Origin of the sequence: Siphonobacter aquaeclarae (assembly GCF_900103285.1) — a bacterium.
GTDB classification, from domain to species: Bacteria; Bacteroidota; Bacteroidia; order Cytophagales; family Spirosomataceae; genus Siphonobacter; species Siphonobacter aquaeclarae.
Map to the genome: position 1 here is coordinate 1 of NZ_FNGS01000011.1, position 57,671 is coordinate 57,671.

The following is a 57,671-nucleotide window of genomic DNA, read 5'->3' on the forward strand; positions in this document are numbered from 1 at the left end:
GTTTTCTGTGAAGTCTGTGAGAAAAACAAAAAGCGGCTACCCTCCGGCAGCCGCTTCTCTATCTATACCTTTCTCCAATCAGATCACCTTCACCAAGTGATTCTTCTTTCCTTTCGCGACGAGCAGGTACTTGCCCTGCAATAACTGGAAAGAAGCTTCCTGCGCCGCATCTGCTACCTTCGTTTTATTGATCGATACTGCATTTCCCTGAATAGCCCGGCGGATTTCCCCTTTGGACGGGTATACCTGCGCAACAGCCAGCAGATCAGTCACATTCCCAGCCGCTTCATACTCAGCGAGTGAAATTTCTGTCTGGGGTACTCCTTCGAAGATATGTTCGAATGTCGCTTCGTCAAGTGACTGAAGCGTTTCCAGCGTTCCTTTTCCGTAGAGTACTTCGCTCGCCTGAACGGCCATGGCGTAGCCGGCTTCGGAGTGTACGCGGATCGTGACGTCTTTCGCGATCGCTTTTTGCAGAATCCGCAGGTGCGGCGCTTCGGCGTGCTGACGCTCCAGTTCTTCAATTTCCTCCTTTGAAAGCAGGGTAAATACGCGGATCAGGCGGGGGCAGTCGGCGTCGGTTGCATTGAGCCAGAACTGGTAGAACTGGTACGGGCTGGTCCGCTCGGGATCGAGCCAGACGTTTCCACTCTCCGACTTGCCGAATTTGGTACCGTCGGCTTTGGTCACCAGCGGCGTCGTCAGGGCGAAGGCGCGGCGTTCGGCATCCTCTTCGTTTCCGCCTTCTTTCCGGCGGATGATTTCGGTACCGGTGGTGATGTTTCCCCACTGATCGGAGCCCCCCATCTGAAGCTTGACGCCGCGGGTTTTATAGAGATGATAAAAATCGTATCCCTGCAGCAACTGATACGAAAACTCGGTAAAGGAAATACCCGTTTCAAGGCGCTTCTTTACAGAATCTTTCGACATCATGTAATTGACACTCAGGAATTTACCTGCTTCCCGAAGGAATCCCAGGAAGGTAAAATCCTTAAACCAATCGTAATTATTGACAATCTCGGCTGAGTTTTCACCACAATCGAAGTCGAGGAATTTCTCCAGTTGCTTCCGGATGCCATCCTGGTTGAATCGGAGGGCTTCTTCCGAAAGAAACGCGCGCTCAGCCGCCTTGAACGACGGATCACCGATCATTCCGGTCGCCCCGCCTACGAGGGCAAAGGGTTTGTGACCCGCAAGCTGAAGCTGCTTGAGGAGCATGATCGTGGCGAGGTTTCCGATATGCAGGGAGGGGGCGGTCGGGTCAAACCCGATATACGCCGAGGTCATTTCTTTTTCCAGTTGTTCCTCGGTACCTGGCATCATGTCCTGCAACATCCCCCGCCAGCGGAGTTCTTCGATAAAATTCGTCTTCATTTCGTTTATCAGATCAGTGGACCAGTTTCCAAAGTCTCGCGTAGACTTTTCCGGCCCATTTTCTCAGGGTATACCGGGCGGTGTTGCCCGTCATTTTCAGTTGTGTGGCTAATCCGGGCTGCGGCACGGAATAGTGTTCGGCAAGATAGTCCTTTGCCCGCAGTTCGCAGATCCGGTAGCTTTCTGCCTTGCTGTAGTCCTGACTACCCTGTCCGAGCGGGTTGAACGTGGAGTGAAGGGCATAGTCTTCCAGTACAAAATGCTGGAAACGGTGTCCTTTGTTGACCATATCGTAAAACCAGCTCGTCCCGAGATCCGCGCCGTTCCATACGCCGCCAAAGCAACGGGCCGGGCCGGCGGGAAGGGTATTCTCGCGGTAGGTCGGCACATGAACCAGGCAGGCATACTCATTCAGGCGGCATTCCGGAAGCGGGTATACCCGTCCGGAGCGGATAATCTCCAGATCCAGGGCCTGCCGCGGGGTAGCGTGGGCCTCGTGCACACGGATGGCTTCCGCCATTTCGGGCACATATTGCTCCTGCTGCGCGCCGGAGCATTTTTTATCCCAGCTTGCGGGGCACGACCAGCATTGCCCGATAGAGCCGGCGCCGGCGAGCTTTCGTTTTCCGAAACCCTCTTCCAGCATCGCGCCGATCATATCGGCATGAAAGAGCATATCATTATGGAGAATGAAGAGGTACGGCGCCGTCGATTTCTCCAGTGCATACTGGTAGGGCAAACTCCAGCGGAGCGAAGTATCATTCTTGACCTGCTCGTAATCCAGTGGTCCCAACTGATAAAACTGATTGGGATAATTCAGTTGTACCCTCTCGTTTTTCAGTCCCTCCAATACGGTATAAATGCCGTTGATATCTCCGTGGGGCTGTTTGCACTCAACCGTCAGGTGAATCGTACCGATATGCTGACGGCTGTATTTCAAAAGGCTTAGCAGCGATACCAGCGTCTGGTACGGCTTTCCGAAGTAGGCGATGGAGACATCTACCTGAGACATACTTTCCTTCTTTATTGGTTGAAAATTGTGCCTGACGGCCATAACAGGGATGAGTCCCCGTAACTCAGAAACCGGTAATTCCCTTCCAGTGCTTCGCTGTAGATGCGCTTCCAGTCGTCTCCCACCAGGGCGGCAACCAGCAGCATCAGCGTGGATCCCGGCTGGTGAAAATTCGTCACAAGTCCTTTGATAACCCGGAACGTATATCCCGGATAAATCATGATACCGGTCTCTCCGGTCACCTCCTCCCGCCCGGCGGCTTCCAGGTGCGAGAGGATCGCGCGGAATGCGTCGGGGTAGGTCGGCAGGGCTACCCGCTCCTTCCGGTGAACAAATTGCTCAATATAAAATCCGTCGGACAGACCGGCCAATTCTCCCGAAAGCAATTGCACTCCGAGCCAGTACAGCGACTCCAGTGTCCGGAGCGAGGTCGTCCCGACCGCAATGATACACGTTTCTGTGATCAGCTTTCGGAGATTAGCTGCCCGGACCACGATCTGTTCGCCGTGCATACGGTGCTCGAGTGCATTTTCGGTTTTCACAGGCCGGAACGTGCCGGCGCCCACATGCAGCGTCAGAAATTCCGTCCCTACTCCTCTTTCCGCCAGGGCGGCAAATACCCGGTCGGTAAAATGCAAACCTGCCGTCGGCGCCGCTACAGCTCCTTTCTTTTCGGAATAGACGGTTTGGTAGGTCGTTAGATCCGACTCCTCTGCTTCCCGGTCCAGGTATGGCGGCAGGGGTATTTTTCCGGCGCGCTGAACCACTTCCGCGAAGGGAAGGGCCGCGTCCCAGGAAAGCCGTACGTGCGTATCATCCACCTGTTGCGCGGATAACGGGAAGGAACCTCCGCCGTCCGGAATTTCCGATACGAGGATTTCTCCTCCCTTCCAGCGCTTGCGGTTGCCGATGAGGCATTCCCATACCGCGCTGCCGGATACTTCCATTGCCAGTTGAATCACGGGCGTGGGCTCAACCGGATGCAGGAGAAACAGCTCGATAAGGGCTCCGGTCTGTTTCCGGAAAAACAGGCGGGCAGGAATGACTTTCGTGTTATTGAAAACCAGCAGTGACCCCTCCGGCAGCTCGGCGGGCAGGTCGGTAAAGTGCCCGTGTCGAATAGCTCCTCCGCGGTACACCAGCAAACGGGACTGATCCCGTTCGGCCAGTGGAAACCGCGCGATGCGGTCATCCGGTAAGTCGTAGGTAAAATCTGCGATGGGTACTGTTTCCATCCGTCAGTCCTCCTTCACCGGGTTGGTCAGCAGCAGGCGCATCGGCACATACACGACCCAGAGAACCAGCAGGAAACAGGCCACGCCCAGTACCCATTCGAAGCGGGAAAGCGGCTGTTTGACCTCCGGAGCATTCACGGCGGAAAGAATATAGACCGAAACGGCCAGGAGCATGTTTACAAAAACGGCGCCGAAGTTAAGCCATTCAGCGACGATGGCATTCAGTTGTTTCCGGTAGAACATCCATTTGACGGCGCCGGGCAATTTGATGAATCCGTCGGGAAGTTTCGGAAACAGCCGCATCATCCACAGAAAACCCATGTTGGCGAGCAGCATGAAACCCGCTACAGTATAAAAAATCACTTCCTTGGAATATACTTTCGCGTTACCGCCGGAAGGGCTGAATTCGATACTCACATCAGCCGGCATCTGTTGGTAAGCCATCATCAGCAAGGTAATAAAGGCCAGAATGGATACGTACCGGCCTATCTGGGAAGCAAAAAACGAAATGGTCATTTTGGTAGAATCGTCAGCGCTGCTCTTAAGCTCGTTTCAGGCAGGCATGGTTTCGGCCCGCAAAGTTACGACGAACTTGCCGTTGCGTCCGGTATCCGGCCGAAAACCTTTTCCGATTCGTCCCATTTCCGGGTACTTCCGGCCCACTTTTCAGATCACCTGACCGGCAATTCCCTATTGAAAGCCGGCCGCCGAAAGCCGACGGCTAAAAATTAGTTGTCAAGACAATTAATTTTTGATTTTTCTTGGAAAGGCTTGTGAGAAATACCTTAGTTTTGCGAAAAGACGATTCATTTCAGGCATGAAAATCTATACCCGGACGGGAGACGACGGTACTACTGCCCTCATCAGCGGCAAACGGATATCCAAAGCCGCCCTCCGGATTGATGCCTATGGTACTGTAGACGAATTGAACAGCTTCATCGGGCTGCTGCGCGACCAACCGGTCAACGAATCCCGGAAAGCCTTTCTCAAAGAAGTACAGGACCGCCTGTTCACCATCGGCGCGCACCTTGCCGACGACCCCGACCGTTCTGCGGCCCGGCGGATTCCCGATCTGTTCGAATCGGATGTGGACGGGCTCGAGCAGGCCATGGATGAAATGGACCGGGAACTACCTCCCTTGCGGCACTTTGTGCTGCCCGGCGGCCATCCTTCGGTTTCGTTTGCGCATGTGGCGCGGACGGTATGCCGGCGGGCCGAACGGCAGGTGGTAGCCCTGACGGAAGAAGCGGAAACAGACCCCCTGATTCTCCGCTACCTGAACCGGCTGTCTGATTATTTTTTCGTGCTATCGCGGAAGATGTCCCAGGAACTGGGCACGGAAGAAGTCCGGTGGATTCCGCGGACACACCCCTGAAATTTCATCTACTATCCTCGCTGCCATGATTGACGCCATTTCCATCGGGATTCACCCGACCACCCAGAGCCGGATCAATGAGTTGGATCTGGATAACCTCGTATTCGGCCATACTTTTGCCGATCACATGTTTGTGGCTGATTTCGACGGCAAAGAGTGGACGGACCTCCGGATCGTGCCCTACGGTGACATGCCGTTTAAGCCCGCCCTGATGCCCCTTCATTACGGCCAGGCCATTTTCGAAGGTATGAAGGCCTATAAGTCGGAAGACGGCGAAGTACTCGTCTTTCGTCCGTACGACAACGCCCGGCGCCTCAACCGGTCTGCCCACCGCCTTTGCATGGCTGAAATTCCGGAAGACATTTTCATGTGCGGACTCACGGAACTCCTGCGCCTTGACGCGCAGTGGGTACCGCAGCGCGACAACTACTCGCTGTACATCCGTCCGTTCATGTTCGCGACCGACGAGTACATCGGCGTATCTCCCTCGAAAACATACCGCTTCATCATCTTCAACTGCCCGGTAGGCGCTTACTATTCCAAACCGGTCAAGGTGAAAGTGGAAACCGAATATGTCCGCGCCGCCCCCGGGGGTACCGGTGCTGCCAAGTGCGCCGGCAACTATGCCGCGTCGCTCTACCCCGCAAAACTCGCGCAGGAAGCTGGCTACGACCAGCTGATCTGGACCGATGGCAAGGAACACAAATACGTGGAAGAAGCCGGTACGATGAACTTTATGTTTATCATCGACGGAAAACTCGTGACGCCGGCCGTCAGCGATTCCATCCTCGACGGTATCACCCGGAAATCCATCGTACAGATTGCCAAAGACTGGGGTATGACGGTGGAGGAACGCAAGGTTTCGGTCGAAGAACTGATTGAAGGTATCAAAAACGGTCGCCTGCAGGAAGCCTTCGGCGCTGGTACTGCTGCCGTTGTTTCGCCGATCTACGCCATCGGCCACGAAGGCGTGGATTACAACCTCCCGGAAATCAAGCCTGATAACTTCGCCAACCGGGTAAAACGGTACCTGGACGACGTCAAGTACGGTCGCGTAGCAGACCCCCACGAATGGGTCTACCAGATCTGATACAGAAAAGCCCGCCGCCTGGCGGGCTTTTTTTATCTCATCCTCCCGCGAAATTCCGTTATATCCCCATGAGACGATACCTGATCCTGCTCGCCACGTTTCTGACTGTGTTTCAGAGCCACGCGCAACGCTTCCGGCTGGAACTGCTGCGCTATGAAAACCTGAGCGACTCTCCTGCACTTAAGGAGGATCCTTTCTTCGGGGGAATATCCGGAATTGACTACGTCGGCGGCAACTGGTACCTGATCACGGATGGCAGGGACCCCGACCGGACCAGCTACCTGTTTTCCTTCGATTCTACCTTTCAGACGCAAACCTACCGGCGCTGGGCACTCCGCGGTGTCCGCGGTGCCGAATCGCTCCGGTACCGCAGCGGCGAAGGGGCCTTTTACCTGACCACAGAGGAAGGTTCCGGCGAAGCCCACGGACAGGTCATCCGGTGGACCAAAGACAGTACCGCCATTCCCATCGGCTCCTATACCGGCTTCCCGAACAACAAAGGCTATGAAGGCCTTGCCCTCGCCCCGGACAGTCTCCTCTGGGGCGCAAGCGAATGGCCGGAACAGGAACAGAGCCCCTATGCGCGCGTTTTCGCCTATGATCTCCGTAAAAAGGATACCGTCGTCACGGCATTCTACCCACTCGTGCGGGATGCCTGCGGCTACCCCGATAACGGCATCTCCGATATCCTGTTAACGCCTGAAAAAGAGATGATTGTAATGGAGAGGTGCTGGTCGGGCGAAAAAGACAAAAGCCGCTTCACGATTCAGTTATATGTTGTCAGCGCCTTGCCCCGCCCGGTTCCCGGAGAAAGCAAAACGGCCCATATCCTGGCGAAGACGCCACTGAATGTCCGCTGGGATTCCCTCCGTCCGGATAACCTCGAAGGAATGACCTGGGGCCCGGTTATTGACGGACATCGGACGCTGGTCCTCATTTCCGACAACAACTTTAATAAATTCGACGCCGGGAAGGCTTCCCGGCGTCGTCAGAAAACACAACTGATCTTCTTCAAACTGGTTCCGATCTGATCAGAATGATTCATTGATTCGCCGCCAGTACTCCTGAATAGCGTCGATGCATTTTTCCGGCGCCTCTACCATCCCCATATGCCCGGCTTCGGGTAGAATGAGTTCCTGCGTATGTGCCGGAAGGCCTACCTGTTCGCGGGCATCGTCGGGACTGACGGCCTTGTCCTGCAAGCCGATAATAAAGAGCACCGGATAAGGAGCTTTCTCCAGCACCGCCCGGCGGTCGGGACGGATGCGCATGGCTTTCATTCCCGCCGTGAGCGCCGGAAGCGGAAACTGCGACGAATGCGCAATATGTTCCGCCAGTAGCCCAAGGTGTTCTTTCGCGAAAGATTCCGCGTAGAGGTTTTTCACAAAATTCTCCATAAAAGCCTGAGGACCATGATTTTCCAGAAAAGCCACGTTCTTCAGGCGCATTTCTTTCCGCTCTTCGGAATCGGCATAAGCGGTGGAGTGAAACAGGCCCAGACCGACGACAAACTCCGGATGCAGATCGGCAATGGCCAGCGCAATGTATCCGCCCATCGAATGCCCGATGAGAATCGCCTTGTCGATACCCATGCCTTTCAGTTCCTGGTATACATGCTCGCCGTATTCCTCGATACTCCGGAAATCGGACCGGGAGGCGTAGCTCGGCGTCACCACGTGTTCGTCGGGCCAGAAAGCGGCCCTGACAAGGTCCCAGACTTTCTGGTCTTCGCCGTAGCCGTGGAGGAGAACAAGAGGATAGACCATATCACCAGCAGGTTAAGAAGACAAAAATAACAGGTTGCCGGGGGAAGTATCTTCCGCCCGGCAAGTTTCCTTATAGCGTATCGAACAGCCCGATAATCAGCGCTACCGCTCCGACAATGATCAGGATAAGACCGATCACAACGACTGTCGGATTCGCGATAAGCAGCGTCAGCAGCAACCCGATCAGGAGGAGGATTATACCGGTCCGGATGCCGCTGTTGGTCGCCTGGGTTTTCTGCAGCTTCTTCGCCTTTGCGACCTGGTCCTGGATCTTCCGGGTGAGCTTCCGGGCGTACTGCTGCTCGGCCCGGGTAGAGGGTGTTTTGGCGACGAGCGTCCGGTTGGATACCTCCCGGAGCTGACGCTGGATTTTCAGCGCTTTGCGCTCGTAGGCGGTTCCTTTGGTCCGGGCGACGAGCTTTTCCGCCGTACTCGCCAACAGCTCCGGCGTCACAGTCGCCGGCAAGGTCCCGGCGGGCGTTTCCGAAGGCATATGACGCGCCGTATCGGCAGCTACCGGCGGCGCTTCGGTCCGTACCGCTAGCGACGAACGTTCATAGGCGACGGGCGACGATTTCCCAAAATGAGCCTGGTAGCGCGGAGCGCACGAAGCCAGGCAGTACAAGCAGGCGGGAATCAGGAAAAAATGACGCATGTGAAGGGAGATAGATAGGTTTTTCTCAGAAACGGAAAAATACATGCAGCGGGGACGACCTTCCGTTATAACACAAAAAACGGTTCGTTATGGGAATTCTTTTCCACACAACGAACCGCTTTTTGCATCTTATTCCGCACTCAGGCCACTTTCTTCATCATAAAGAAGGCAGAGCGCTCGAATTTCTCCCGGGCATAGTTCAGGGAGATGGTAAATTCTTCCACATTGGCCTCGGACGGCAGCTCGAACATAGCGTCCGTCATGATCGCTTCGCAAACGGACCGGAGCCCGCGGGCGCCGAGTTTGTACTCGTTGGCCTGGTCGACAATGTACTCCAGTACTTCGTCGTCGAACCGCAGACGGATGCCTTCCATGTTGAACAGCTTTTCATACTGTTTGGTCAGGGCATTCTTGGGTTCGGTGAGGATTTTGCGGAGGGTAAACTTGTCGAGCGGATCGAGGGAAGTCACTACCGGAAGACGGCCGAGCAATTCCGGAATCAGGCCGAACGACTTGAGATCCTGCTGGCTCACCATCCGGAGAAGGTACTGGGAGTCGAGGACGCGGTGTACGTCATCGCCTGTACCAAAGCCGATCGGCCGGGTATTCAGGCGCTTGGAGATATGCCGCTGGATACCGTCGAACGCCCCGCCGCAAATGAAGAGGATATTCTCGGTATTAATCGCTACCAGTTTTTGTTCCGGGTGCTTCCGGCCTCCCTGCGGCGGCACGTTGACGATGGAACCTTCCAATAGCTTGAGCAGCGCCTGTTGTACGCCTTCACCGGATACGTCACGCGTGATACTCGGGTTGTCCGACTTCCGCGCGATCTTGTCAATCTCGTCGATGTAGACAATACCCCGCTCGGCGGCCGTCACGTCGTAGTCAGCAGCCTGGAGCAGGCGGCTGAGAATACTTTCGACGTCCTCGCCGACGTAGCCGGCTTCGGTGATAACTGTCGCATCTGCGACGGCAAAGGGCACCTGAAGAATCTTCGCGATCGTCCGGGCCAGGTAGGTTTTACCGGTTCCCGTTTCTCCCACCATGATGATGTTCGACTTTTCGATCTGAATGTCATCCTCCGCCTTATCCTGCTGAATCCGTTTGTAGTGGTTGTATACCGCTACGCTGAGCACCTTTTTGGCATCATCCTGACCGATCACGAACTGATCGAGGAAACGCTTGATGTCCTGCGGCTTCGGTACCTTCAACGGCTGGAAGGGAGCGGATTCTTTTTTCTTCGGTTTGATTCCCAGTTCTTCCTGAACCAGGTCCCAGCCCTGCTCGATGCAGAAATTGCAAATCAGGGCATCCATCCCTGAGAGGAGCAGGTCAACATCTTTTTTCTTTCGCCCACAGAATGAGCAGGAACTTGCGTCCATTCGCATATCCTTCACGGAGTCTTTTCTTTTACCGGACCGGGCGACATCCTGTGTCTGGCCCGTTTCATAATGGCGGTTTCGATACGTGGGAAAACCCGGCTGCCGCGCCGGCTACAAAAACCGGAACCCGGCATTTGGCCCGGAACGCACCGCATCGAAACCGATTGCAGTCCCAAAATTACCATTACTTTGTAATAGATAACAATTATCGGGAAAGGAAGTAAAAAAGTGGCTGCATGCCACCTTTGCGTTCCTGACTATCGGGGTATACGCAACGCGGCGGCTGCCCGTCAACCCCTGCCTCCCACTGCCTGTTTTGCCAAAATTCCTGTGCCATTTTACCGTACCCTGTCCGGCGAAACATACCTGGCCCACTGCATAACCGGAAGTTCTGCATACCGGTGAATGGCGGTGCTGATCCAACATAAAACGACTACCAGGATCAGGTCGACGGTACACCGGATGGATACGGACGTCGCTCCGCCCAGTATCAGCAGCTTGTTGCAAAGGACCACAAGCGGGAAATGAATCAGGTACAGGGGATAGGACGCATCTCCCAGCGTCACGAGCCAGCCGGGTACGCGCAGGCGGTTTTGCGCTTCCGCCCCCGTGACGCCCAGCAAAATCAGGCCGGCGCCCGGTCCAAGTGACCAGACCCGGTTGAGGTCCCACGGTTTTTCAGGACAAAACAGCCAGCCGATCAACACTCCCGCGCCTACCCATACCCAGGGAAACGGCACCCGAAACCGTCGGATAAGAGCAGACACACCTGCTCCAACAGCAAATTCCAGCATCAGCGGACTCAGAAAAAAAAGCGGCCGGCAGCGGTTCCGGAATCGATGCCTTCGTACCAAAGCGCCAACCCATTGACCAATACCACTATGGCCAGCGCCGACAGCCCCCAAACGGTCTCCCGCCTGACAATCACCAAACCAAATAGCAGGTAGAAATACCATTCGAACGACAGCGTCCAGCTGACCGCATTCACCTCATTGTGCCCCGGAAGCAGGAAAAGCGTGGAAAGAAGGTCGGACAACGTCCGTTCCGGCAGGTGATTAATCAGGCGACTGTCGGGAAACAGGCCGAGAAAAAGTAATAACGGGATTACGCTTAACCAGTACAGCGGAAAGATCCGGAAAAACCGTTTCGAGAGATAGGGAATCAGCGCCTGAGGCCGACCGGCATACCGGCCCGAAGAATGAACGATAATAAATCCGCTGACAACAAAGAACAAATCGACGCCGGCGAAGCCCTTCCGGAACAGGCCGCCGGCAACCGCCTCCCCGCTCGTCCGCTCGATATTCTCTGAAACATGAAAGGCGACAACACTTAAAGCAGCAATAGCCCGCAGGGCCTGGACGGAGGTATACGATTTCAACAACATGGATAAGTAGTATTCTCCTGATCCATGCCGGCCCGCTGCCAAAGGTTAACAGAAAAGCGCCTGCCCCGTTACCGGAGCAGGCGCCTGTCAAACGGGCTTGCTATTTTTCGCGGTGCAGTACCTCGTCGATGAGGCCGTATGCTTTCGCTTCTTCCGCACGGAACCACTTATCGCGGTCAGAATCTATCTCGATCTGCGCCTTCGTCTGGCCGGTATGATCCGCCAGGATCTGGTACAGCTCGTCGCGCAGCTTCACGATTTCACGGGCCGTGATTTCGATGTCTACGGATTGACCCTGCGCACCGCCGCTCGGCTGGTGAATCATCACCCGGGCGTGGGGCAGCGCCGACCGCTTGCCTGCCGCGCCGCCGGCGAGGAGAACAGCGCCCATAGACGCCGCGAGACTGGTACAGATCGTCGCCACGTCGGGACGGATGTACTGCATCGTATCGTAGATTCCGAGGCCGGCATATACCGAACCACCCGGAGAGTTGATGTACATCATGATATCTTTCCGGGAATCAGCCGATTCGAGGAAGAGCATCTGCGCCACCACGATATTGGCGATCTGGTCGTCTACCGGCGTCCCGAAGAAAATAATCCGGTCGGCCATCAGGCGCGAGAATACGTCGACTTCCCGGAAGGGCATCGGACGCTCCTCGATGACGGCGCGGGTCATGTTTTCAACATAGTGGCCGGCGGAACCGCCTACCTGCTGGAGATACCGGTCAACCGTTAATCCATTCAAACCGCGGTGATGCACGGCATATTTGCGAAATTCTTCTGCGTTCAACATGTAAATTGTAGTTAGTTACAGGACTGGTTTCCGAACCGGTTACCGGCAGCTCCCGGATCGGGAGACAAACAGCTTTGCCAAAAAACAACTCCAACGGGTTTTTACCAAATATGGAGGCGTATTTTCTGCCATTCTGTCCGGTCATCGGTCTGGCACAAAGTTGCAAACCTGCCGGACAGACGGTTGCCGGAAAATCCGTCAATTCATCGGAATAACTTGAGACACCATGAAAATACACGAAAAGATCCGTCAGCTCCGCCTCGAAAAAGGATATTCGCAGGAAGTCATGGCGGAAGAACTGGACTTATCGACAACCGCCTACGGCGACGTAGAGCGCGGGAAAACCGAATTGACCCTGGCCCGTCTTGAGCGGATACTGCAGGTACTGGGCGTCGGCGTCGAAGCATTTTTCGGCCTTCCGGGCGACAATACCCTCCGGCTGGAAAACGAAAAGCTCCAGATCGAAAATGAAAAACTACGTCAGGAAAATACCTATCTCAAAGAAAAATTCGAAACCCGCCTTCTCCAGGAACTCTACCGGATCGGCGCAGCTTCGCAGCGGGAGCCGATCGGGTTTAAATAGGCGGTCGGTTTTATGCTGTAGGCAATAGGCTTTATGCTGTAGGCAATAGGCTTTGGGCAGTTGGCCGGCGACTATCGCTGGCAGATGGTTTTCGACACGTGAAAGGGAAACAGACTTGCAGCAGGTAAGAGGGAACCGGAGGTGTGTTGGCAACCTACTTCTCATAGAGAAAAAGTAAACGGTCCGGCAACCAAAGGGTTACCGGACCGCTTACTTTTTCGGGTACTGCCTAAAGCCTATTGCCTACAGCATAAAGCCGAAAGCTGATTGCCGAGAGCTGAAAGCCAACAGCCAACCGCTACTCTTCCACTCCTGCCTTCGCCTTAAACGTTTCCACGTCGATCGGCTGGGTGTTGGTTTTCACCTGCGTGAGGATGAAGTCCATCGTTTTACCGAAGTAAACGCGGTTGAACACGTTCATGTAGTTCTGGCCTTTGTTTTCCTGGAGGTAGTTCTGAGCAACTTTCTTGATGATATCGCCCATACCGTTGTCATCTCCGTAGATACCGAACTGCTGGCGTACCATCGCTTCAGCATAGGTATTGATGTCTTCGTTCTCGACTTTGATATCGCCGGCTTCCGCGATCTTGTTGCGGATGAGCGTCCAGCGAAGGTCGCTGGCAAACTTGTCGAAATCCTTCTCCACTTCTTCTTCGGTGAGTTCTTCGTTGGTTACGAGGAGCCACTGCTTGAGGAATTCGTTCGGAAGTTCGATCTGGATATTGTCGAGGAGCATCTTCTGCACGTCGTCGCGGAGCAGGAACTCTGCTTCGCGCTTGTAGTTCTCCTGGATGATCTTGACGAGTTCAGCTTTGAATTCTTCTTCGGAAGATACTTTACCGGCGCCGAGGACTTTGTCGAAAAACTCCTGGTTGAGTTCCGAGTCCTGGTTGCGGGTGATGTCTTCGATGGTGAATTCGAATTCGCCGGTCAGGTCGTCCTTGCCGGTAGCGAGCTTAAGGCCCTTTTCATCGGCAAACAGCGTCTGGATATCGAACGTCAGGACGTCTTCTTTCTTTTTGCCGAGGAATTGCTGGAGGGCAGCTTCCGTGATTTTGTCGGTCGGGATCGCTGATTTCTCAGAATAGTCGCCCTGTTTGAAGGTACCGTACACGAGGTCGCCGGCCTGGCCTACTTCTTCCACGTGTGCGTGCTCGCCCATCCGCTTCTTGAGGTCGGCAAGGGTATCGTTGTATTCCTTCTCTCCGGCCTGGATTTCGTATACCGTTACTTCGGGAAGCTTGGTGAAATCGACGTCGAAGTCGGAAGCAAGACCGAGGTTGTACACAAATTCGAAGTCTTTCTGGGTATCCCAGTCGATTTCGTCGGCTTTGGCACGGTCGGGCAGCGGATCACCCACTACGAGCAGTTTCGCTTCGCGGATGTATTCGTTGACGGCTTTGGACAGCTTGTCGTTTACTTCGTCGACAAGAATGCTCTTGCCGTACAGGCGCTGGATGACAGACGTCGGCACTTTGCCCGGGCGGAAGCCCTTGAGGTTGGCCTGACGGCTGTATTCCTTGATTTTCTTGTCAACGTTTGCCTGGTAATCTTCCGGCGTCAGGGCGACGCGGAGGGAGGCTTCGGTAGTGCTGCTTTTTTCGAGCGTGATGTTCATGATTGGTCTTGATCGAATCCGTATCAGATCTGGTGCTTGCGCTGTCGAAGGGCAGGCGACGCTACGGAGGTAATGGTTTGAAATTCAAAAAACCCTCAGAATCGAATCGACTCTGAGGGCCCTCACTCAGACCGGATGATGTACGGACGGGGGGACTCGAACCCCCACGCCTCGCGGCACTAGATCCTAAGTCTAGCACGTCTACCAGTTCCGCCACGTCCGTATTTCCACCTCAGAATCAGGGGGTTTTGAAACCCGCCTCCGAAATTGGGAACGCAAAGGTAAAACATAATCCCTGCTATGTCAACCTCGCTATTTACTTTCTCTTTTTTTTTACAGCATGGGTACGGTTTGCCCGTTCCCTGTGTATATTAGTAAAAGATCCCTCTCTGGAAACGATCTGAACACCTGACCATTCCTTTATCCCCGGAACAAGAGCCTGGCTCTTCTTAAAACAACCCTTGTTCAATCCGTTCAGTTTGAAATCAGGGTAGCTGTAATGAGTGTAGTAGAACTAAAGATTGATCTAGAGGCCGAACGCAGGGAGATCCTGAAACGGTACCGCAAACTGCTGCGTACGGCTAAGCCCTTTTTGAAGGACAACGACGCCAAGCTGATTAAAAAGGCGTTTACACTGGCTGCTGATGCCCACAAGGACATGCGGCGGAAAACCGGTGAGCCGTACATCTACCATCCCATCGCTGTCGCGCAGATATGCGTCGAGGAAATCGGACTGGGAACGACGGCCATCATCTGTGCCCTGATGCACGATGTGGTCGAGGACACCACCATCACGCTCGATGAAATTGAAGCGATCTTCGGGACGAAAGTCGCCAAGATCATCGACGGGCTGACGAAAATCGCAGGCATTTTTGAGCAGGGCGCCTCTGCTCAGGCAGAGAACTTCCGGAAGCTGTTGCTGACGCTTTCGGAGGATGTCCGGGTGATTCTCATCAAGCTGGCCGACCGCCTCCATAACATGCGGACGCTCAGTTCCATGAGCCGGGACAAGCAGCTTAAAATCGCTTCCGAAACCACGTATCTGTATGCGCCCCTTGCCCACCGGCTCGGGCTGTACGCCATCAAAACCGAGCTGGAAGACCTGTACCTCAAGTATGCCGAACCCAAGGTATACAAGGAGATAGCAGCCAAACTGAAGTCGACCAAAACCCGTCGCCAGCAGTTTATCCGCGAGTTTATCCGGCCGATCGAAAAAGACCTCAAGGCCGAAGGCATGTCGTTTGCCGTCAAAGGCCGCCCGAAGTCCATCCACTCGATCTGGAACAAAATCAAGAACCAGGGCAAGACCTTCGAAGAGATCTATGATCTGTTCGCGATCCGGGTGATTCTGGATTCAACTCCGGAGCATGAAAAGGCCATTTGCTGGCGGGCATACTCCATCGTCACCGATCATTACCGCCCGAATCCGGAGCGGCTGAGGGACTGGATTTCCAATCCCCGGGCCAACGGCTACGAATCCCTTCATACCACTGTTATGAGTCATTCCGGACAGTGGGTGGAGGTGCAGATCCGTTCCCGCCGGATGGACGAAATCGCCGAAAAAGGCTACGCCGCGCACTGGAAGTACAAAGGCAACCAGACCAACGTCAACGAAGGTATCGACGCCTGGCTCAACCAGGTCAGGGAAGTACTGGAGCACAATGACAAGTCGGCGATTGAGTTTATCAACGATTTCCGCGGGCATCTTTTTCAGGACGAAGTCTTTGTTTTCACACCTAAGGGCGACCTGAAAGTACTGCAGGCCGGGTCTACCGCGCTTGACTTTGCCTATTCCATTCACTCCCAGATCGGCTCGCGCTGCCTCGGAGCGAAGGTCAATGGCAAACTCGTCGAAATCAGCCATACCCTGAAAAACGGCGATCAGGTAGAGATTCTGACTTCTACCAAGCAATCCCCGAGGGAAGACTGGCTCAAATTCGTCGTCACAACCAAGGCCCGGGCCAATATCAAGGAAGCGCTGAAGGAAATCAACCGGCAGTATGTCACCGATGGCCGAGATATCGTAGCCCGCAAGCTGAAAGTCCTGGGCCTGGAGCTCACATTTGACGTGACCAATCAGCTCCGCGCCTTTTTCAACTCCCGGGACCCGAACGACCTCTTTTACCGGTTCGGGAAAGGGTATCTCCAGCCGGATGAAATCAAGCGCTGGCGGATTGCCCGGGATTCCCACAAAAAGGCCCAGGAAGCGAAAGCAGCTCTGAACGGCACCATCGAAGACGGCAAGGCGCTCGTCAAGGAGCTGAAACGGCTGCATGGCGACCGGCCCGATTCCGACATGCTGCTCATCGGAGAAGACATGGACAAGATTGACTATACCCTCGCGTCCTGTTGCAATCCGATTCCGGGAGACGAAGTATTTGGCTTTGTTACGATCAACGAAGGCATCAAAATCCACAAAACCACCTGCAAAAACGCCCGCGAACTCCTCTCCACACACGGCAACCGGGTCATCAAGGCCAAATGGACGAGCCAGCTCGTGGCCTTCCTGGCAGGTATCCGGATCAAGGGTACAGACAGGGTCGGCCTTGTCAACGATGTCACGAAGATCATTTCAAAGGAGCACAAAGTGAACATGCGCTCCATCATCGTGGATACCAACGAGGGGGGAATTTTTGACGGCAAAATCAAGTTGTACGTACACGACACCGAACACCTCAATATCCTCATCGCCAAGCTGAAAAAGGTCAAGGGAATTTTCGAGGTCATCCGGTTCGAGTATGCCGACTGAGGCGAGCACCAATCCGTTTTATTCACCAAAAGGAAGGACAGTCCCAAACTTCGGACAATCAACTGAAAATCAGTACATTTTGCTTATAGTTAGCCTGACAGGTATACCCGTCGGGCACAAACTATTTTCAGACAGGCAGCCGGATTCGGCGGGAAACACCCAAAATGCCCTTTCTTTGCAATTTATTCCGAAAACAATGCCTCTTAACGAATCGAGTTTCACGACGGTGAGGCAGATCTTCACCGCGTTTCTGGAAAATAAAGGTCTTCGAAAAACGCCCGAACGGTTCGCGATTCTGGAAGAGATTTATTCCCGCGATGACCATTTCGACGTGGAAGAGTTATATGTTTCCATGAAGAACAAAAAGTATCAGGTTTCCCGGGCGACGGTTTACAATACCCTGGACGTTCTGGTAGAGTGTAACCTGGTTACCAAACACCAGTTCGGGAAAAACCAGGCCCAGTATGAAAAATCGTACGGACGCCGCCAGCACGATCACCTGATCTGTACCGACTGCCATCATGTCACGGAGTTCTGCGACCCCCGTGTACAGAACATACAAAGCATGGTAGGTGAGATGATGCAATCGAACATCATGCACCACAGCCTCATTTTCTACGGCGCCTGCACGAAACCGAACTGCGAAAATCGCAAGCCGGTTCCGGGTACCGGCTATGCCGTATCAGTGGAGTAAAGCTATAAGCGATAAGCTGTAGGCTTTAGGCAGCATGCCGGTTCCGGCGCTTTTTGCTTAAAGCCTATGGCTTATTGCCTACAGCAATAACCTCCCTTTCTATTCAATTCATAATCCTTTATCATGAAAGTTGACGTATTGCTGGGCCTTCAATGGGGCGACGAAGGGAAAGGAAAGATTGTGGACGTTCTCGCGCCGCAATACCAGGTGGTTGCACGCTTCCAGGGAGGTCCCAATGCCGGACACACGCTTGAATTCGACGGAAAGAAACACGTCCTTCACCAGATTCCTTCCGGCGTTTTCCGTCCGGAGGTACTGAACATCATCGGAAACGGCCTTGTACTGGATCCCATTGTGTTCAAGAAGGAAGTCGAAGGACTCCGGGCCAAATTCGAAATCGATCTGACCAAAAACCTTCAGATTTCGAAGAAAGCTTCCCTCATTATCCCGTCGCACCGCCTGCTCGACGCCGCTTATGAACAGGCCAAGGGCGATTCCAAAATCGGATCCACCCTGCGGGGTATCGGCCCGACGTATACCGACAAGGTATCCCGCCAGGGCCTCCGCGTCGGGGATGTACTCTCTCCCAACTTTACGGAGAAGTACAACCGCCTCGTCGACACCCACAAGATGATCCTGGGCTTCTATCAGTTCAGCTATGACCTGACGGAAATCGAAACCGAATTCTTCGAAGCGATCGAATTCCTCCGTCAATTCCAGCTCGTTGACACGGAATATGTGATCAACGATGCGATCAACAGCGGAAAAACCATCCTTGCGGAAGGTGCGCAGGGATCGCTCCTTGATATCGACTTTGGCTCCTACCCCTTCGTGACGAGTTCTACAACAATGACTGCCGGCGTTTGCACCGGTCTCGGTGTCGCTCCGAAAAATGTCGGCGAAGTATACGGAATCTTCAAGGCGTACTGCACCCGCGTGGGCAGCGGTCCGTTCCCGACCGAACTCAACGACGAAACCGGCGAACAAATCCGTCAGGAAGGTCGCGAATTCGGCGCTACGACCGGACGTTCCCGCCGTACCGGCTGGCTCGACCTGCCCGCTCTCAAGTATGCGATGATGCTCAACGGCGTGACCCAACTCATCATGATGAAGGTCGACGTGCTCAATATTTTCGACGAAATCAAGGTGTGTACGCAGTATCGCCTGCCGGATGGTACCCTGACGGAGCAACTTCCGCACGACCTCAATGATCTCGTTATTGAGCCGGTTTACAAGACGTTCAAAGGCTGGAAAACGGATCTCAGCGCCTACCACTGCTACGACGACCTGCCGAAGGAACTGGCTGATTACATCGCCTTCCTCGAAGAAAATCTTGAACTGCCTATCCGTTTTATCTCCACCGGTCCCGACCGCGAAGCGATCATTCACCGGGAAGCGCAGCTCAGCGTATAGTCTCTACCCGTTTTAGTGGTTACCAGAAACAAAAAACCCCGGCATGACCGGGGTTTTTCTGCCTAACCATTAAACATTTCAACTTAAACACTAAGCCGGATCGGCCTCTTGACTTATAAGAGACGATCCGGCTTTGCAATTACTCTTAAATAATTGTAAAATTTTATCTTTTCTCAGGACAGTGCAGGATACTAGATCACCACATTGACGATCCGCTTCGGCACGACTACCACCTTCTTCGGTGTCTTACCTTCCAGCCATTTCTGCACGGTTTCGTTGGCCAGTACCTCGGCTTCGATGTCCTTCGGTTGCGCGTCGGCCGGGAAACTCAGCGTCGCCCGTACCTTTCCGTTGATCTGAATCGGGTATTCAAACGAGTTTTCGACGAGGAACGCCGGGTTGAATACCGGGAATTCCTGGAACGTAACAGTACCTGCTTCGTTGCCGAGTACTTCCCACAGCTCTTCGGCGATGTGCGGGGCGAACGGAGCAAGAATCTTCACGAAATCGCTCAGAATAGCCTTTTTGTGGCACTTCAATGAGGTCAGGTCATTAGCCAGTACCATGAACGCCGGTACGGACGTATTGAACGACAATACCTCGATATCCTCGCCTACCTTCTTGATCGCCTTGTGCAGGGCCTTGAGTTCCTCCGGCGTAGCAGCATCTTCGGTGACGACATTTTTGCCGGTTTGTTCATCGAAAAACAGACGCCATAGTTTCCGCAGGAAGTTGAACGTTCCGGAGATACCGTTGGTATTCCAGGGCTTGGAATCCGTCAGCGGGCCCAGGAACATTTCGTACAATCGGAGGGTATCGGCGCCGTAACGTTCGACGACATCGTCAGGGTTGACGACGTTGAACTTCGACTTCGACATTTTCTCCACCTCCCAGCCGCAAACGTACTTTCCGTCTTCGAGGATGAATACAGCATCAGCAGGCACATCCGTCCGGGATTGTTTGAACTTCTCGACGTCCAGGACGTCCTGTTCGACAATATTCACGTCGACGTGCAGCGGTGTCACTTCATACTGACCTTTCAGTCCGGCGCTGACGAACGTCGCCGGCTGGGAATCCTTCACCCGGTAAACAAAATTCGACCGGCCCTGAATCATCCCCTGGTTGACGAGCTTTTTCGCAAACTCCTCTTCCTCCGCGATTCCGATATCCTTCAGGAATTTGTTCCAGAAGCGGGAATACAGCAGGTGGCCCGTTGCGTGTTCGTTACCACCTACGTACAAGTCGATACTCTTCCAATACGCTATCGCTTCTTTCGACGCCAGCTCATTGTCATTACGTGGATCCATGTAACGGAACCAGTACCAGGATGATCCGGCCCAGCCCGGCATGGTACTCAGTTCATATTCATATTCTCCTTTGTATTTCCAATCGGCGGCGCGGCCCAGCGGCGGCTCGCCGGTTTCGGTCGGCAGGTATTTGTCTACCGCCGGCAGTTCCAGTGGCAGGTCTTTTTCATCGATCAGGTACGGCAGGCCGTCCTTGAAGAAGACCGGCACAGGCTCTCCCCAGTACCGCTGACGGCTGAAAACAGCGTCGCGCATGCGGTAATTGATCTTGCCCTTGCCGAGACCGCGTTCTTCGAGCCAGTTCACCAGTGTCGGTACCGCTTCGGCGTAGGACATGCCGTTAATGATGCCGGAGTTGATATAGTGGCCTTCCTTGGTAGCATCAGCCTGTTCGGCAATATCTTTCTGGGCATCCAGGATCGGGATAATCGGCAGGCCGAAATGCGTGGCAAAGTTCCAGTCGCGCTGATCGCCCGACGGTACCGCCATCACCGCACCCGTACCGTATCCGGCCAGGACATAGTCAGCCAGGTAAATAGGTACTTTCTCTCCGTTGAACGGATTGAGGCAGTAGCTACCCGTGAATACCCCGGAAACCTTCTTGACTTCCATCATGCGGTCGAGTTCCGAACGGCGCTTCGTCGCGTCCACATACGCATCTACGGCAGCTTTTTGCTCCGGCGTCGTCAGCTCGTCCACATACTCGTGTTCGGGAGCCAGAACGAGGAAGGTTACCCCGTAGATCGTGTCGACACGCGTCGTAAATACTTCAATCTGGCGCTCGCTGTTTTCGATGGGGAAGCGTACGCTCGCGCCTTGCGACCGGCCGATCCAGTTGCGCTGCTGTTCTTTGATAGATTCAGACCAATCGACGGTATTGAGACCATTGAGGAGGCGGTCGGCATATGCCGTGATGCGCATCATCCACTGGCGCATCAGTTTTTGCTCGACAGGATAGCCGCCGCGCTCGGATACGCCGTCCTTCACTTCGTCATTGGCGAGAACCGTTCCCAGGGCGGGGCACCAGTTCACGACTGCATCCGCGACATACGTCAGGCGATATTTCAGCGTGATGGCATATTGCTCGGTTTCGGAAAGGGCGTTCCATTCGTCAGCCGACAGTACCGGTACATCTTCGTCGCAAACCGCATTGACGGATTTCGTACCGGCGGCTGCAAAACGTGCCGTCAGTTCTGACACCGGAAGCGCTTTATCGGCGTCTTTGTCGTAATAATGCTGGAAGAGTTCCTGGAAAATCCACTGCGTCCACTTGTAGTAATCGGGGTTGGACGTACGGACTTCACGACTCCAGTCAAAACTGAAGCCGATGTTTTTCAGCTGTTCAATATACCGGGAGATATTCTGCTCCGTCGTAACAGCGGGGTGCTGCCCCGTCTGAATGGCGTATTGCTCGGCAGGGAGGCCAAAGCTGTCAAAACCCATCGGGTGCAGGACGTTGAAGCCCTTCATCCGCTTGAACCGGCTGAAGATATCACTGGCGATGTAGCCCAGCGGGTGGCCTACATGCAGCCCCGCGCCCGACGGATACGGAAACATATCCAGGACGTAGTACTTCGGCTTGTCCGACTGGTTTTCAACCCGGTAGGTCTGGTTCTTTTCCCAGAATGCCTGCCATTTTTTCTCAATATCGCGAAAAGCGTACTCCATTGTATTAGTTCACAGGTTGCGGTTCGTTGGAAGAAAGAACCGGTTTTCGAGGCGCAAAAGTACGAATTTTGAGGGACTTACAGGCTACGTACCCGCAATCTTGGCTGGCCGGATACCACCGGCGCCCGTCTCAACTATCCAGATGCGTCAGGTGAGCCAGTACCGCTTTGATTTCCAGGTAAGATACCTCGTCTCCCAGCCCTTCTTTCAGCGCGCCGAGCGTCAGGCCCCGGTTTTCCCGGAGGTAGGTTTCGATACCTGTCACTTTTTCAGCAGAAACGAGACGAATGACATCGATATCCCCCGTTTCCACATAATGAACGAGGTGATTGGCTATCGTCTGCGCTGTCAGCCCCCGCTGGGCGGCAATCTCTCCGATGGTCTTTCCCTCCTGAAACAGATCGAGCGTAATCTTTTTCGTATTTTCTTTCTTTTCCGACGGGGCTTCCTCCGCCTGATTCAGTACAGCATTGACTATGTCGACGATCTGCTGGCCCAACTGGCGGATTTTCGTCTTTCCGATCCCTTTGATGCCTTCCAGCTCGGCAAGTGACTGCGGTTTCCGTTCAGCCAGTTCCAGCAGTACTTTCTGCGGGAGGACGATGTATACCGGTACGTTATTTTCCGCCGCCGTCTCATCCCGCCATTTCCGCAACGCCTGGAACATGCGTTGCTGGGGAGAGCCTTTGGCAGGTGCTTTTGCGGTTTTGGCGTTCTTCCGCCCTTTGAATTCGATATCGGCATCCGCCCGTGAACGCAGGTACGTTTCGGGATGAAATCCTTCTGCACCGGCCTGGAGCGTAGCCATTTTCAGCGTCAGCGCCCGCTGCAGGTGATCGAGCCACAGCACTGCCGATTTCTTTACCGCCTGGTTATCCGTCTCAATGTCCATCGCCTGAAAATCAGCGAAAAGCGTCATTTTATCCCGAAAATAGGCGCTGCCTTTCTGCACCCGGTCCTGGATGCGGAGATCTTCTTCGGGCAGTGTTTCGTCGAAAAACAACTGATTCAGCTGGGCTTCGAAACGGGAAGCAACGGAGTAGATATCCTGGTCTGCCGGATCCCTGACTGCACGGACCGTCTCCAGCAACTCCGGCGGAACGGCGCCCTGATGCGCCTCCAGCGCACGGCTCAACTGAAAAGTGAGCCGGCGGATTTCACTGAAATCGAATAATTCCCGAATCAGGCGCTGCTGAAAAAGCTTCTTGGAATCGGTCAGGAGGCGCTCGCCCGGCGGGTTGGCGCTCATGTCGCGGTTGTAGGCAGAAACGATTTCGTCCGTCCGTACGCTGCGCGTCGCAATCGGGCTCCGCAATACCATGCCTTCGAAGCTTTTGCAGCGACTCAGCGCCACATACACCTGCCCGTGCGCGAAGGACGCATTGGCGTCAATGATCGCCTTTTCAAATGTCAGCCCCTGACTTTTGTGAATGGTAATGGCCCAGGCCAGCTTCAGCGGGTATTGGGTGAAACTACCGGCTACCTGCTCCTCTACCTCCTTCGTTTCCGGGTTTAGCTGGTACTTCATGTTTTCCCAGACGGCCTGTACTACTTCGGTATCGACATAATCGCCGTTGCCGCGTACGTAGATCGTTTCGGCTTCGATGCGGGTAATACGCCCGATTTTGCCGTTGTAAAACAGCTTATCGCGGGAACTGTCGTTCTTCACAAACATGACCTGTGCGCCGACTTTCAGTTCCAGGTTCAGCTCTGTCGGATAGGAATAGGCCGGAAAATCGCCGTCTATCGCAGCGGCAAACGAATAGGAACGGCCGTCGAGGCGGCTCAGGTGCGACTGGTTGATTTCCTGAGCCGAGGCATTATGTGCCGTCAGGGTAATGTATCCCTCGGATTCGTCGGGCCGGAAATCAGGCTGATAACGGGTATTCAGTGCTGCGAGCGAGGCTTCATCCAGTTGATTTTCCCGGATTTTATTCAGCAGGTCGATGAAAAAAGTATCCGACTGCCGGTAGATATGCGTCAGCTCAATCCGCACCGGATTGGTTTCCTGCAAGGCGCGGCTGCCGAAGAAAAACATGGAATCATAACGGTCACGCAGAAGCGCCCACTCGTCTTCCTTCACTACCGGCGACAACTGATGCAAATCGCCGATCATCAGTAACTGCACCCCGCCGAAGGGCTTGTCGCGGTCGCGGTATCGACGCAGTACTTCATCAATACCGTCCAGGGTATCCGCCCGGACCATGCTGATCTCGTCGATCACGAGCAGGTCCAGGCTCTTGAGCAGGCTGATTTTTTCTTTGTTGAAGCGGTTGACCTGTACAGCGGTACTTCCCGGCAGGTATGGACCAAACGGAAGCTGAAAAAACGAGTGAATGGTCACGCCGCCGGCATTGATCGCCGCTACGCCGGTGGGCGCGACAACCACCATGCGCTTCGGCAGCGTTTTCCGCAGGGTATGCAGGAAGGTCGTCTTCCCGGTTCCGGCCTTGCCGGTCAGAAAAACCGATTTATCAGTGAACCGGATAAAATCGGCCGCCAGCTGCAAAGGGGTATTCAACTCCATGACGTGGTTAAGAAGAAAGGCCAAATATAGCCCTGCCCCGAGGAATCCCCTGCGCAGGCCCCTGCCGTTTCGTGAACGGAAACTTCCTCTCCTGCTTCTATTCTACTAAATCTATATACTATATTTGTTCCAAACTTCACAGCAAATTCGATGCGACTCCTGGCCTTTGCTTCCTTCCTGACAACGTTCTTTTTTACGGTTGATCCCGCCTATGTCCGCCAGCTGGACGAATGGCACGAAAAACGCGTAGCATCGCTCAAGCGGGAAGACGGGTGGCTCAACCTCGCCGGCCTGTTCTGGCTGAAAGAAGGAGACAATACCGCCGGGAGTGTTTCTGATAATAGCATTGTGTTTCCTTCCGGCGCGGCGCATACCGGCGTATTTCATCTTGAAAACGGTATCGTCTCGTTTACGCCTGCGACAGGTACTTCGGTTACGACAGACGGCGTAGCGCTGTCAGGCAAGACCGAGATTTTCACCTCCGAAAAAAAGCCGAAAACATTACAGCAGGGTTCGCTGAAATGGTTCATTATCAAGCGCGGAGATCGGTATGGTATCCGTCTGCGCGACCTGGAAAGCGAAAACCTGAAGCAATTTCACGGCATTGAGCGCTTTCCGGTAGCCGAGCGCTACCGTGTCAAAGCCCGTTTTGAGAAACCGACGGAAGCTAAAACCATCCGCATTACGGATATTATCGGCCTGGTGAGCGACCAGCCCCTGGCCGGGACACTCGTTTTTGAACTCGACGGAAAGACGTATCGACTGGATGCAACGGGAGAGGGCAAGCTCTTTGTCGTTTTCGGAGACAAGACCAACGGTCGGGAAAGCTACGGCGCCGGTCGCTTCCTGTATGCCGACCAGCCGGGCCCGGACGGTACGACGGTCCTCGATTTCAACCAGGCCATCAACCCGCCGTGTGCCTTTACACCCTATGCGACCTGCCCCCTTCCGCCGGTGCAGAACAAGCTGGCCGTGCGGATTCCGGCCGGAGAAAAAAACTACGGAAACCACTGATTATTGGTCAATTGGCAGCGCGGTTGTTGCCTTGATCTCCGCCATAACGAACAGGCTCTGCGGGCCGCCGATATGTGCCAATGCTGCCAGTTGCTCGACGACGAAGCGGCGGTAATCGTCCATATCCTTCACCACCACCTTCAACAGGTAGTCGAACGGGCCGGCGATGTTGTAGCATTCGACTACTTCGGGCAGGCTGCCGATACGGGCTTCGAATTCACGGATAAAGTCCTGGGTATGTTCCTTGAGCGACACCTGGCAGAAGGCGATGAGGTCCCGCCCGATTTTCTTGCGGTCTACCAATCCGACATATCCCTTCAGGTACCCTTCCCGTTCCAGCCGCTTGACGCGCTCGTGAATAGGCGTCAGCGACAGGTTCAGACGCTGCGATAGTTCTTTGTTCGAAATAAAGGCATCCTGCTGGAGCAGGGTCAGAATTTGCCGGTCGGTTGCGTCGAGCATAGATTATTTTTCTACAGAAGTGGGAAATCAGTCGTCCGTTCCATATAAACACACTACCAGTTACATCTTATATAGTGTGTTTTTCCAAAATTACAGAAATCACCCGACCATTTATTCTTTCTGCCGACCTTTGTGCCATCGTATTCACCTTGATGACATAGCTGTATGGCACAAAAAGAAACACTGGCCATCCGCGCACAGGCTGCGCGCTCTCATAACCGGGAACATTCGGTTCCCCTGTACCTGACTTCCAGTTTTACGTTTGAAGACGCTGAAATGGGTCGGGCGATGTTTGCCGACGAAATCGAAGGCAACGTGTACTCCCGTTATTCCAACCCCAACGTCGACGAGTTCATCGGCAAGGTATGCCTGCTCGAAGGCGGGGAGGAAGGTATCGCGTTCGCTTCCGGCATGGCAGCGATTTTCGCGACGTTTGCCGGTAGTCTTGTCGCCGGAGATCATGTCGTCGCATCCAAAGCCCTTTTTGGTTCAGCAATTCAGATCCTGAACAAGATCATGCCGAAATGGGGCGTAACGACGACGTTTGTAGACGGTCATGACCTCGCCCAATGGGATGCCGCTACGACGGACAAGACAAAATTCTATTTCTGTGAAAGTCCCTCGAATCCGGGCCTCGAACTGACGGATCTCCGCGCGCTGTCAGCGCTGGCGAAAAAGCACGGCGTAGCGCTGGTGGTCGACAACTGTTTTGCTACGCCGGTTATCCAGAATCCGATTGAGCTCGGCGCGGATCTCGTGCTGCACTCGGCAACGAAGTACATGGACGGACAGGGCCGTGTATTGGGAGGCATTCTCGTTGGCCGCAAGGACCTCATTGAGCCCATCCGGTTTTTTGCCCGGCATACCGGTCCGGCGATGTCTCCGTTTAACGCCTGGGTACTCTCGAAAAGCCTCGAAACGCTCTTCGTCCGGATGCGGGCACACAGTGAAAATGCCCTGACGCTGGCCAAAGCCCTTCAGGGGAATCCGGCGCTGGCGGCAGTACACTACCCGTTCCTTGAAACACATCCGCAGTACGAGCTCGCCAAACAACAGATGAAATACGGCGGCGCGATCCTGACCATTGAAGTGAAAGGCGGTTTTGCCGCGGTCAATGCGCTGACCCAACACCTGGAGATCGCGTCGATTTCTCCCAACCTCGGCGATACCCGGACGATCCTCACCCACCCGGCGAGTACGACGCACTCGAAGCTTACGAAGGAAGAGCGGGCGGAAGTCGGCATCACCGACGGGCTGGTCCGCGTAGCTGTCGGACTGGAAGCGATTGACGACCTCATCGCGGATTTTACGCAGGCGCTCGCCAAAATCAATGCGTAAGAAATTCCAGTAAAGGAAGAAGGGCGGGGCCAAATGGCCCCGCCCTTCTTCCTTTATAACCATTACCATCTGCCGCCCCGACGGCCGCCGCCATGCCATCCGCGACCCGGATGGTAGTATCTCGGCATCGGACGGACAACCGGGGGCGCAACATACACCCGGGGCCGTGCGTAGTAGGGTCCGTATCCGTACCCTGTATATCCCCCGTACCCTCCATACCCATATCCGGAGGGATAAACCCTTGCTGTACAGCCGGTTAAAAATCCAGCAACAACGAGGAAAGCGATGATCAGTATCTTTTTCATGACGTTGAATCGTTACCGGTATTTTGAAGTAAATTAGCCCTGCCGGTTTAATACTTTCCTCTTTCTCCCCGTTAAAAAACGTTAACGCCCGGGAACAGCTTTTTCCCCTCCGTTTCGGTAAATGTCACTTTTCTCTTTCAGGAAAAGTCATTTTTTGTTTCGTGTCAGTCGTCGTCTTTTGTCACAAACCGAATAAGTATGAAACGTCTGGAAAACAAAGTCGCCCTGATCACCGGAGGCGCCGGCAGTATCGGGCTGACCACCGCCGAGCTGTTCCGTCAGAACGGAGCAAAAGTCATGCTCGTTGACCTCAGCGAGGAAGCCCTGCAGGATGCCGTTCACCGACTGGGTATCGGTACCGGTCAGGATTTAGCCTATACCGTTGCGGACGTCACCCAGGCGGCCGACGTAGAGAATTACGTAAAGGAAACGGTGAAGCGTTTCGGGAAGATTGATATCTTTTTCAACAACGCCGGCATCGAAGGCGTCGTCAAACCGATTGAAGAGTATCCGGAAGAAGTATTCGACAAAGTCATTGCCGTCAACGTCAAGGGAGTATGGCTGGGCTGTAAATATGTCCTGCCGGAAATGAAAGACGGGGGGAGTATCATCATTACCTCGTCTGTTGCCGGACTTGGCGGTACGCCCGGCGTATCAGCCTACGTCACGAGCAAGCACGCGACCATCGGGCTGATGCGGACGGTTGCGCTCGAAGCCGCTCCCCGTAAAATCCGGGTGAATACGGTACACCCGTCGCCGGTCGACAACCGCATGATGCGGAGCCTCGAAGGCGGATTTGCACCCGGGCATGCCGAGCAGGCGCAGCATCAGTTTGCAGAGGCCATTCCGCTGAAACGGTACGCCCAGCCCACCGAAATTGCCGAGCTGGTGTTGTTTCTGGCCGGAGATGAAAGCCGGTTTATTACCGGAAGTACCTATGTGATTGACGGAGGAATGCAGGCGTGAGCCGGATCGCCTCCACGACAAAGCCCCGGCCGTCCCGGGGCTTTTTTTGTGCCGGAATACCCCTTCGTCCTCTTCTTCCTTCATTATATTTCTCTTTCCCCTCGCAAAGCCATACCTTTGTGACCAGATAGAAAAACCGGACGATTAGTCTCTGATCGCTCTGTAGATTTGTTTTTCGAAATCCGAAATTCTACCAATGGCACAAGTTACTGAGGCCTTGCCTACCGTCGAGACCGCGAAGAAACTCGGCTTGCTTCCCGAAGAATACGATCGCATCTGCGAAATCCTGAACCGGCCGCCCAACTTCACCGAACTGAGTATCTTTTCCGTGATGTGGTCGGAACACTGCTCCTACAAGAACTCCATCGTCTGGCTGAAAAAACTGCCGAAGGATTCGCCGAAGATGCTGGCCAAGGCCGGAGAAGAAAATGCCGGGCTGGTCGACCTCGGAGAAGGTATCGCCTGTGCCTTCAAGATTGAATCACACAACCACCCGTCAGCGCTGGAACCTTACCAGGGCGCGGCGACGGGTGTCGGCGGTATCAACCGCGATATCTTCACGATGGGCGCCCGCCCCATTGCTCAGCTGAACTCCCTCCGTTTCGGCAATATCGATCTCCCGAAAACCAAACGCCTGCTCAAAGGCGTCGTCAAGGGTATCGGTGACTATGGCAATGCTTTCGGGATTCCGACAGTCGGCGGAGAAGTATTCTTCGACGATTGCTACAATGTCAACCCCCTCGTCAATGCTTTCTCGGCAGGTATCGTGGAGGTAGGCAAAGTGGCCAAAGCAACGAGCTATGGCGTGGGTAACCCGGTATTCATCGTTGGTTCGTCGACCGGCAAAGACGGTATCGGCGGCGCGAGCTTCGCCTCCGAAGATATTTCCGAAAAATCAACGGAAAAGCTGCCTGCCGTGCAGGTAGGTGACCCGTTCATGGAGAAACTTCTCCTGGAAGCGACGCTGGAAGTCATCGAAACCGGCCATGTAGTGGGTATTCAGGACATGGGTGCCGCGGGTATTATCTGCTCGACGTCTGAAATGTCTGCCAAGGGCGAACACGGAATGGAGATCAACCTCGACCTCGTACCGTCGCGTCAGCAGAACATGAAGGGCTGGGAGCTGCTTCTTTCCGAATCCCAGGAGCGCATGCTGGTCGTTGTTGAAAAGGGCAAGGAACACATCATCCAGGATATTTTCGAGAAGTGGGACCTGAACTGCGTGCAGATCGGGGAAGTAACGGATACGAAGCGCCTGCGTTTCTACCGTGACGGTGAGCTCGTAGCCGATGTACCGGCGGAAGACCTCGTCCTCGGCGGCGGCGCTCCCCAGTACCACCGGGAGTATACCGAGCCTGCTTATTATCAGGAATTCAAGAAATTTGATATTCAGACCGTAGCCGACGTCGCCAATGCGGAAGAAATCCGCAGCGTGGCCCGTCACCTGCTGTCACACCCCAATATTGCGTCGAAGAAATGGGTAGCAGAGCAGTACGATCACACGATCGGTACCAGCACCCGGACCTTCAATACGCCCGCCGACGCCGCAGTAGTTCAGATCCGCGGTACGGAAAAGGCGATCGTGATTACGGTAGACTGCAACGCCCGCTATGTCAACGCCGACCCTGAAGTAGGTACTGCCATCGCGGTATCGGAAGCAGCCCGGAATATCGTTTGTACCGGCGGCGAGCCCCTCGCGATCACCAATAACCTGAACTTCGGCAATCCGTATGTTCCGGAAGTATACTGGCAGTTTGTCGGCGCCATCAAAGGCATGAGCCGTGCCTGCGAGAAATTCGGTACACCGGTTACGGGCGGTAACGTGAGTTTCTATAACCAGTCGTCCGACGGTGGTCCGGTTTTCCCGACCCCGACCATCGGTATGCTCGGTGAAATGGCGACGCCGGATCTGTTGACGACGCTAGCCTTCCAGGAAGCTGGCGACCTGATTTACCTGGTAGGTTCTTCGAAAAACGACATCGCTTCTTCGGAATACCTCTACAGCTACCGTGGCGTGAAAGCGTCTCCGGCGCCTGCGTTCGATATCGATGAAGAATACCACATTCAGAACGTCACCAAAGAGTTGATCTCAGCGAAGGCTGTCGCCTCAGTTCACGACGTATCCGACGGCGGGCTTTTCACGGCCCTCGCAGAAGCTGCGATCTGGAATAACCTCGGCTTCGCGATTGAAAGCGACCGTGAATTCCGGAAGGACGCCTTCCTCTTCGGAGAAAGTCAGAGCCGGGTAATTGTTTCCGTGAAACCGGCACAACAGGCGGCGCTCGAGCACCTGCTCCTCGACAGCAACGCGTCTTTCAGTCTCCTCGGCAAGGTAACCGCCGGCGGTCTGACGGTTGACGGCGCAGAAATTCTTGCTACCGCTGAAGCGAAAGACCTGCATGGAAATTCGCTCCAGCGTGCGCTTAATGTGTAAAAGCGGTTTACTGTTTTCGGTTTACTGTTTTCAGTTGAATGTCCTGTAATGTACCCGAACCGATAACTGAAAACAGTAAACCGAAAACTGTAAACTCTTCAAAAAAGCCAATGCTCCTCTGCATTGGCTTTTTTTGTTTCTGCTCTTTCTTCACTTTTTTTCCGGATCGCTTGCACGGTATCCGTTCGGTTTGCACATTTGTATTAATTATAATTAGTCTAAATAAACAAACATAGACTGATGAACCATACATGTTTGCGCTTCCGAATCGATTTGCCGTCTCCCCTGGGATTGCAACAGGTACGTGACGACCTTTTCCGGCTGGGTATCACCCGGTTCAGCGTCGATTTTGTCACCCAATCGCTCGAAGTATTCACCGAATGGATCGCTCCGGAGCGCATCGAAGACGCCATGCGCCGTTCGGGCCGCCAATGCAAACGTCTGAAAACGAACTGACCGCCTATGCACCAGCACCATTGCTTCCGGACACTGTCCCAACGCGAAAACGGGTACATCGGCTATTGTGACAGCTGCCAGAGCTACAACGTTGCGTACCAGAACCTGCTGCTGGTTTTCAATGCAGACGACTACCAGTACTTTCTCGAGATGCTCAAAGAGCGGACCAACATGACCTATTTCCCCACCACCCACGGCAAGGAAATCATGATGCGCTCGCCGATCATGAATCTCAATATTCTCCTGGCCGAAAACGAGCTCGACGACCTCATCGAGATGATGGACGAGCTACGTCTGCTGGTCGACGCACAAAAAATCCTGTACTCCTGATATGTCCGTTACCCGCATCCGCATTCTGTTTTTCTGGGTCCTGACGACCGTCGCCATGATCCTGCACTTCGACTTTCACATCGGAGACCTGTTTTATGGCATTGATATTGTCCGGCCGGGGGCCAACGGGCAAAAGCCGGCAGCGCTGGTTGTCATCCGCTTCGTCTTTGAGATTTTCCCGCTGATCTGGGCCGTGGCGCTGCTGTATGCGTCGTCCGGCCTGTGGCGAACGATCAATTTCGGCCTGACGATCCCCTTCACCCTGTCACACCTCGCGCATGTTTTCGAAGAAATCAAAGAAGGAGATCCTTCTCAATTACTGCTGCTGACATTCGTCGCCCTGATGAGTATCCTGCTTACCCTCGAATCCTGGAAGTGGAGAAAACAAGAGCATTAACCGATCACCCGATGAAACAAACCCTTTTTACCCTCGCCCTGAGCGGCCTTGCGCTCACGACTTTCGCCCAGAAATCAGCTGATATTCAGGCTATCAAAGGCCAGTGCGGTTGCCAGGCAGTTACGTTCAAGTATGCTGAAACGTTCTCTCCCAGCAAAGAGTACAAGTTCAAAGACCGGAAGGAGCTCGGCGGGCTGGAATACGTCTTCGTCGACGAAGAAACACCCGACAAGCTGGTACTGATGCACCTGCTGGTCATCAACGACAGCACCGTCATCAAGCACTGGCGAGAAGACTGGAAGTACCAGAACACCGACCTCCTCGCCTACGAAGACGGTCATAACTGGAAGTACAAGGCTATTTCTCCGAAAGAAGCCAAAGGCCAATGGTCTCAGCAGGTATTCGAAGTAGACGACAGCCCTCGGTATGAAGGGTCGGCTACCTGGTTTCATGCCGACGGTCGTCACGTCTGGGAAAATACTACTGATGCTCCCCTGCCCCGCCGGGAGTATACCACCCGGAACGACTACAACGTCATGCGCCGGACCAACCGCATCGTCATTACCAGCTATGGCTACCTCCATGATCAGGACAATGGTAAGATTCTGCGTACGCTCGATGGCGAAAAAATCATCGCTTACGAAAAAGGTATCAACGACTACCGTCGCGTTAACGTCAATGCCTGCAAGGCAGCGAAAGACTGGTGGACGAAAAACAGGACCTTCTGGGTCGATGTCCGCAACGTATGGGGAGATATCATCGCCCGGAAAAAAGGCATTCAACTGGAGAAAAACGCCGGCGGAAAAAGCCTGAGCCAGTCGCTCAACGACCTCGCCGACGCCTACGCCAAAGCGCCGAAACCTACCGCTGAAAACAAAGCAGAGATTCGTTCAACCATCGAAAAATTCCTGAAAAACAAAGAGTTGATCGGGATGAAATAAGAAAAGCTGCCATTCAGACAGCTTTTCCTTCTGCTCTTTGTCTGTGAAGTCTGTGTAGTCTGTGAGATACTTTTCTCACAGACTACACAGACTTCACAGACATTATTTCTCCGATTTCAGAGCGAAGAGTTTCTCCGGCTCATCCGTCGTGATGTAATCGGCTTTCTGTGCCAGGAAGCCTTTCATCAGTTCGGGGTCATTGACCGTCCAGATATTGACCGTCAGTTTCCGTTCGTGGGCTTCCGGAATCCAGCCTTCGTTTTTCTTCAGTACTGAAAAGTGATAGTCAAATCCGTCGATACCTGCGGCCGCAAGCTGTTCCGGGGTCTTGTCGCCGTTGAGGTACGCGACTTTCGCAAACGGATCGAGTTCTTTCACTTTTTTGCATACGTCGAAGTCAAAGGCGATGTAATCCACCCAGCCCTGGGCTTTCAGCTCCCGTACTTTCGCTATTACCTTTTCGGTCAGCTTCAGGGAACGTTCCTTTGAGATTTTGGAGCTTTTGATTTCGAGGACGAGGCGCGTCTTCTGCTGTTTCATCCCCTCGGTGAGGTATTCTTCCAGCGAAGGCAGGGTTTCTCCGTTTTTCAGGCGAAGCGCCGCCAGTTCAGAGCGGGAAGCCGTTTCGAGGTTGACGCCGTCATGCATATGGTCGTGGCTGACGATGAGGCCGGAATCCGCCGTCATGTGAACGTCGAATTCACTTCCGAAACATCCCAGCTTCGCCGCTTCACGCAGCGACGCGATGGAGTTCTGACTGGCGCCGGTGTTTTTCCAGGCCCCGCGGTGCGCGATGACACCGTTGCGGTTGAAGCGATCCTGCACAACCCGAAAGGTAGCGCTGACCTTTCCGGCGGGGCCGGTTCCTTCTACCGTGAGGTCGTACCAGTCCTGATCAGCCGTCTTTCCTTTGAAGTAAACCTGCTGTTTGCCGTTGATTCCGAATAGTTTAGCCTGCGGACCGGAAAGCTTTGCCTTCTTCAATCCGACAAGGGTACCGACGACCGGGTCGGCCGTGGTGAAAGAGTAGTCGTCCAGCGCAGGCTGCTGGGCGATCGCGGAGGAAATCAGAGAGCTCATCACACAACTGAGGATCCAACCTTTTTTCATAAAACCGGGAAGCTTTTTTGAGTTCGGCGCCAAAGGTAGCCCTTCCCGGACACAAAAAAACCGGATCACGACAAAATACGTGATCCGGCTGAAAATATCATTTTCTCCGCGTCAGGCAGGTTCGAGAACCCGTCCCTTGCCCCCATTGGAGACCACTATCTGGTTGGCATATTCTTCTGCCTTGCGGCTTTTGTAATTCCACCAGCGGGGGCCGAAGTTTTTCTTCATGACGTCGTCGAAGGTGCGCATCGCTGTAATGTTGAAGATACCTTCTGCGCGGGTCGACAGCGAAGGATCCCAGGCACGGACGGCCAGGGCATATCCGCCCTCGAGGTAATTCATGTAGTGCCATACGCCGGACGGAATATAGAGCATATCTCCATGTTCCATCACGCAGTCATATCCTTCGAGGTACTTCATCGCCGGATGCTTTTCGTAGTCCGGGTTTTCCGGGTCTACGTAGCTCAGGATACCGTAGGGCATACGGTAGAGGTGCTTGGAGTACTTCTGATCAAACAGGATGACGCGTTTTCTTCCGTGAAACTGGGTCAGGAACACGTTCGACAGGTCCATGTCATAATGCAGGTAGACAATGGAGCCGGCGCCGCCGAAAAACATCATGGGGTACTTCTTGAGGAAGCCCTTCATGAGGTGCTCGGGGAAGGTAAAATCGTTACAGAGATCGGGGATGTGATCGAAGATGTTGAAGAGGAACATCCGGAGGTCTACCGGCCCTGAAGCGATCAGGTCCAGGTACTCTCCGAATTTCATCACCTTGTCCGGTTGGTTGAGCTTCGACGTGGGCGTCGGCTTCGAGTTATCGTACAGGGGGACCTCAATATTACCAGCCAGTTTCTTGAAATAGTCAAGCCGCCATTTCTCGAAAGCAGGCCACTTTTCCGTGATTCCCCGGAGGATAACCGGGCGGTGAGGTTTCAGGTATTTTTCGCGAAACTCCTCGCCGGAAATATTTTCGACTACGTCGACGGGATGTAGCTTCATATTGGCAAACTGGAAATTGAATTTATCGAACAATAAACGCAAAAGTAAGGCATTCCTATTGCATAATTCCAATAACCAACCGGAAAAGATCAGGCCGTTCGTGTAAATCTTTTTATTACGCGCCCGACGGAACCTGTCAGCCCTTGCTGATCATGCTGACGCCGGTGATCAGGAAGACGGTACCAACGAGAAACGGAACCAGCGATTCCCACTGGGAAATCTTCCAGCCAAGGGTAGGTTTGCCGTCGTTGAGGAAGGCGACGCAGGCGAACAGGATAATGACTGTTCCGAGGATGGTAAAAAACGCGCCGAACGCACGCTTCATGGGGTTAGGAGTTACAGGTTGCATAGGGGGTTATCGTCGGTTATCGTTTCCTTCCAGCATGCCGAGGTAGCTGTGGTAGCGGCTGGCAGCGATGCGGCCTTCCTCCACGGCATCGCGCACGGCGCACGCCGGCTCGTTGATATGCAGGCAGTTATGAAAACGGCACTCATTCAGTAGTTCCCGCATTTCGGGAAAATAGTGGCTTATTTCGGCGGGTTCCATGTCGATCAGTCCCAGCTCTTTGATGCCGGGGGTATCGATCAGGAAGGTATCCGGCTCGATTTCAAACATTTCCGCGAAGGTAGTGGTATGCACGCCCTTGTTGGCAAACGTGGATACTTCGCCCGTTCGCAATTCCAGGCCGGGCGCAACGGTATTCACGAGTGTCGATTTTCCGACACCGGAATGGCCGGAGATCAGGGTAATTTTCCCCCGGAGAAAAGCCCGGAGTTCGTCGATTCCTTCGCCGGTAAACGCGGAAGTCCGGATGGTACCGTACCCCAGACCGGCATACAGATCCATGATCGGCTGATGCTGGTCGCGGCCTTCTTCGTCGAAAATATCCTGTTTGTGAAAGGCAATCGTCACCGGAATCCGGAAGGATTCGGCCGATACGAGAAACCGGTCGATGAAACCGAGCGATGTCCGCGGGAAATCCAGCGTCACAATCAGCAACGCCTGATCCAGGTTGGCTGCCAGCAAATGCGCCTGTGCGGTTTTGTGAACCGATGCCCGGGCGATGTAGTTTTCCCGGTCTTCGATCCGGTCGATAACGGCCGTGTTTTCGGTTTCGCTTTCAATTTCCATCGACACGCGGTCGCCCACTGCCAGCGGGTTCGACGTCTGCAGGCCTTTGATTTTGAATTTGCCTTTCAGACGCGCCTGCCAGATGTGGCCCTCCTCGTCCCGTACATCGTACCAGGAGCCGGTCGATCGTATGATTAATCCTTTTGCCAATGCTTATTCATCAAATGGGTTTCTGTCCAGGCGAGGATAGCGGCTGTCGCTCCACGTTGCTCCCGGACATAGTCGCGGCTGATCTGCGCTTCGCGGGCCAGCCGGTCGCCCGGAGCCGAAAGTTCGTCAAATATCTGCCGAAAAGCACGCGCATCGGCCACGGCATGCGCTGAACCCGCCTCCAGGAGGTCGAGTGCTTCCTGGAATTTGCGGTATTTTTTGTTTCCGAAGAAAACCGGCATCCCCCAGACGGCCGCTTCCAGGATATTATGGAGGCCATCTTTATACCCGCCGCCGATAAACGCATATTGTCCGTACCGATACAGACTCGCCAGCATGCCGACGTTGTCAATCCAGAGTATATCGGCATCCGCGACGGTCTCAGGCGTGGTTTCGGAGTAGCGGACGGCCCGGTAAGGCGTCTCGGTCATCCACTTCCGGATCTGCGCGGGGTTGATTTCGTGGGGAGCGAGAATCAGGCGAATACCCTGCCCCGGCAGGTCTGCCTCCCGGAGTACTTCCCAGTCTTCCGGCCAGAGCGAACCGCCAATCAATACCCGGCGGCCCGCAGCAAACCGTTCGGCGATTTCAATGGTACGGGCCTGCTCCGCTATTTCAAGAACGCGGTCGAACCGGGTATCCCCCAATGTCGTAACATTCTCAAAACCAATCGTTTTCAACAGCTCCTGCGACTGCCGGTTCTGAACGAATAAATGCGTGAAGCATTCCAGAATTTCCCGGTAAAAACCGCCGTTGCTTTTGAAAAAAATCTGATCGGGCCGGAAGATCGCCGAAAAGAGGATCGCCGGAATACCCCGCCGGCGCAGCTCTGCCAGGTGGTGGTACCAGAATTCATACTTCACCCAAAACACAAGATCCGGACGGATGGCATCGAGAAACTGCCGCGCTTTTGCCGGAGTATCGGCAGGCATGTACAGAACGTAATCGGCCTGGTCATACTGCTTCCGGAGTTCGTATCCCGAAGGAGAAAAGAAGGTGAGCACGATCCGCCAGCCGGGATATTTTTCCCGGAAAGCCTCCAGTACCGGCCGTGCCTGCTCAAACTCCCCGACCGACGCACAGTGAAACCAGGCTGTTTTCCCGGCTGCGGGTGGCAGCGAAGGCAGCGACTTCCGGCCTTCTACCCACTTCCGCGCCTTCGCATGGAAAAGCGAGGCCAGGTAAAAGCCGGGAATCATTAGCCGGATAGACAGGTTATAGAAAAAACGTTGCAACGTCAGCCTTTTTTGAAGGCGCAAAAGTAGACATTTGCGGCGGTAAAATTACGCAACCACATGACCTGGCATCCGCTTACAGACCTTTCCCAGCTGGAAACCATCAAACAGGAGTCGTTTGATCATCCGGTACTCCTCTACAAACACAGCGTCACCTGCTCGATCAGTTCGACGGCCAAGGCCCGTCTGGAGCGGCAGTGGTCGGCCGACGCCGGTATTGAGGCCTACTACCTCGATCTCCTCCGGTACCGGTCTGTTTCAAATGCCGTTGCGGAGGTATTCGGGATCGAACACGAGTCGCCGCAGGTACTGGTCATCCGTGACGGTGTGTGTGTTTACAACGAATCTCATTTTGCAATCCGGTTTGATGAAATCACGGAAGCGCTCGCCGGCTAGCGTCCGGCTACACTTTCCTGGTGAATTCCCTTCAGGTACGCCAGCGTTTGCCGGTACCTGATCCATTCGGTTTTGGCCGGGTTTTTACCCGTCACCAGATCGCGGAAGAAGCGAAAGGTAGCTTTGGCGCCGAAGGCCATCACCCGCCAGTAGTCGAGCGAATAGGGCTTTATCTGCATCATCCAGGCACGTGCGGCGCCGCTGGCGCGGCTGCGTTCGAGGCGGTAGGGTATCTGCCAGTTACGGGCAGGCGTCCAGTGCTGAATGGCGGCGTCGGGTTCGAACCAGAAGATACGGTCGGCCTTGTCTTTATTATCTTTATAAATCCGGAAAAAGAGGTCCGTCTCCTCTCCCATGCGCGGCATGCCGGTAGAATCGCCGCCCAGCTCGGGTGAAAACCCGCCATACTGCTGCAGGAGCGACCGGGCAATGCCCATATTTCCTCCCGCAAATCCGAACGGCGCCTGTTTCGCGGAAATGTACCCCGCTTCCTTTCGCCAGCTTCTCAGCTCAAAATCACGAATAAACCAGGCCGGAGGCTTGCTTTCATACCAGGGCTCGACAAGCCCGCCGACAGCCAGCGGTCGCGACGCATGGCGCAAGGCGCCCAGCATGCTTACTGCCCAGTCGGGGCAAACGCGTACGTCGTCATCGAGATAAGCCACGTAGTACCCCACCGCTTCCTGCCAGCCCCGGTTGCGGGCGTTGCTGCGCCCTGCGTTAGCCTCATAGACGTAGCGGATATAGGGATATTTCTGTTCGAAGACACGGACGACCTCCGCTGTATTGTCGGTCGACTTATTGTCCACCACAATGACCTCGAACTGACTTTTTTCCAGTGTCTGGTGCGTCAGGTCTTCCAGCGCCTTCCCGATCAGGTCGGCGCGGTTGTACGTGCAGATCACGACAGACATCGGCAGTTCACTCATGTAAATCCTTTCGTTTGAGGCCCAGGAGGCGGTATTTAACAAACATAACGAGCTTGATATACCGGTGGCGGACACCGTATTTCCAGCGACCGGCGATCAGGCGTTGCGTCGCCGGGTGAATCGTCCCGGAGAATCCGGCCTGGCGGATTTCGTCGACCGATCTGACATTCAACCGCCAGAACCAGTATCCGAAAGCGCCTGCGTACGGCTCCCGGGAGAGGTCCAGACCCAGGCGTTCGGCGACGGTAAAATACTCGAACAGCAGGGTTTTTTTGTCTTTCGTGACAAAAGCCGTCACCTGCTTATCATGGATGGATACGCCGACGAGCGCTTCCGGTACATACGCGGCTTTCCCGCACTTGCGCAGTACACGTACGTAAAATTCGACGTCGACGAGCCATTTGAGTGCCTTATCATATACTTCTCCGAGCGATTTCCGGAACAGCACCGTACTCGGCACTCCGACAAAATCCGCGGTGATGAGTACTTCCGGTTCGGTTACCAGCTGTGCCAACTGCACCGCCGAGGGCTTGTTGAGGCGTATCCGTTCGTCGGTACCCAATCGCCGGATATCCGTATTGGCGAAGGCGAAGCCGGCCTCGGGGTCGCGGTCGAGCGCGCCGGCAAGCAGCGCCAGGCTGTCTGGCCGCAGGAGCCAGTCGTCGTGATGCAGCACCAGAATATACTCCCCTTCTGCCCGGCGGATACCGGAGTTCCAGTTTTCGGGCGTACCCAGCGCCGGGTGGTTCCGGAAGTACCGCAACGGCAGGCGCGTTTTCCAGCGGACAATCAGCTGTTCGACGGCATCATCCGGCGAATCGTCCGTCACAAGGACATCGAAATCCGGGAAATGCTGCATTTCCAGCGACAAAAGTGCCCGCTCCAGTAATTCTGGCTGGCCATACGCGGGAATGCAGACGGAAAGTTTCGGCATAAAAATCGCCTTTTTGTTTGCGAAGTTATCCCCTCTACCCCCATCTCCCTACCCCGGGAATTGAAAAAATGGGTGTTATTTTGCGGGGGAATGCCGCGTAACGCGAAGGCATTTCTGTTTCTCAACTGCTTTTCCGGGGCTCCGGCCCCGCTTTCTGCTATGGCACTCTCGTTTCTGTCGAAGGTATTTCCTCCCTCCTGGATACCCTATATTAAGTTCATCCGGAAGCCCTGGAATTTCTATCTTCTGCAAAAAGATAAATTCAATTACGCAACTGACAAGCTTTATACCGAGGTCAATACTGATTTCAAGAAAGATCCCCGGTTCGCGTCAGCCTATCGCTGGGCCGAAAAACTCGGCGGCCCGCTTCTCCCGAAAACGGGTATGGAATGGCGGATATACCTGCTTTGCTGGGCAGCCGACCAGGTCCGGCACCTCCCGGGCGATTTTGTGGCCTGCGGGGTATTTTCCGGCTTTTGCGACCGCGCCATCATGGACTACATCGACTTCGGAAAAACCGGCAAGAAGTATTACCTCATGGATACGTTTCAGGGCCTGGACCCGCGGTACAGCTCCGACTTCGAAATCAAGCGGAACCATACCATGGGCTATGCCGAGGCGCAGAACCTGTACGATCAGGTGAAGGAAACCTTCCGGGACTTCAATGTACGCATCGTCAGGGGCGCCATTCCGGATACCCTGCCGGAAGCGGATACTGATCAGATCTGCTTCTTGTCGATCGACATGAACGCCGTCGTACCCGAAGTGGCCGCCATTGAGTATTTCTGGCCCAAGCTGGTACCGGGTGGTATCATCATCTTCGACGACTATGGTTTCCCGACCTGCGAAGCGCAGAAAGCAGGGCATGACGCCTTTGCCAAATCGGTTGGCCATACCATTTTCACCTCGCCGACCGGGCAGGGAATCCTGATCAAGCAGTTCTAGTATGTATGCACCTATCGCCCTCTTCTGCTACAACCGTCCGGATCACCTCCGCAAGACGGTCGAAAGCCTGCTGGGGTGCCCCGAAGCCGCTTTCAGTACGCTGTATGTGTACTCGGACGGGCCGAAAACCGAGGCCGACGAGCCCCTTGTCGCAGCGGTGCGGGACTATGTCAGGAGTATCCGCGGTTTTGATCAGGTACGATATGATTTCTGTGATACCAACCGCGGCCTGGGCGCGTCGGTAATACGGGGCGTGACACAGGTACTGAAGCACCACGACCGCATAGTGGTCATGGAAGACGACCTCCTCTGCACCCGCGACTACCTTCGCTTCATGAACGAGGCGCTGGAGTTTTACCGGCAGGATGTACGCGTATTTTCAGTATCCGGCTATCTGTATCCCATTGATATTCCGACCGATTACCCGCACGACGTTTTGTTGCTCGCCCGCGGATGCTCCTACGGATGGGGTACCTGGCCGGACCGCTGGGCCAAAGCCGATTGGAAAGTATCTGATTTCCGGGAATTCAGTAAAAACCCGGCAGCGATACGGGAGTTTAACCGGGGCGGCGAAGACCTGTTTCCCATGCTCAAAAAGCAACAGGCCGGTGTGCTCAATTCCTGGGCAATCCGGTGGAGCTATGCCCACTACAAAAACCAGGCCTATAACCTCCATCCCATTGCCTCCAAGCTGGAAAGCACCGGTATGGACGGCTCGGGCACCAATTTCGGGCGGGGTACTCACCGGTGGGACGTCTCCCGAATTGAACGGCCTACGTTTCTCACGCGGGCGGTTACGCCCGACGAAGGCATCCATCAGCGGCTGCGCGAGCATTTCCGCCTGAGCTGGATCCGGAAAATCATCAATTTCGTGCGCTTCGGCGTCCGTCCCTGACTACGAGCATGTCCCGATCTGTTACCTTACTCAGTACGTCCGACAACATGGGCGGCGCCTCCATCGGCGCTGTTCGCCTGCAACAGGCGCTGAGCCGGTATTCGGACTGGGACAGCCTGATTCTGACGCGGGAAAAGAATACGGCGAACCCCGCCGTATTGCCCTATTCCACCTCCGGAATCGAAAAACGCTTCGCGTTCGGCCGGTTTGCAGCGGAGCGTCTGTATCTCAAGGCGTTTGAGAAAGCGAAGGAACAGCACTGGGCGTTTGATCCGGCGCTTTTCGGCGCGAACCTCAAGCACCATCCGGCTATTACCGATGCCGACATACTTCACCTTCACTGGATTAATCACGGATTTTTGTCGACCCGCTCGCTGGCGGGCCTCGCCCTATTGGGAAAACCGCTGGTATGGACCATGCACGACATGTGGCCGTTTACCGGCGGCTGTCACCACAGCGGCGAATGCGAAAACTATACCGGAAGCTGCGGAAACTGCAAGTTCCTCCGGAATCCCTCTTCTTCCGATCTGTCACATTCCATCTGGAAACGAAAGGAAAAGGCGCTTGCTCCGTCGCGGCTGACGGCTGTCGCGTGCAGCGACTGGCTGGCTGGCAGGGCCCAACGGAGCGGTCTGTTTGGCGCGCGGAAGGTTGTTTCGATCCCGAATCCTCTTGATACAGAAGTTTTTACGCCTGTTTCTAAAGTCGCCGCACGACGGGCATTGGGATTACCGGAGGACAAACACCTGATTCTCTTCGCCGCCATGCGGCTTGATGCGCCGATGAAAGGCTTCTCTTATTTCCGGGAAGCCCTGGAACGGCTGGCGCAGCAGATCCCGGAAAGCCGGGAAAACACCGGGTTGCTGCTCTTCGGACAGTCAGATGCGAAGGATTTCGAAGGGCTACCCTACCGGGCGCATGCGCTCGGCCGTCTCTCGGATCCCCAGCGGATCGCGCAGGCCTACGCAGCCGCGTCGGTATTCGTGATTCCGTCTCTGGAAGAAAACCTCCCCTATACCATCATGGAAGCGATGGCCTGCGGTACGCCTGCGGTGGGTTTTGAGATAGGTGGTATTCCGGAGCTGATCGACGATGGGATTAACGGCGGACTGGCGACTTACCGCTCTGCCGAAAGCCTGTCCCGCAAAATTGCCGAAGTACTCTACTCCCCCGGCTACGACCGCCTGAGCGAAAATGCACGGGCCAAGGTACTGGCGTCCTACTCCGAGAAAGTCATCGCGGGAAGGTACGCGGCCCTGTACGAAGAAACCCTCAAGACATAGGTACCGGCAGAACCCGCCTTGAAAGGCCGCTACGTCTTTGCGGACTATGCTTCGGAGCATTTCCGGGCGCTCGACAAGCAGGCTGCGGGCGGATTATTCAACGTAACCGATCAGGGCGTGCTGACAGATAGCCCCGTAGCATTCGGGGAAGGCGAAAAACTTTACGTGGCCTCATTTTCGGAAATACGATCTGCTGTATACGGACCAACGCCGTCGAATCGGTCCGGAGCGGCCGTCAACATCCGGAACTGAATACACATAAAACACAAAACGAGGCTGCTCCTTCAAAGAGACAGCCTCGTTTTGCGTGTATCGGGAAACTATTCCTTCGGGATCATCAGATCGGCAATTTCCTGGGAAATACCTACGCCGGAGAAACCGCCGTCGTGGAAAAGGTTCTGCATCGTTACCGAACGGGTAAAATCAGAGAACAGTGTCACGATGTATTCCGCGCAGGCATCTGCCGAGGCATTCCCCAGCGGAGACATCTTGTCGGCATACTCATAAAACGCGTCGAATCCGCTGATACCGGTACCGGCAGTGGTTTTAGTCGGCGACTGGGAGATCGTATTCACCCGTACCTTTTTCGCCTTGCCATAGCGGTAGCCATAGCTTCTGGCGATGCTTTCAAGCATGGCTTTGGCCTGGGCCATATCGGTATAATCCGGGAACGACCGCTGGGCAGCGATGTAGCTGAGTGCTACGACCGAGCCGTATTCGGCAATCGCGTCGAGCTTTTCAGCCGTTTGCAGCATTTTATGGAGAGACAGAGCGGATACGTCGATCGACTTGAGGAACCATTCGTAGTTCAGGTCGCCATACTCGCGTCCTTTCCGGATGTTGGTACTCATACCGATGGAGTGCAGCACGAAATCTATCTTCCCGCCGAGCACTTCCTGGGACTGGGTAAAGAGTTTTTCCAGGTCGCCGACTTCCGTCGCATCGGCCGGGATGATTTCCGCTTCGCAGGTTTCCGCCAGTTCCTTGATAGCACCCATGCGCATGGCGATCGGGGCGTTGGTCAGGACAAAACGGGCGCCTTCTTCGTGCGCCTTCAGCGCCGCCTTCCAGGCGATTGAGTTGGCATCGAGTGCGCCGGAAATAATTCCTCTTTTTCCCTTAAGTAATCCGTAAGCCATGATTCAGTTCAAATTTGAAGTGACAGACCGCCGCCGGAGCAGCTGATCTGAGATTTGGCAGCAAAGTAAGAAGTTTTTTAGGAGAACCGGCAATTTCTCTTTCCTGCGGCCTGGTATTTCAGCCCTCGCCTTTTGCCGAATTATCCTTCCGGAAGTGATTGAGGATCAAATCAATAGTATCTTTGAAACCGAGTTTTTTGAGAATGTTCTGCCGGTGCGTTTTCACGGTTTTCGGGCTGATTTCCAGTTGCTCTGCAATCTGGGGGCCGGTATATTTCTGAACGAGGAGATCGTACACGTTCCGCTCCCGGCTGGTGAGATCATGTATGGGGAAGGATTCTTCCGTCATTGCTTCTACTGCCTTATGACTCAGGTGCCGGCCGCCCGCTACCACCAGCCAGAAAACACGCTCCAACTCCACGATGTCGTCGTCCTTGCAGACATAGCCGTTGACGCCGTGTTCAAACGCCGCCCGGATTGACTGCGGGTTGGCATCCATCGACACGACCATGATTTTTACCGAAGGATGGTGCTCCCGGACCCAGCGGATGAGCGACAATCCGCCTGCCATGGAAGGCATTTTGAGGTCCGTCATCAGGATATCCACACGGTGCTGGGCGATGACCTGTTTGACCTGCTCCACGTGCGTCGCGGTGGCTACCAGTTCAATCCGCTCCCACGTCGAAAGGATGCGGGCCGTTGTTTGTAAAAATAGCTTGTGGTCATCCGCAATGGCCAGGCGTTGGATCTTATTCATCGAGAGTTAGGTAGCGGCGAAAAACCGGAATAACAAGGAAATGCACATTCGGAAAACCAAATGCAATGCAAACTTATGATAATGGTATATTGGTCATAACATTTTGCTACTTTCCTTTTCTTTAAATGTGATATGCTTCCTGTTGAAATACTCATTCGTCCGGCTACAGAGTCTGACCTGCCCGGGGTACTGAACCTCTACCAAACGGCATTAGAGGACCCCGTCCTCCTCAGCGACGAAGCCGCGCTGGCTACGTTCCGGAAGATGCAGCAATACCCCGACTATACGCTTTACGTGGCAGAATCAGGGGAGGAGATCGTCGGTACGTTCGCGTTGCTCATCATGGATAACCTGGGCCATAACGGTGCCAAATCAGGGGTAGTGGAAGATGTAGCCGTCCTGCCCGAGCTCCAGGGAAGAGGCATCGGGCGGGAAATGATGGCATTCGCGCTGAACGTCTGCCGGCAGAAACACTGCTATAAAATGGCGTTATCGAGCAACCTCCGCAGGACCCGTACGCATGCTTTTTACGAGTCGCTCGGGTTCACCCGGCACGGCTTCAGCTTTGTTATGGAATAGGCAGGAGTAATCAGTCTGCCCGGCTGTGCAGCACGCCCGCCGAAACGGATTCCTGTTCCATCTCCTTTCTCAGTTGCGAAGACGTGAGGGTACTGCCATCGTGCGACCAGCCCGGAGGTGCGAACAGGTAGTTGAAGCGGTCTTTCCAGGATAATCCCGGCCGGCGCAGGTCATGGCCGATTTTCTTCCATTCGTCAAAGGCTACGTCGACAAACCGCTGGCTCGGCAGGGGTTTCGTCAGACCAAAACGGGTGGGATCTTCCTCCTTTTCTTCGGCATAGGTACCGAAGAGTTTGTCCCAGATAATCAGGACCTGCCCCATGTTTTTGTCGAGATAGGCAATGTTCGACGCATGGTGTACCCGGTGGTGGGAAGGTGTAACGAAGAATTTCTCGAAGACGCCGAGCTTTCCGACCGTCTCCGTATGCAGGAAAAACTGGTATGCCTGGTTAACGGCATAGATAAACATGATGTGGATGCCGTCGAACCCCACCATCGCCGCCGGAATGTAAAACAGGTACCGGTACAGCGGCTGGAACATGGACGACCGCAGCGCCACCGTGAAGTTGTACAGCTCGGCCGAGTGGTGATTGGAATGAACGGCCCAGAGGATACGGCAGTAATGCTCGGCCCGGTGAAGCCAGTAGAAACAGAAATCCTGCGCGATAAAGACACCCACCCAGGCAACAACCGGATGTTCCTGCCAGAAACCCCAGAACGGCGAGTGCATGGCAATGCCGTCGAGGATGAAGAACGTCACCCCTTTCATCAGGATGTCGACTACCATCCCGCCCAATCCGAGAAGCAGGCTGTTTTTTGTCTCCTTGAAATTGTAAAGTCCCAGCCGCTCCCGGTGAGAAATGTACAATTCGAGCAGAATAAAGAAAATATAGGTCGGTGTTGTGATGAGGGTGAAAATACGTTCCATGGCAGGGGGCATCAAATCGGTATTACCCCGCAAAAATGCAAAAAAACCTGCCTCGATGGAGGCAGGTTCCCGAAAGAAAAAGTAGTTAGTCGAGTTCGGCGAAGACCGGGCGGTGGTCTGACGCATACGTTTCGGCGATTACTTCATGTTTTTTCACCTTCCATTTCCCTCCGCGGGTGAGGATGAAATCGATCGTCTTTTTCGGTGTGATTTCCGGGATAGTGAACGGACAGTCCGTGCAGGTTGACGTAAATCCGGCCTTCAGGATGAGACCGAGCGCTTCGCTGTCCGGGGTATCGTTGAGGTCGCCGGCGAGAATAACCGGGCGCTTCTCCCCTTTCAACCGGCTGACGATTTCAGCGGCCTGAAGGTTGCGGCTCACCGGTCCGTGTTGCGCATCCAGGTGGGTGCAGGCCAGCAGGATGCTCTTTTTGCCGGAAGGCTGTACTTCTGCCAGGCCGAGTACGCGGGGTTCTCCGGGAGAAGCCGGATCGAGCGGGAGGGCAATAGTCTGCGGGTTTTTCAGTTCGTACCGGGAAAGGATCGCGACGCCATACTCCCCGCCGTCGTGGTTGATGGCTTTGAAAAAGGTATGGTGCAGGGATGTCAGCTCGCCGAGTTTCGCGGCTTCATCTACCGAGCCGGAGCGCCGGGTGTTGACATCTACTTCCTGCAGAAACACGATATCCGCTCCCGATTTCCGGATCACTGACGCGATTGCTTCCAGATCTATCACCCCGGCTTTCGAAGGCGGGTTCGCGTGGTGAATGTTGTAACACAGGATCTTTTGGGCAGAGAGGTCGCGGCAAAAGAAAAGAGCCGCCAGCAGGAGGAATTTTTTCATTCTGGGTAATCAGGTTTCAGCCTTTACGTGGAGTATTCCGGGTTGAGAAGAGCAATCGGGCCGTACAATACTCCTTCGCCAGCAAAAGTACCGACCGGACGCTCTGTCTCAACCTGGAATGCTCAAGTCTTAACAGAATGGTAATGGGCAGAGGGCATGGGGCGGGGCGTCGCAGAGACGTAGCTCTCCCCCCGGTGGTTGAGCTACGTCGAAACCTCCGGCAGCCGCCCCTTTTTCATTCCTGAACATGTCTGCCACGCTGGTTTCGACGGGGCTCAACCACCGGCTATTGCGCAGAGGGCAGGGAGCAGAGGGCATGGGGCGGGGCGTCGCAGAGACGTAGCTCTCCCCCGGTGGTTGAGCTACGTCGAAACCTCCGGCAGCCGCCCCTTTTTCATTCCTGAACATGTCCGCCACGCTGGTTTCGACGGGGCTCAACCACCGGCTATCTCCCCAAATCCTAAACCCCAGACTGAAAACCCCAAACTGAAAACTGAAAACCCAATCCCCCCTACTCTCCCAGCCCAAACGCCTTCCTCACTTCCTCATAATTGCGGAAGTCGACGTTGATGCGGCCGTTGGTCAGCACACTTGCCGGAATAATCACCACACGGGTAGAGGCAAACGTCTCCGAACCACTCCCTGCAACCCGGGTAACGTACAGCAGCGGCGTGCTGGTGGCGGTCGCCTGTACATAGGTGCGGTACTCTTTCGAGCCGCCGGCGGTGGTACCCGGAAGCGAGTACCAGTAGCCGTTTCCGGGGTTGACGTAGGTAAAGAACGCCGACCCGCTCAGTTGCGCCTGCGTAACCCCTGTCAGGCTGTAGTTGATTTCTGATCCCGAATGGGTCTTGGAGCCGAAGGTAATCTGGATGACGTTGGCGTTTCCGGCAGGACCGGCAGGGCCTTGCGGACCCGCAGGACCGGCAGGGCCCGCAGGTCCTGTTTCACCGTCTTTGCTGCAGGCGGTTTGGAACAACGGGAGAAGTACGAGCAGATAAACACAGAGGCGTTTCATATGAAAAGGTAGTTGAAGGTTGATTGATGGGACAAAATTGCCTTCACTTTCCTTCTCCCGAAATCCCCAATATTCACGACAACCGGATACGAAAAATGCGGAGGTATTCCCCCGCATTTTTCGTATACCGTCACTTTTTCAAGTTCAAATAAGCATCAGCGGTCTGACAGGCAGACTACTTTCCCATCCATCGTTGTCACCACTACCCGTCCTTTACCCATCGGGGTAATGCCGCTTACAAGGGCGTTGGAGACCTTGTGCTGCCAGCGGGTTTCGCCGGTTTTCCGGTCAATGGCCGATACCAGACCGGAATTGGAGGGCACGAATACCAGACCGTCCTGCTCCACGATCGCCGTCGGGCAAATTTCATAAGGCAACTGCAGCTTTGTTTTCCAGGTCAGTTCCATGTCCGGTGCGGTGACAGATATGCCGTAAACTTTTCCTTCCATCGTCTTGACGTACACGAGCGAACTATCCGCCGACAGCCCCATCGATTCACGGACGCGTACGTCGGGTACCTGTTTTCGCCAGATGACGTTTCCGGAGGTGGCGTCGAGGGCCGTCATGTACCGGTCCGGGGCAACCAGGAAAATTCTTCCGTTTGCGCCCACCGGGAAGCAGGCCGCCGGAGAGTACATCCGGTTGGCCGCGCCGCTGCTCCATTTCCAGGAAAGCGTACCTGTCTGCAGGTTGAGGGCATAGAATTCATTGCCCCAGGCACCGAAGCAGATATTTCCGCGGTAAATCAGCGGGCGGGTTACGACGAAACCCTTTACTTCTCCGAAATCCCACAGAAGCTTTCCGGAAGCCAGATCGAAGGCACGAAAATGTCCGTCCGAACCGCCAACATATACCCGGTCCTGCTCAATCACCGGACTACCGACCGCGGCGCGGCCGGTTTCAAACTTCCAGACCAGCTTACCGTTTTTCCGGCTGACACAATAGATGAACCGGTCGCTGGAGGCGATGACGACGTATTTTTTCGACGCGGCCGGGGTGGCATATACCTTTCCGGCGGTCTGAAACGCCCATATTTTCTTTCCTTTAGCAGACAGTGCGTAGAGTACACCGTTTGTATTGGAACAGAAAATGCGGTCGCCCGAGACGTCCGTTCCGGAACCGATATCGCTGTTATCCTGATACGTCCAGACTTCCTTCACATTGGCAAAACGCTGGTTCACCGCATAAGACGGCCGGAAAAACTTCGTCGTATCCTGTGCAAAATGATGGTTGACGAGTGGTATCGTTGCCCAGCGCCGGAGGTGGTCGGTAGTAGGTGTTTTTTCCTCGAATACAGCCTCGCCGTTTGCTATCGTCACGATGTTGTATCCGCCGAGAGCGGCTTTGGCCCGGAGGTTCGACCGGCCCATGATGCCCGGCACATGTTCAAAATCGTATTTCGTATTCGAGTGTCCGTGGCCGCATAGGATCAGTTGTACATTGTATTTTTTGACGCGGTCCAGGGCATCAAACCAGTTGTTGAGCGATGAATCCTGCGGATAATGGTTCAGGTAAATCAGCGGCATATTCCGGTCGGGCAGCGCGGCCAGGGTACTGTCGAGCCAGACGAGGTGCTCGCGCGGCACCTGCCCCGGCCCCATGCGCATGTTCGGGCCGGAGGCCGTCGCTACGAACGCATATCCACCGTATTGAAACGAAAACGCTTCACTGCCGAAAAGGCGCTTGAAGGTATTGCTGCCGCTCTCCGACCAGTTGGCGTCGTGGTTACCGGGGATGGCATACCAGGGCTTTTGCAGGCTGTCGATGATGGATTTGGCCAGTTTCAGCTCCGCGTCGGAGCCGAACTCGGTGATGTCTCCCGTGAGTACGACAAACTTCAGATCCGGGTTGGCATTGATGTCTTTGACGGTGTTCCGGAGATCGTCGGCGCCGGTCGCGCCGCCCACGTGGAGGTCGGTTACGAATGCAAACCGGAACGGCTGCTGGGCAAAGGCCGTCGTCGTCCAGAAAAGGAAGAAAAAACCGAAGAGGTGTTTCATGACAAGCGGATAGCCTTGCGGGTTTTCAGTTTACTGTTTTCGGTTTTCAGTTCTCCACTCCGGAGACAAAACCGAAAACCGAAAACAGTAAACCGAAAACCCAGCAAAGCCGTTTTCTATTGCCAGCCCGGATTCTGCTTCAACTCGAAGCCGGCGGCTTGATAAAGTGTAATCTGATCGAGGGGCAGCGGTGAGAGGTAGACTTTCGGGTCGACAAACAACCGCTGCGATTCGGGTTTCGGAGCCGGAATGATGTACCCTTCCGTGGTACCTTCGATAATGGCGTCGGTATTGGGGTAGTCGGCTTTTTTGATCCAGGCGCCGCGGTTGATGGTGAAATTCACCTGGGTGTCGGAGTAGTTCAGTTTCTTCCAGCGGATGAGGTCATCCCAGCGGAAACCTTCCATCATCAGCTCGATGCGGCGCTCGCGGCGGATTTCCCAGATCAGGGACGGCACGGAGGCATCGCGGGCCGGGTCGTCATAGGCAACGCCTGCCACCGCCGGCTGTCCGCCTACCACCTGCAGATCAGGCAGTTGAATACCCGGGCGCTGGCGGAGCTTGTTGATCGACTTGTCCAGATCTGCCTGCGTCAGCGTACCAAGTTCGGCACAGGCTTCGGCGTAGTTCACCAGTACTTCGCCGTATCGGATCACCGGGGCATCGGTCTGGTTAAGCGAACCGCTGCCTTCAGGAAGTTCCTTCGTTTCCTCGTTCAGAAACTTCAGCGTGGCATAGCCGCTGGTCGAGAAGTTGGAGGCATACTTGCTGATGCGCAGCTCGCTGACGACAGTCTGAGTCAGGCGCGGATCGCGGTCGGCGATGACATTGGCAATGCCCTTATCTCCTTTGTACAGCTTCGAAACACCGATCGGCAGGCCGTCCTTGCAGAGGTAGGATTCGATGGCATTCCGTGAGACGCCTGTTTGCGGCTCCTTGTTGTTGTAGCTGTTCAGGCTGTGCGTCAGCATACCGGTTTCATACTTCCGGTATAGGATCATTTCTTTGGAAGACGCCAGGCTCAGGGAGTTGAACATCGAACGGTAGTTATCCGTCGCCGCATACCGGGCCGACGTAATGACCTCATTGGCAGCCCATTTGGCCGCTTCGAGGTACTTCGTGGAGCGGGCCTGGTCCTGCGTCTGGTACTTCTGATAGGTACCTTCGTAAAGCATGATCCGGGACATGAACGCCTGAACGACGCTTTTGTTGACGGTAAGGCCTTTTTCGCCGTCGTCCGCCCGTACATTGGCGGCGGCATACTGCAAATCGGCCAGTACGCTGTCCATGACCATCGCCCGCGGATCACGCGGCTTGTACATTTCCTTCACGTCGCCTTCAGCCAGCGCTTCGCTGTACCAGGGCACATCGCCGAACTGCTTCACGAGGCCGTGGTATTCCAGTGCGCGGAAGAACCGGGCTACGCCTATCCAGTGGCGGGTGGCCTCGGCCTCCATCGGTACGCGCTGAATCCGGTTGCGGAACAGGTTGGCCTTCCGTATCCAGGCGAACGACCAGCCGCCGCCGCTGGCGGGTACATTTTTGGTAAACTGCGGCGGAGCAGACGGCGCGAAGTCGTCGTTCAGGCTTTGTCCGGAGAAGTACCTGCCCCAGGTAAAGCCGGAACCGTATCCATCAAAATAATTGGTATAGAAGCCCCAGGCAAAAGTCCGGACGTTCTTCTCGCTGTTCCAATAGGTATCATCCGACAGCGCATCCTGCGGCGGTCGGGTAAGAAAGTCCTCCTTGCAGCCGAGCATCAGCAGCAACGAAGCGGAGAGGATATAGGTGAATTTTTTCATGACCGAATCAGAATGAAAGTTGGAGACCGAAGGAAACCGTTTTGCGGTAGGGATATACCCGGCCGAAGGTGGCCGCCGGGCTCGACGGCGTCAGGAATCCTACTTCCGGATCGATGGGAATCGACAGGTTGTCGAATGTGAGCAGGTTTTCACCGTTGGCATACACACGCAGCTTGGCGATGCGGATCTTCTCGGTCAGGGTTTTCGGGAAGGTATAGCCGAGGCTTACGTTCTTCAGTCGCAGGTAGGCCATGTTCAGCAGGTACTTGCTCTGAATGAGGAAGTTCTGGGTATTGTTGGACTGACCGGTGTTGGTTGCACGCGGGTAGAACGCATTCGGATTCTGCTCGGTCCAATAGTCCATCTGGTGCTGATACATGGCATCGCTCGGGTTGAAGCCCGGGATGAAGATCGCGCCCGACGGCCACATCTGCCGGCTGCCTACCCCCTGCCAGAACATGTTGAAGTCGAAGCCTTTCCAGTCGGCGCCCAGGCGCACGCCGTATTGATAGCGGGGCGTGGTATTGCCGATAACCTTGAGGTCGCCGTGGTCGGCAAGGCTGCTGCTGCCGGTAAAGACCTGCCCGTCGCCGTTGAGGTCCTTGTACTTCACGTCACCCGGGCCATAGAAGAACCAGCCGGATTCGTGCTTGGCCTGCGACGGGATTCCGTCTTTCAGGATGTAGTGCCCGCTGGCGTCGGTAAGCAGTTTCCCGGAAGCATCCTGCTGAAAATCGTTTTTGGTGAAGAAACGGTCGGTTTCATATCCCCAGATCTCGCCGAGCTTTTTGCCGGAGTAGTTTCCGTTGACGAGGGTTCCTTCAAACTTGGTGATCTTTTCCTGGAAATCGGAAAGCGACACGCCGAAGTTGACATTCAGGCCATTGGAGAAGCCGTGGTTGTAATCCACCGAAAGTTCCCAGCCCTCGGTCATCATCGCGCCGTAGTTCCGCTTCGGAGCCGTTGCCCCGAACGTACTCGGCAGCAGAATACCCGAGGTAATCATGTTGGACGTCTTCCGTTGGTACCAGTCGAACCCGATGTTCAACCGGTTGCTGAAGAGCCGCGCGTCAAAACCGAAGTCCAGCGTACTGATCGTCTCCCAGGTCAGGGAGCCGGGTACCAGTGCCGGCGTGTTGACGGTCAACATATTCGTACTGCCGATCCACCAGCCGGAGTTGGAAGAAGACATCGTCGGGCGGAAGGTCGTGCTACCCACGTCCGTATTCCCGAGCGAGCCCCAGGATCCTCTCAGTTTCAGGTTGTTCAGTACCGACGACAGCGGCTTCATGAACGGTTCTTCCGAAATCACATACCCGGCAGATACCGACGGGAAGAACGCCCACTGGCTATTGGATGGGAAAAACGACGAGCCGTCATACCGTCCGTTCAGTTCGAGCAGCCATTTGTCTTTCCAGGAGTAGTTGATCCGTCCGAAGAAACCTTTCGTCGCCCACTGACCCCGCGAACCGTCTACATACTGATCGCCGGTGGCGAGGGGCAGCTCACCCATACCCATGTCGAGCAGGTTCCGGCGTTCGGAGCTTTGGCTGTAGTAGGAGTAGGCGTCGACATCCATCCCCGCAATTACTTTCAGGGAATGCTGGTCGAAGCCCTTTTCGTACGTTCCGAAAGCCTTTACCGTATGGAGTTCATTCCAGTTGGAGCGGTATACCACGCGGTCATACGACGCGCTGGCGTATGATTCATACTTCAGGGGTACGCCGTTCCATTGGTTCCAGGCCGATACCGTTCCGCCAACGTCGCGGACATGGGTATTGGTATTGGAATAGGTATAGTTGGCGTTGAATGTCAGGTCTTTGGTGACGTGGATCGTACCGCCGACTGTCGCCCGGATGAAGTTCGACTGCGTATTGATCATATTCGCCTGCTGTACTTCGGTGACAGCAGAGCGGAAAGGCTTGCCCTGGTAGGTTCCGTACGGGTATACCTTGTGCCAACGGTAGAGGTAGTACAACGGATCGTAGGTTGTACCGCCAAACGAGAACGGCGTTTCGAAGACACTCTTCGAGAACATGATCTTTCCGTTGACATCCAGCCACTTGTTAACCGCCGTATTGATGCTGAAGGTACCGTTGTACCGGTCAAACTTGTCGGTTTTGTCCTTCAGAACGCCCTGTTGATTGAGGTACCCGAGGCTCAGGTTGTAGCTCGTCTTGTCGTTGCCGCCGCTGACGCCCAGGTTGTGGTTCTGCTGCGGAGCCCATTTCTGCATGTACATCGCTTCGGCATCCCAGGGGCGGTAGAAGTACAGGCGGCCGTCCTTGATTTCAAAGTCGCGGCCAAGCTCCATTTCGTTGCTCAGCTTCTGATTGCCGTAGGTCGATTGCCAGTCGCGGATTTTCTGGATACTCTCGTCGGTAAAGTACATTCCGACGGTTCCGAAGGTAGTAGCGGCGGGGTTCGAGCGACGTGCAGCGGCCAGCGCATACTCCGGTCCGGCAGCCGCATCGGCGATTTTCGGTGTGGTCGTCGGCGTACTGAACGAGTAGTTGTTGGAGTACGTAACGACGCTGCGGGCGTTTTTCTTCCCGGACTTGGTGGTGATGAGCACTACGCCCCAGGCCGCACGGCTGCCGTAGATCGATGTGGAAGCGGCATCTTTCAACACCGAAATCGACTCAATATCGTCCGGGTTGACCATCTGAAGGCTCTGGATTTCGACGTTGTCGACGAGGATCAACGGCTGCGCGCCGTTCCCGGCGTTGAGCGACCCGGTCAGACCGCGCAGGCGGATCTGGGGATTGGTGCCGAGGTCGCCGGAGGTCGTCGAGATCGTCAGACCCGGTACAGCGCCCTGAAGGGCACGACCGGCGTCCGTCACCGGCCGCGATTTCATCGTTTTGTCGATTTCGACGGTCGAAACCGCGCCGGTCAGGTTGGCGCGCTTCTGGGTACCGTAGCCGACGACAACCACTTCGTCGAGCCCTTTGATGTCTTCTTCGAGGATCACCTGCATGTCTACGCGGGTGCCGACGACGAGTTCATGCGGTTTGTATCCGATGAATGAAAAGGTCAATACATCAGATTCTTTAACGTCGACGAGGGTAAACTCCCCGTTCTGATCGGTCAAAGTCCCGCGTTTGGTGCCTTTCACCGTCACGCTGACGCCCGGCAGTGCGCCACCCTTGTTGTCAGATACCTTTCCTTTGATCCGGACGGCGGGCGCGGCTGTGAACGTCGGGGTTACCAGCTCTCCGTTCCGCTGAAGCTGCACCGCGGCCACAGCGGGTTCCCGTCGTTTAAAAATGACTATACTGTTATCGGTTTCACGGTAAGCGTAGGGGGTTGAGGCAAGCAGGGTATTCAAAACCTGGTCCAGACCGGCGTTGGTAAATGCTCCGGCCTGAATGCGGATCTTCCTTAGTTCGTTGTTGTTGTAGGTGAAATCAATGTGGCTGGCTTTCCGGATTTTCTCCACTGCCTTTTCAAGGGTGGCATCCCCTATTTCCAGCGTCACTTTCCTGTTGGTCAGGCGTTGGCTGTATCCGTTTTCGGCGAGCAGGCTCCCCGCGGCGGTCAACAGCATCCCAAACGCAATCATTCCAACCCTCATGAGTCTGAATAGTTTTGTACTGTTTTTTCTCATACATTTAAGCATGTTTAATAGGGTTTATTAAACACAGCAGTGCCTCCGAGTCCGCTGATCGCCAAATCGTGAACCGGAAAATGCTGCGTACTTTTTGGGGACTGTGCCTGGTTCGAGCAGGCATGGTCCTTTTTCGTTTTCGGTTTTCTGTTTCGGGTTTTCAGTTGATCCGCTCGACAAACAGAAAACCGTCAACTGAAAACTGAAAACCGGGTTTTCAATGGCACCCCGTGCCCGAAATACTCACCTCCTTTCCCTGAATGTGGTAGTTAATTCCCTGAATATCCCGCAGCAGGTCCAGCACCTCGGTCAATGACTGGTGGGTGTTGAAGACGAGGCTGCTTTCGCACCGGCTGAAGGTCTCCCGGTCAAAAACAAGCGTTACATCGTAGGCTTTTCCGATCGCCAGGGCGATGTCTTCGAAGCTGACAGACCGGAGTACCACGTTTCCCGATTGCCACTGCACGGTTTCCTCCGCTTCCACGCGGGTTTCCACCGTTTTCCGGTCGGTCTTGGAATAGGTAATTTCCTGGTCCTTTCCGAGGATGGCGAGGGGTTTGTTGCCTTCGCGGACGGCCACTTTCCCGGACACCACCGATACCCGGATATTGGAAAGCTCACGGTAGGCTTTCACCCGGAACGTAGTACCGAGTACGCGGGTCTGAATGACGCCGGCGTGTACCACAAACGGCGCCGTTGTATCATGGCGGACCTTGAAAAAGGCTTCGCCGTCTTCCAGAAATACTTCTCTGTTTTGCCGGAAATCCTCCCCATAAGTAAGCCGGGTAGCGGCATTGAGCCATACTTCCGAGCTGTCCGGGAGAATGATATGGCGTACCTGTCCGGCAGGTACTGCAACGGTCTCAGCCGTCGCCGGGCGGCGGCTCAGCAGCCAGGTCGCCCCCACTCCGCCGGCTACCAGCGCCAGCGACGCAGCCACCAGCGCCGGCCGGAAACGCCGGACCTTCTTCTCCCGAAACCCCAGTGTGTCATGTATCCGGCCCAGAATTTCCCTGCGCACACCGTCGGGCGGCGTATGGCCGGGTTCTTCCAGTCCGAATTTTTTATAGAGATCTTTTTTGTCCATTCAGCGGCCATCAGCCCTTTTCAGGGGCATTTGGTATCATGACGGATAAGGTCTGATCCGGTACCAGACGCCTACGCACTTTTTTCGAAAAAAAATCAGAGAAAGGAGGTAAGTATTTAGTAATCAATAGATACCGGCACAAAAAAGAAGCGCCAGGCTATGCAGGTACAGCTCTTTGGCGCGCAGGCGCTCCAGGGCGTTGTGGATCTGGTTCTTAACCGTCTGGGGGGAAAGCGAAAGCTGATCGGCGATTTCCTGAGCGGAAAGCTGTTCGTCGCGGCTCAGCAGGAAAATCTGCCGCATCGCTGCCGGCAGGTTGTCGATCTCGGTCATCAGCCGGGATTCCAGCTCCTGGTAGGCGATGACATCGTAGGCGCTTTCGGAGGTTTGCTCCAGTTCGCGCAGGAGTGCCTCCTGCATGCGGGTATGTACGGCGCGGCGGCGCACGATATCGATGAAACGGTTGCTGAGCGTTGTGTACAGGTACCCGGCGAAGGACGTATGAATGACCAGCGTATGCCGGCGGTACCAGATGTCAACAAACACATCGTGGACCAGATCCTTGGCCTGCTCGTGGTCTTCCAGCTTCCGGACAGCGATGGTATAAACAGCGTCCCAGTACCGG

General features: G+C 54.8%; 50 protein-coding genes, 1 tRNA gene and 1 pseudogene (1 of these 52 running past the window's edge). 21 read left to right on the top strand and 31 right to left on the bottom strand.

Translation table 11 applies throughout. The annotated features are described in order from the left end of the window. Positions 1 to 78 precede the first annotated feature (78 nt). The 4 genes from tyrS to BLR09_RS22945 are packed head-to-tail and all read right to left on the bottom strand — an operon-like array spanning position 79 to position 4,137. Positions 79 to 1,374 carry a tyrosine--tRNA ligase gene (gene tyrS, locus BLR09_RS22930; protein ID WP_093208201.1) on the bottom strand — a complete coding sequence of 432 codons (1,296 nt, stop codon included), beginning with the start codon at positions 1,372 to 1,374 and terminating at the stop codon, positions 79 to 81. Positions 1,375 to 1,387: 13 nt separating this feature from the next. Then, on the bottom strand, positions 1,388 to 2,386 hold the full coding sequence (locus BLR09_RS22935) for a hypothetical protein (protein ID WP_093208202.1): 999 nt from the start codon (positions 2,384 to 2,386) through the stop codon (positions 1,388 to 1,390). Between the two features lie 11 nt (positions 2,387 to 2,397). After that, positions 2,398 to 3,621 carry an S-adenosylmethionine:tRNA ribosyltransferase-isomerase gene (locus BLR09_RS22940; RefSeq protein ID WP_093208204.1) on the bottom strand — a complete coding sequence of 408 codons (1,224 nt, stop codon included), beginning with the start codon at positions 3,619 to 3,621 and terminating at the stop codon, positions 2,398 to 2,400. A 3-nt stretch (positions 3,622 to 3,624) separates the two neighbouring features. After that, the gene (locus tag BLR09_RS22945) at positions 3,625 to 4,137 is read right to left on the bottom strand and encodes a hypothetical protein (RefSeq protein WP_093208205.1); all 513 of its coding nucleotides are present in this window, start codon (positions 4,135 to 4,137) and stop codon (positions 3,625 to 3,627) included. A gap of 301 nt (positions 4,138 to 4,438) precedes the next feature. On the opposite strand from BLR09_RS22945, the gene BLR09_RS22950 reads away from it, so the two are divergent. The 3 genes from BLR09_RS22950 to BLR09_RS22960 all read left to right on the top strand — a co-directional run bounded on the left by BLR09_RS22950 (position 4,439) and on the right by BLR09_RS22960 (position 7,117). After that, entirely contained in the window at positions 4,439 to 4,996 is a 558-nt protein-coding gene (locus BLR09_RS22950) for a cob(I)yrinic acid a,c-diamide adenosyltransferase (RefSeq protein WP_093208207.1), read from the top strand. A gap of 25 nt (positions 4,997 to 5,021) precedes the next feature. Next, complete coding sequence (locus tag BLR09_RS22955) at positions 5,022 to 6,086, top strand: branched-chain amino acid aminotransferase (RefSeq protein ID WP_093208208.1); 1,065 nt, start codon at positions 5,022 to 5,024, stop codon at positions 6,084 to 6,086. 68 nt (positions 6,087 to 6,154) lie between these two features. Then, the gene (locus tag BLR09_RS22960; RefSeq protein WP_176785645.1) at positions 6,155 to 7,117 is read left to right on the top strand and encodes an esterase-like activity of phytase family protein; all 963 of its coding nucleotides are present in this window, start codon (positions 6,155 to 6,157) and stop codon (positions 7,115 to 7,117) included. On the opposite strand, the gene BLR09_RS22965 is transcribed toward BLR09_RS22960, so the two are convergent. The 5 genes and pseudogenes from BLR09_RS22965 to BLR09_RS22990 form a co-directional block, all read right to left on the bottom strand. Then, positions 7,118 to 7,852 carry an alpha/beta fold hydrolase gene (locus tag BLR09_RS22965; protein WP_093208210.1) on the bottom strand — a complete coding sequence of 245 codons (735 nt, stop codon included), beginning with the start codon at positions 7,850 to 7,852 and terminating at the stop codon, positions 7,118 to 7,120. Between the two features lie 70 nt (positions 7,853 to 7,922). Further along, on the bottom strand, positions 7,923 to 8,507 hold the full coding sequence (locus BLR09_RS22970) for a hypothetical protein (protein WP_143011196.1): 585 nt from the start codon (positions 8,505 to 8,507) through the stop codon (positions 7,923 to 7,925). A gap of 140 nt (positions 8,508 to 8,647) precedes the next feature. Beyond that, positions 8,648 to 9,889 (bottom strand): ATP-dependent Clp protease ATP-binding subunit ClpX, encoded by a 1,242-nt coding sequence (clpX, locus tag BLR09_RS22975; RefSeq protein WP_093208213.1) that lies wholly within the window; start codon positions 9,887 to 9,889, stop codon positions 8,648 to 8,650. A 338-nt stretch (positions 9,890 to 10,227) separates the two neighbouring features. Further along, a pseudogene (locus BLR09_RS25955) lies at positions 10,228 to 11,273 on the bottom strand (acyltransferase family protein). A 100-nt stretch (positions 11,274 to 11,373) separates the two neighbouring features. Next, positions 11,374 to 12,069: a ClpP family protease gene (locus BLR09_RS22990; protein ID WP_093208218.1), complete on the bottom strand. Its 696-nt coding sequence runs from the start codon at positions 12,067 to 12,069 to the stop codon at positions 11,374 to 11,376. Between the two features lie 226 nt (positions 12,070 to 12,295). Between BLR09_RS22990 and BLR09_RS22995 the strand changes: the two genes are divergently transcribed. Next, positions 12,296 to 12,652 (top strand): helix-turn-helix domain-containing protein, encoded by a 357-nt coding sequence (locus BLR09_RS22995; RefSeq protein ID WP_093208219.1) that lies wholly within the window; start codon positions 12,296 to 12,298, stop codon positions 12,650 to 12,652. A 298-nt stretch (positions 12,653 to 12,950) separates the two neighbouring features. Here the strand turns inward: BLR09_RS22995 and tig are convergent, their stop codons facing one another. After that, positions 12,951 to 14,270 carry a trigger factor gene (gene tig, locus BLR09_RS23000; protein WP_093208221.1) on the bottom strand — a complete coding sequence of 440 codons (1,320 nt, stop codon included), beginning with the start codon at positions 14,268 to 14,270 and terminating at the stop codon, positions 12,951 to 12,953. A 141-nt stretch (positions 14,271 to 14,411) separates the two neighbouring features. Beyond that, positions 14,412 to 14,493, bottom strand: a tRNA-Leu gene (locus BLR09_RS23005). Positions 14,494 to 14,769: 276 nt separating this feature from the next. Here BLR09_RS23005 and BLR09_RS23010 point away from each other — a divergent pair. From BLR09_RS23010 to BLR09_RS23020, 3 genes are all read left to right on the top strand, one after another. After that, positions 14,770 to 17,019: a RelA/SpoT family protein gene (locus BLR09_RS23010; protein ID WP_093208222.1), complete on the top strand. Its 2,250-nt coding sequence runs from the start codon at positions 14,770 to 14,772 to the stop codon at positions 17,017 to 17,019. Positions 17,020 to 17,215: 196 nt separating this feature from the next. Continuing rightward, positions 17,216 to 17,713, top strand: a complete 498-nt coding sequence (locus tag BLR09_RS23015; protein ID WP_093208224.1) for a Fur family transcriptional regulator — start codon at positions 17,216 to 17,218, stop codon at positions 17,711 to 17,713. A 123-nt stretch (positions 17,714 to 17,836) separates the two neighbouring features. Further along, on the top strand, positions 17,837 to 19,126 hold the full coding sequence (locus tag BLR09_RS23020) for an adenylosuccinate synthase (RefSeq protein ID WP_093208225.1): 1,290 nt from the start codon (positions 17,837 to 17,839) through the stop codon (positions 19,124 to 19,126). Positions 19,127 to 19,317: 191 nt separating this feature from the next. Here BLR09_RS23020 and leuS read toward each other — a convergent pair whose 3' ends face one another. Continuing rightward, entirely contained in the window at positions 19,318 to 22,101 is a 2,784-nt protein-coding gene (leuS, locus tag BLR09_RS23025; RefSeq protein WP_093208227.1) for a leucine--tRNA ligase, read from the bottom strand. Positions 22,102 to 22,231: 130 nt separating this feature from the next. Next, positions 22,232 to 24,628, bottom strand: coding sequence for a helix-turn-helix domain-containing protein (locus tag BLR09_RS25890; protein WP_093208228.1), 2,397 nt, complete (start codon positions 24,626 to 24,628; stop codon positions 22,232 to 22,234). Positions 24,629 to 24,778: 150 nt separating this feature from the next. On the opposite strand from BLR09_RS25890, the gene BLR09_RS23035 reads away from it, so the two are divergent. Further along, positions 24,779 to 25,642: a DUF1684 domain-containing protein gene (locus BLR09_RS23035; protein ID WP_093208230.1), complete on the top strand. Its 864-nt coding sequence runs from the start codon at positions 24,779 to 24,781 to the stop codon at positions 25,640 to 25,642. Here BLR09_RS23035 and BLR09_RS23040 read toward each other — a convergent pair whose 3' ends face one another. After that, complete coding sequence (locus BLR09_RS23040; RefSeq protein ID WP_093208232.1) at positions 25,643 to 26,104, bottom strand: Lrp/AsnC family transcriptional regulator; 462 nt, start codon at positions 26,102 to 26,104, stop codon at positions 25,643 to 25,645. It abuts the gene before it with no gap. A gap of 165 nt (positions 26,105 to 26,269) precedes the next feature. On the opposite strand from BLR09_RS23040, the gene BLR09_RS23045 reads away from it, so the two are divergent. The 7 genes from BLR09_RS23045 (at position 26,270) to BLR09_RS23075 (ending at position 33,271) form a co-directional block, all read left to right on the top strand. After that, complete coding sequence (locus BLR09_RS23045; RefSeq protein ID WP_093208233.1) at positions 26,270 to 27,442, top strand: trans-sulfuration enzyme family protein; 1,173 nt, start codon at positions 26,270 to 26,272, stop codon at positions 27,440 to 27,442. A gap of 503 nt (positions 27,443 to 27,945) precedes the next feature. Next, positions 27,946 to 28,713 carry an SDR family NAD(P)-dependent oxidoreductase gene (locus BLR09_RS23050; RefSeq protein WP_093208235.1) on the top strand — a complete coding sequence of 256 codons (768 nt, stop codon included), beginning with the start codon at positions 27,946 to 27,948 and terminating at the stop codon, positions 28,711 to 28,713. 196 nt (positions 28,714 to 28,909) lie between these two features. Next, positions 28,910 to 31,147 (top strand): phosphoribosylformylglycinamidine synthase subunit PurL, encoded by a 2,238-nt coding sequence (gene purL, locus BLR09_RS23055; protein WP_093208236.1) that lies wholly within the window; start codon positions 28,910 to 28,912, stop codon positions 31,145 to 31,147. A 255-nt stretch (positions 31,148 to 31,402) separates the two neighbouring features. Continuing rightward, on the top strand, positions 31,403 to 31,603 hold the full coding sequence (locus tag BLR09_RS25375; protein WP_143011198.1) for a hypothetical protein: 201 nt from the start codon (positions 31,403 to 31,405) through the stop codon (positions 31,601 to 31,603). A gap of 6 nt (positions 31,604 to 31,609) precedes the next feature. Further along, entirely contained in the window at positions 31,610 to 31,933 is a 324-nt protein-coding gene (locus BLR09_RS23065) for a DUF6686 family protein (protein WP_093208239.1), read from the top strand. Position 31,934: 1 nt separating this feature from the next. Then, positions 31,935 to 32,330 (top strand): hypothetical protein, encoded by a 396-nt coding sequence (locus BLR09_RS23070; protein WP_093208242.1) that lies wholly within the window; start codon positions 31,935 to 31,937, stop codon positions 32,328 to 32,330. 11 nt (positions 32,331 to 32,341) lie between these two features. Next, the gene (locus BLR09_RS23075) at positions 32,342 to 33,271 is read left to right on the top strand and encodes a DUF6607 family protein (protein WP_093208244.1); all 930 of its coding nucleotides are present in this window, start codon (positions 32,342 to 32,344) and stop codon (positions 33,269 to 33,271) included. A 102-nt stretch (positions 33,272 to 33,373) separates the two neighbouring features. Here BLR09_RS23075 and BLR09_RS23080 read toward each other — a convergent pair whose 3' ends face one another. The 5 genes from BLR09_RS23080 to BLR09_RS23100 form a co-directional block, all read right to left on the bottom strand. After that, the gene (locus BLR09_RS23080; RefSeq protein WP_245690004.1) at positions 33,374 to 34,381 is read right to left on the bottom strand and encodes a glycerophosphodiester phosphodiesterase; all 1,008 of its coding nucleotides are present in this window, start codon (positions 34,379 to 34,381) and stop codon (positions 33,374 to 33,376) included. Between the two features lie 111 nt (positions 34,382 to 34,492). Continuing rightward, positions 34,493 to 35,383: a cupin-like domain-containing protein gene (locus BLR09_RS23085; RefSeq protein WP_143011199.1), complete on the bottom strand. Its 891-nt coding sequence runs from the start codon at positions 35,381 to 35,383 to the stop codon at positions 34,493 to 34,495. A gap of 136 nt (positions 35,384 to 35,519) precedes the next feature. Next, the gene (locus BLR09_RS23090) at positions 35,520 to 35,708 is read right to left on the bottom strand and encodes a hypothetical protein (protein WP_093208249.1); all 189 of its coding nucleotides are present in this window, start codon (positions 35,706 to 35,708) and stop codon (positions 35,520 to 35,522) included. 30 nt (positions 35,709 to 35,738) lie between these two features. Further along, positions 35,739 to 36,665, bottom strand: a complete 927-nt coding sequence (gene rsgA / locus BLR09_RS23095) for a ribosome small subunit-dependent GTPase A (RefSeq protein WP_093208252.1) — start codon at positions 36,663 to 36,665, stop codon at positions 35,739 to 35,741. Beyond that, the gene (locus BLR09_RS23100; protein ID WP_245690005.1) at positions 36,650 to 37,900 is read right to left on the bottom strand and encodes a 3-deoxy-D-manno-octulosonic acid transferase; all 1,251 of its coding nucleotides are present in this window, start codon (positions 37,898 to 37,900) and stop codon (positions 36,650 to 36,652) included. Before BLR09_RS23100 ends, rsgA begins: the two co-directional genes overlap by 16 nt. A gap of 60 nt (positions 37,901 to 37,960) precedes the next feature. Here BLR09_RS23100 and ytxJ point away from each other — a divergent pair, with 60 nt between their 5' ends. Next, the gene (gene ytxJ / locus BLR09_RS23105; RefSeq protein ID WP_093208258.1) at positions 37,961 to 38,296 is read left to right on the top strand and encodes a bacillithiol system redox-active protein YtxJ; all 336 of its coding nucleotides are present in this window, start codon (positions 37,961 to 37,963) and stop codon (positions 38,294 to 38,296) included. Here ytxJ and BLR09_RS23110 read toward each other — a convergent pair. Beyond that, positions 38,293 to 39,225 carry a glycosyltransferase family 2 protein gene (locus BLR09_RS23110; protein ID WP_093208262.1) on the bottom strand — a complete coding sequence of 311 codons (933 nt, stop codon included), beginning with the start codon at positions 39,223 to 39,225 and terminating at the stop codon, positions 38,293 to 38,295. The genes ytxJ and BLR09_RS23110 overlap by 4 nt on opposite strands. Then, positions 39,218 to 40,159, bottom strand: coding sequence for a glycosyltransferase family 2 protein (locus BLR09_RS23115; RefSeq protein WP_093208264.1), 942 nt, complete (start codon positions 40,157 to 40,159; stop codon positions 39,218 to 39,220). The genes BLR09_RS23110 and BLR09_RS23115 overlap by 8 nt, the downstream gene beginning before the upstream one ends. Before the next feature lie 159 nt (positions 40,160 to 40,318). Between BLR09_RS23115 and BLR09_RS23120 the strand changes: the two genes are divergently transcribed. Genes BLR09_RS23120 through BLR09_RS23135 form a run of 4 tightly spaced genes read left to right on the top strand, consistent with a single transcriptional unit; the run spans position 40,319 to position 43,534 of the window. Further along, positions 40,319 to 41,104 (top strand): TylF/MycF/NovP-related O-methyltransferase, encoded by a 786-nt coding sequence (locus BLR09_RS23120; RefSeq protein ID WP_176785646.1) that lies wholly within the window; start codon positions 40,319 to 40,321, stop codon positions 41,102 to 41,104. 1 nt (position 41,105) lies between these two features. Then, positions 41,106 to 41,999: a glycosyltransferase gene (locus tag BLR09_RS23125; RefSeq protein WP_093208269.1), complete on the top strand. Its 894-nt coding sequence runs from the start codon at positions 41,106 to 41,108 to the stop codon at positions 41,997 to 41,999. A gap of 8 nt (positions 42,000 to 42,007) precedes the next feature. Next, entirely contained in the window at positions 42,008 to 43,282 is a 1,275-nt protein-coding gene (locus BLR09_RS23130) for a glycosyltransferase family 4 protein (protein WP_093208272.1), read from the top strand. A gap of 18 nt (positions 43,283 to 43,300) precedes the next feature. After that, positions 43,301 to 43,534, top strand: a complete 234-nt coding sequence (locus BLR09_RS23135; protein WP_093208274.1) for a hypothetical protein — start codon at positions 43,301 to 43,303, stop codon at positions 43,532 to 43,534. Positions 43,535 to 43,602: 68 nt separating this feature from the next. Here BLR09_RS23135 and BLR09_RS23140 read toward each other — a convergent pair whose 3' ends face one another. Together BLR09_RS23140 and BLR09_RS23145 are read right to left on the bottom strand one after the other, a co-directional pair. Next, on the bottom strand, positions 43,603 to 44,421 hold the full coding sequence (locus BLR09_RS23140; protein WP_093208277.1) for an enoyl-ACP reductase FabI: 819 nt from the start codon (positions 44,419 to 44,421) through the stop codon (positions 43,603 to 43,605). Positions 44,422 to 44,539: 118 nt separating this feature from the next. Beyond that, positions 44,540 to 45,178 carry a response regulator transcription factor gene (locus BLR09_RS23145; protein WP_093208280.1) on the bottom strand — a complete coding sequence of 213 codons (639 nt, stop codon included), beginning with the start codon at positions 45,176 to 45,178 and terminating at the stop codon, positions 44,540 to 44,542. 132 nt (positions 45,179 to 45,310) lie between these two features. Between BLR09_RS23145 and BLR09_RS23150 the strand changes: the two genes are divergently transcribed. Next, positions 45,311 to 45,757, top strand: a complete 447-nt coding sequence (locus BLR09_RS23150) for a GNAT family N-acetyltransferase (RefSeq protein WP_093208283.1) — start codon at positions 45,311 to 45,313, stop codon at positions 45,755 to 45,757. Between the two features lie 10 nt (positions 45,758 to 45,767). Here BLR09_RS23150 and BLR09_RS23155 read toward each other — a convergent pair whose 3' ends face one another. The 8 genes from BLR09_RS23155 to BLR09_RS23190 form a co-directional block, all read right to left on the bottom strand. After that, positions 45,768 to 46,685, bottom strand: a complete 918-nt coding sequence (locus BLR09_RS23155) for a sterol desaturase family protein (RefSeq protein ID WP_176785647.1) — start codon at positions 46,683 to 46,685, stop codon at positions 45,768 to 45,770. 85 nt (positions 46,686 to 46,770) lie between these two features. Continuing rightward, complete coding sequence (locus BLR09_RS23160) at positions 46,771 to 47,529, bottom strand: endonuclease/exonuclease/phosphatase family protein (RefSeq protein ID WP_093208288.1); 759 nt, start codon at positions 47,527 to 47,529, stop codon at positions 46,771 to 46,773. Between the two features lie 511 nt (positions 47,530 to 48,040). After that, the gene (locus tag BLR09_RS25610) at positions 48,041 to 48,547 is read right to left on the bottom strand and encodes a hypothetical protein (protein WP_093208291.1); all 507 of its coding nucleotides are present in this window, start codon (positions 48,545 to 48,547) and stop codon (positions 48,041 to 48,043) included. A 155-nt stretch (positions 48,548 to 48,702) separates the two neighbouring features. Next, positions 48,703 to 50,547 (bottom strand): outer membrane protein assembly factor BamB family protein, encoded by a 1,845-nt coding sequence (locus tag BLR09_RS23170; protein ID WP_093208294.1) that lies wholly within the window; start codon positions 50,545 to 50,547, stop codon positions 48,703 to 48,705. 116 nt (positions 50,548 to 50,663) lie between these two features. Further along, positions 50,664 to 52,349 (bottom strand): RagB/SusD family nutrient uptake outer membrane protein, encoded by a 1,686-nt coding sequence (locus tag BLR09_RS23175; RefSeq protein WP_093208297.1) that lies wholly within the window; start codon positions 52,347 to 52,349, stop codon positions 50,664 to 50,666. Positions 52,350 to 52,356: 7 nt separating this feature from the next. Further along, positions 52,357 to 55,926, bottom strand: coding sequence for a SusC/RagA family TonB-linked outer membrane protein (locus tag BLR09_RS23180; protein WP_176785648.1), 3,570 nt, complete (start codon positions 55,924 to 55,926; stop codon positions 52,357 to 52,359). A gap of 250 nt (positions 55,927 to 56,176) precedes the next feature. Then, positions 56,177 to 57,046: a FecR family protein gene (locus BLR09_RS23185; protein WP_093208303.1), complete on the bottom strand. Its 870-nt coding sequence runs from the start codon at positions 57,044 to 57,046 to the stop codon at positions 56,177 to 56,179. A 123-nt stretch (positions 57,047 to 57,169) separates the two neighbouring features. Then, positions 57,170 to 57,671, bottom strand: the 3' portion of a protein-coding gene (locus BLR09_RS23190) for an RNA polymerase sigma factor (protein WP_176785649.1). The gene runs 80 nt beyond the window's last position; the window shows 502 of its 582 coding nt (coding positions 81–582); the start codon falls outside the window, past its right edge; its stop codon occupies positions 57,170 to 57,172.

Bases quoted from the DNA above. Each gene is read 5' to 3' on its own strand.
- tyrS (WP_093208201.1), bottom strand. From the start codon at position 1,374: ATGAAGACGAATTTTATCGAAGAACTCCGCTGGCGGGGGATGTTGCAG.
- BLR09_RS22935 (WP_093208202.1), bottom strand. From the start codon at position 2,386: ATGTCTCAGGTAGATGTCTCCATCGCCTACTTCGGAAAGCCGTACCAG.
- BLR09_RS22940 (WP_093208204.1), bottom strand. From the start codon at position 3,621: ATGGAAACAGTACCCATCGCAGATTTTACCTACGACTTACCGGATGAC.
- BLR09_RS22945 (WP_093208205.1), bottom strand. From the start codon at position 4,137: ATGACCATTTCGTTTTTTGCTTCCCAGATAGGCCGGTACGTATCCATT.
- BLR09_RS22950 (WP_093208207.1), top strand. From the start codon at position 4,439: ATGAAAATCTATACCCGGACGGGAGACGACGGTACTACTGCCCTCATC.
- BLR09_RS22955 (WP_093208208.1), top strand. From the start codon at position 5,022: ATGATTGACGCCATTTCCATCGGGATTCACCCGACCACCCAGAGCCGG.
- BLR09_RS22960 (WP_176785645.1), top strand. From the start codon at position 6,155: ATGAGACGATACCTGATCCTGCTCGCCACGTTTCTGACTGTGTTTCAG.
- BLR09_RS22965 (WP_093208210.1), bottom strand. From the start codon at position 7,852: ATGGTCTATCCTCTTGTTCTCCTCCACGGCTACGGCGAAGACCAGAAA.
- BLR09_RS22970 (WP_143011196.1), bottom strand. From the start codon at position 8,507: ATGCGTCATTTTTTCCTGATTCCCGCCTGCTTGTACTGCCTGGCTTCG.
- clpX (WP_093208213.1), bottom strand. From the start codon at position 9,889: ATGGACGCAAGTTCCTGCTCATTCTGTGGGCGAAAGAAAAAAGATGTT.
- BLR09_RS22990 (WP_093208218.1), bottom strand. From the start codon at position 12,069: ATGTTGAACGCAGAAGAATTTCGCAAATATGCCGTGCATCACCGCGGT.
- BLR09_RS22995 (WP_093208219.1), top strand. From the start codon at position 12,296: ATGAAAATACACGAAAAGATCCGTCAGCTCCGCCTCGAAAAAGGATAT.
- tig (WP_093208221.1), bottom strand. From the start codon at position 14,270: ATGAACATCACGCTCGAAAAAAGCAGCACTACCGAAGCCTCCCTCCGC.
- BLR09_RS23010 (WP_093208222.1), top strand. From the start codon at position 14,770: ATGAGTGTAGTAGAACTAAAGATTGATCTAGAGGCCGAACGCAGGGAG.
- BLR09_RS23015 (WP_093208224.1), top strand. From the start codon at position 17,216: ATGCCTCTTAACGAATCGAGTTTCACGACGGTGAGGCAGATCTTCACC.
- BLR09_RS23020 (WP_093208225.1), top strand. From the start codon at position 17,837: ATGAAAGTTGACGTATTGCTGGGCCTTCAATGGGGCGACGAAGGGAAA.
- leuS (WP_093208227.1), bottom strand. From the start codon at position 22,101: ATGGAGTACGCTTTTCGCGATATTGAGAAAAAATGGCAGGCATTCTGG.
- BLR09_RS25890 (WP_093208228.1), bottom strand. From the start codon at position 24,628: ATGGAGTTGAATACCCCTTTGCAGCTGGCGGCCGATTTTATCCGGTTC.
- BLR09_RS23035 (WP_093208230.1), top strand. From the start codon at position 24,779: ATGCGACTCCTGGCCTTTGCTTCCTTCCTGACAACGTTCTTTTTTACG.
- BLR09_RS23040 (WP_093208232.1), bottom strand. From the start codon at position 26,104: ATGCTCGACGCAACCGACCGGCAAATTCTGACCCTGCTCCAGCAGGAT.
- BLR09_RS23045 (WP_093208233.1), top strand. From the start codon at position 26,270: ATGGCACAAAAAGAAACACTGGCCATCCGCGCACAGGCTGCGCGCTCT.
- BLR09_RS23050 (WP_093208235.1), top strand. From the start codon at position 27,946: ATGAAACGTCTGGAAAACAAAGTCGCCCTGATCACCGGAGGCGCCGGC.
- purL (WP_093208236.1), top strand. From the start codon at position 28,910: ATGGCACAAGTTACTGAGGCCTTGCCTACCGTCGAGACCGCGAAGAAA.
- BLR09_RS23065 (WP_093208239.1), top strand. From the start codon at position 31,610: ATGCACCAGCACCATTGCTTCCGGACACTGTCCCAACGCGAAAACGGG.
- BLR09_RS23070 (WP_093208242.1), top strand. From the start codon at position 31,935: ATGTCCGTTACCCGCATCCGCATTCTGTTTTTCTGGGTCCTGACGACC.
- BLR09_RS23075 (WP_093208244.1), top strand. From the start codon at position 32,342: ATGAAACAAACCCTTTTTACCCTCGCCCTGAGCGGCCTTGCGCTCACG.
- BLR09_RS23080 (WP_245690004.1), bottom strand. From the start codon at position 34,381: ATGAAAAAAGGTTGGATCCTCAGTTGTGTGATGAGCTCTCTGATTTCC.
- BLR09_RS23085 (WP_143011199.1), bottom strand. From the start codon at position 35,383: ATGAAGCTACATCCCGTCGACGTAGTCGAAAATATTTCCGGCGAGGAG.
- BLR09_RS23090 (WP_093208249.1), bottom strand. From the start codon at position 35,708: ATGAAGCGTGCGTTCGGCGCGTTTTTTACCATCCTCGGAACAGTCATT.
- ytxJ (WP_093208258.1), top strand. From the start codon at position 37,961: ATGACCTGGCATCCGCTTACAGACCTTTCCCAGCTGGAAACCATCAAA.
- BLR09_RS23110 (WP_093208262.1), bottom strand. From the start codon at position 39,225: ATGAGTGAACTGCCGATGTCTGTCGTGATCTGCACGTACAACCGCGCC.
- BLR09_RS23115 (WP_093208264.1), bottom strand. From the start codon at position 40,159: ATGCCGAAACTTTCCGTCTGCATTCCCGCGTATGGCCAGCCAGAATTA.
- BLR09_RS23120 (WP_176785646.1), top strand. From the start codon at position 40,319: ATGGCACTCTCGTTTCTGTCGAAGGTATTTCCTCCCTCCTGGATACCC.
- BLR09_RS23125 (WP_093208269.1), top strand. From the start codon at position 41,106: ATGTATGCACCTATCGCCCTCTTCTGCTACAACCGTCCGGATCACCTC.
- BLR09_RS23130 (WP_093208272.1), top strand. From the start codon at position 42,008: ATGTCCCGATCTGTTACCTTACTCAGTACGTCCGACAACATGGGCGGC.
- BLR09_RS23140 (WP_093208277.1), bottom strand. From the start codon at position 44,421: ATGGCTTACGGATTACTTAAGGGAAAAAGAGGAATTATTTCCGGCGCA.
- BLR09_RS23145 (WP_093208280.1), bottom strand. From the start codon at position 45,178: ATGAATAAGATCCAACGCCTGGCCATTGCGGATGACCACAAGCTATTT.
- BLR09_RS23150 (WP_093208283.1), top strand. From the start codon at position 45,311: ATGCTTCCTGTTGAAATACTCATTCGTCCGGCTACAGAGTCTGACCTG.
- BLR09_RS23155 (WP_176785647.1), bottom strand. From the start codon at position 46,685: ATGGAACGTATTTTCACCCTCATCACAACACCGACCTATATTTTCTTT.
- BLR09_RS23160 (WP_093208288.1), bottom strand. From the start codon at position 47,529: ATGAAAAAATTCCTCCTGCTGGCGGCTCTTTTCTTTTGCCGCGACCTC.
- BLR09_RS25610 (WP_093208291.1), bottom strand. From the start codon at position 48,547: ATGAAACGCCTCTGTGTTTATCTGCTCGTACTTCTCCCGTTGTTCCAA.
- BLR09_RS23170 (WP_093208294.1), bottom strand. From the start codon at position 50,547: ATGAAACACCTCTTCGGTTTTTTCTTCCTTTTCTGGACGACGACGGCC.
- BLR09_RS23175 (WP_093208297.1), bottom strand. From the start codon at position 52,349: ATGAAAAAATTCACCTATATCCTCTCCGCTTCGTTGCTGCTGATGCTC.
- BLR09_RS23180 (WP_176785648.1), bottom strand. From the start codon at position 55,926: ATGAGGGTTGGAATGATTGCGTTTGGGATGCTGTTGACCGCCGCGGGG.
- BLR09_RS23185 (WP_093208303.1), bottom strand. From the start codon at position 57,046: ATGGACAAAAAAGATCTCTATAAAAAATTCGGACTGGAAGAACCCGGC.